At 67.8% G+C, this 57671-nt stretch carries 47 protein-coding genes and 3 pseudogenes (2 of these 50 running past the window's edge); 27 read left to right on the top strand and 23 right to left on the bottom strand.

Annotated elements, in window-relative coordinates:
* The 4 genes in view from fmt to ribD are tightly spaced (at most 52 nt apart) and all read left to right on the top strand, a layout consistent with a single transcriptional unit that may run on beyond the window.
* Positions 1–666, top strand: partial view of a methionyl-tRNA formyltransferase gene (gene fmt / locus ACIUM1_RS04245; protein WP_406816025.1) — the 3' portion only. It extends 282 nt beyond the left edge of the window; the window shows 666 of its 948 coding nt (coding positions 283–948); its start codon lies beyond the left edge, outside the window; its stop codon occupies positions 664–666.
* Positions 663–2123 (top strand): RsmB/NOP family class I SAM-dependent RNA methyltransferase, encoded by a 1461-nt coding sequence (locus tag ACIUM1_RS04240; protein ID WP_406816024.1) that lies wholly within the window; start codon positions 663–665, stop codon positions 2121–2123. The genes fmt and ACIUM1_RS04240 overlap by 4 nt, the downstream gene beginning before the upstream one ends.
* A 52-nt stretch (positions 2124–2175) precedes the next feature.
* Positions 2176–2874: a ribulose-phosphate 3-epimerase gene (gene rpe / locus ACIUM1_RS04235; protein ID WP_406816023.1), complete on the top strand. Its 699-nt coding sequence runs from the start codon at positions 2176–2178 to the stop codon at positions 2872–2874.
* On the top strand, positions 2871–3896 hold the full coding sequence (gene ribD, locus ACIUM1_RS04230) for a bifunctional diaminohydroxyphosphoribosylaminopyrimidine deaminase/5-amino-6-(5-phosphoribosylamino)uracil reductase RibD (RefSeq protein ID WP_406816022.1): 1026 nt from the start codon (positions 2871–2873) through the stop codon (positions 3894–3896). Before rpe ends, ribD begins: the two co-directional genes overlap by 4 nt.
* On the opposite strand, the gene ACIUM1_RS04225 is transcribed toward ribD, so the two are convergent.
* Both ACIUM1_RS04225 and ACIUM1_RS04220 read right to left on the bottom strand, forming a co-directional pair.
* Positions 3893–5473 (bottom strand): MFS transporter, encoded by a 1581-nt coding sequence (locus ACIUM1_RS04225; RefSeq protein WP_406816021.1) that lies wholly within the window; start codon positions 5471–5473, stop codon positions 3893–3895. The genes ribD and ACIUM1_RS04225 overlap by 4 nt on opposite strands.
* Complete coding sequence (locus ACIUM1_RS04220) at positions 5470–6177, bottom strand: LppX_LprAFG lipoprotein (protein WP_406816020.1); 708 nt, start codon at positions 6175–6177, stop codon at positions 5470–5472. The genes ACIUM1_RS04225 and ACIUM1_RS04220 overlap by 4 nt, the downstream gene beginning before the upstream one ends.
* Before the next feature lie 118 nt (positions 6178–6295).
* Here ACIUM1_RS04220 and ACIUM1_RS04215 point away from each other — a divergent pair, with 118 nt between their 5' ends.
* Positions 6296–6895, top strand: coding sequence for a riboflavin synthase (locus ACIUM1_RS04215; protein WP_406816019.1), 600 nt, complete (start codon positions 6296–6298; stop codon positions 6893–6895).
* A gap of 56 nt (positions 6896–6951) precedes the next feature.
* On the opposite strand, the gene ACIUM1_RS04210 is transcribed toward ACIUM1_RS04215, so the two are convergent.
* Positions 6952–7323 (bottom strand): hypothetical protein, encoded by a 372-nt coding sequence (locus ACIUM1_RS04210; protein WP_406816018.1) that lies wholly within the window; start codon positions 7321–7323, stop codon positions 6952–6954.
* A 479-nt stretch (positions 7324–7802) separates the two neighbouring features.
* Here ACIUM1_RS04210 and ACIUM1_RS04205 point away from each other — a divergent pair, with 479 nt between their 5' ends.
* From ACIUM1_RS04205 to ACIUM1_RS04195, 3 genes are read left to right on the top strand one after another with little or no spacing between them, the layout of a single operon-like run.
* Positions 7803–9080, top strand: a complete 1278-nt coding sequence (locus ACIUM1_RS04205) for a bifunctional 3,4-dihydroxy-2-butanone-4-phosphate synthase/GTP cyclohydrolase II (protein ID WP_406816017.1) — start codon at positions 7803–7805, stop codon at positions 9078–9080.
* A gap of 40 nt (positions 9081–9120) precedes the next feature.
* A complete protein-coding gene (gene ribH / locus ACIUM1_RS04200; protein WP_406816016.1) occupies positions 9121–9603 on the top strand; it encodes a 6,7-dimethyl-8-ribityllumazine synthase in 483 nt (160 codons plus the stop codon).
* Complete coding sequence (locus tag ACIUM1_RS04195) at positions 9600–10070, top strand: PH domain-containing protein (protein ID WP_406816015.1); 471 nt, start codon at positions 9600–9602, stop codon at positions 10068–10070. Before ribH ends, ACIUM1_RS04195 begins: the two co-directional genes overlap by 4 nt.
* Positions 10071–10165: 95 nt before the next feature.
* On the opposite strand, the gene ACIUM1_RS04190 is transcribed toward ACIUM1_RS04195, so the two are convergent.
* Positions 10166–10504: a hemophore-related protein gene (locus tag ACIUM1_RS04190; protein WP_406816014.1), complete on the bottom strand. Its 339-nt coding sequence runs from the start codon at positions 10502–10504 to the stop codon at positions 10166–10168.
* Positions 10505–10775: 271 nt separating this feature from the next.
* Here ACIUM1_RS04190 and uvrC point away from each other — a divergent pair, with 271 nt between their 5' ends.
* Genes uvrC through ACIUM1_RS04165 form a run of 5 tightly spaced genes read left to right on the top strand, consistent with a single transcriptional unit; the run spans position 10776 to position 17134 of the window.
* Complete coding sequence (uvrC, locus tag ACIUM1_RS04185; RefSeq protein WP_406816013.1) at positions 10776–12731, top strand: excinuclease ABC subunit UvrC; 1956 nt, start codon at positions 10776–10778, stop codon at positions 12729–12731.
* Positions 12728–13639: an RNase adapter RapZ gene (gene rapZ, locus ACIUM1_RS04180; protein ID WP_406816012.1), complete on the top strand. Its 912-nt coding sequence runs from the start codon at positions 12728–12730 to the stop codon at positions 13637–13639. The genes uvrC and rapZ overlap by 4 nt, the downstream gene beginning before the upstream one ends.
* Before the next feature lie 8 nt (positions 13640–13647).
* Positions 13648–14712 carry a uridine diphosphate-N-acetylglucosamine-binding protein YvcK gene (gene yvcK, locus ACIUM1_RS04175; protein ID WP_406817525.1) on the top strand — a complete coding sequence of 355 codons (1065 nt, stop codon included), beginning with the start codon at positions 13648–13650 and terminating at the stop codon, positions 14710–14712.
* Positions 14709–15686: a DNA-binding protein WhiA gene (gene whiA / locus ACIUM1_RS04170; RefSeq protein ID WP_083067329.1), complete on the top strand. Its 978-nt coding sequence runs from the start codon at positions 14709–14711 to the stop codon at positions 15684–15686. The genes yvcK and whiA overlap by 4 nt, the downstream gene beginning before the upstream one ends.
* 53 nt (positions 15687–15739) lie before the next feature.
* Positions 15740–17134 carry a WS/DGAT/MGAT family O-acyltransferase gene (locus tag ACIUM1_RS04165; RefSeq protein WP_406816011.1) on the top strand — a complete coding sequence of 465 codons (1395 nt, stop codon included), beginning with the start codon at positions 15740–15742 and terminating at the stop codon, positions 17132–17134.
* Positions 17135–17208: 74 nt separating this feature from the next.
* Here ACIUM1_RS04165 and ACIUM1_RS04160 read toward each other — a convergent pair.
* Both ACIUM1_RS04160 and ACIUM1_RS04155 read right to left on the bottom strand, forming a co-directional pair.
* Positions 17209–19194, bottom strand: a pseudogene (locus ACIUM1_RS04160) (APC family permease); the annotation flags it as partial.
* Between the two features lie 33 nt (positions 19195–19227).
* On the bottom strand, positions 19228–21519 hold the full coding sequence (locus tag ACIUM1_RS04155) for an amino acid permease (RefSeq protein WP_406816010.1): 2292 nt from the start codon (positions 21517–21519) through the stop codon (positions 19228–19230).
* A gap of 856 nt (positions 21520–22375) precedes the next feature.
* Here ACIUM1_RS04155 and ACIUM1_RS04150 point away from each other — a divergent pair.
* Together ACIUM1_RS04150 and ACIUM1_RS04145 are read left to right on the top strand one after the other, a co-directional pair.
* Positions 22376–22819, top strand: a complete 444-nt coding sequence (locus ACIUM1_RS04150; protein ID WP_406816009.1) for a CBS domain-containing protein — start codon at positions 22376–22378, stop codon at positions 22817–22819.
* Positions 22820–22877: 58 nt separating this feature from the next.
* Entirely contained in the window at positions 22878–24179 is a 1302-nt protein-coding gene (locus tag ACIUM1_RS04145; RefSeq protein ID WP_406816008.1) for an SLC13 family permease, read from the top strand.
* 25 nt (positions 24180–24204) lie between these two features.
* Here the strand turns inward: ACIUM1_RS04145 and ACIUM1_RS04140 are convergent, their stop codons facing one another.
* The 4 genes from ACIUM1_RS04140 to ACIUM1_RS04125 all read right to left on the bottom strand — a co-directional run bounded on the left by ACIUM1_RS04140 (position 24205) and on the right by ACIUM1_RS04125 (position 29371).
* Positions 24205–25569 (bottom strand): DUF2254 domain-containing protein, encoded by a 1365-nt coding sequence (locus tag ACIUM1_RS04140; protein ID WP_406817524.1) that lies wholly within the window; start codon positions 25567–25569, stop codon positions 24205–24207.
* A gap of 164 nt (positions 25570–25733) precedes the next feature.
* Positions 25734–26996 carry an alpha/beta hydrolase gene (locus ACIUM1_RS04135; RefSeq protein ID WP_406816007.1) on the bottom strand — a complete coding sequence of 421 codons (1263 nt, stop codon included), beginning with the start codon at positions 26994–26996 and terminating at the stop codon, positions 25734–25736.
* Positions 26996–28627: an acyl-CoA ligase FadD12 gene (gene fadD12 / locus ACIUM1_RS04130; protein ID WP_406816006.1), complete on the bottom strand. Its 1632-nt coding sequence runs from the start codon at positions 28625–28627 to the stop codon at positions 26996–26998. The genes ACIUM1_RS04135 and fadD12 overlap by 1 nt, the downstream gene beginning before the upstream one ends.
* A 3-nt stretch (positions 28628–28630) precedes the next feature.
* A complete protein-coding gene (locus tag ACIUM1_RS04125) occupies positions 28631–29371 on the bottom strand; it encodes a lysophospholipid acyltransferase family protein (protein ID WP_406817523.1) in 741 nt (246 codons plus the stop codon).
* Positions 29372–29628: 257 nt separating this feature from the next.
* On the opposite strand from ACIUM1_RS04125, the gene ACIUM1_RS04120 reads away from it, so the two are divergent.
* The 7 genes from ACIUM1_RS04120 to secG all read left to right on the top strand — a co-directional run bounded on the left by ACIUM1_RS04120 (position 29629) and on the right by secG (position 36896).
* A complete protein-coding gene (locus tag ACIUM1_RS04120) occupies positions 29629–30120 on the top strand; it encodes a hypothetical protein (protein WP_406816005.1) in 492 nt (163 codons plus the stop codon).
* Positions 30121–30224: 104 nt separating this feature from the next.
* Complete coding sequence (locus ACIUM1_RS04115) at positions 30225–32039, top strand: DUF3556 domain-containing protein (protein ID WP_406816004.1); 1815 nt, start codon at positions 30225–30227, stop codon at positions 32037–32039.
* Entirely contained in the window at positions 32036–33460 is a 1425-nt protein-coding gene (locus tag ACIUM1_RS04110) for a phytoene desaturase family protein (RefSeq protein ID WP_406816003.1), read from the top strand. The genes ACIUM1_RS04115 and ACIUM1_RS04110 overlap by 4 nt, the downstream gene beginning before the upstream one ends.
* Positions 33461–33580: 120 nt before the next feature.
* A complete protein-coding gene (gene gap / locus ACIUM1_RS04105; RefSeq protein ID WP_406816002.1) occupies positions 33581–34600 on the top strand; it encodes a type I glyceraldehyde-3-phosphate dehydrogenase in 1020 nt (339 codons plus the stop codon).
* Between the two features lie 3 nt (positions 34601–34603).
* Positions 34604–35833 carry a phosphoglycerate kinase gene (locus ACIUM1_RS04100; protein WP_406816001.1) on the top strand — a complete coding sequence of 410 codons (1230 nt, stop codon included), beginning with the start codon at positions 34604–34606 and terminating at the stop codon, positions 35831–35833.
* Positions 35834–35846: 13 nt separating this feature from the next.
* A complete protein-coding gene (gene tpiA, locus ACIUM1_RS04095; RefSeq protein ID WP_406816000.1) occupies positions 35847–36632 on the top strand; it encodes a triose-phosphate isomerase in 786 nt (261 codons plus the stop codon).
* A 30-nt stretch (positions 36633–36662) separates the two neighbouring features.
* Complete coding sequence (secG, locus tag ACIUM1_RS04090; RefSeq protein ID WP_406815999.1) at positions 36663–36896, top strand: preprotein translocase subunit SecG; 234 nt, start codon at positions 36663–36665, stop codon at positions 36894–36896.
* A 12-nt stretch (positions 36897–36908) separates the two neighbouring features.
* Here the strand turns inward: secG and ACIUM1_RS04085 are convergent.
* Positions 36909–37736 (bottom strand): annotated as a pseudogene (locus ACIUM1_RS04085) (LLM class F420-dependent oxidoreductase); the annotation flags it as partial.
* 115 nt (positions 37737–37851) lie between these two features.
* Here ACIUM1_RS04085 and ppc point away from each other — a divergent pair.
* From ppc to ACIUM1_RS04070, 3 genes are all read left to right on the top strand, one after another.
* Complete coding sequence (ppc, locus tag ACIUM1_RS04080; protein ID WP_406815998.1) at positions 37852–40659, top strand: phosphoenolpyruvate carboxylase; 2808 nt, start codon at positions 37852–37854, stop codon at positions 40657–40659.
* Between the two features lie 73 nt (positions 40660–40732).
* A complete protein-coding gene (locus tag ACIUM1_RS04075; protein ID WP_406815997.1) occupies positions 40733–41524 on the top strand; it encodes a DUF4239 domain-containing protein in 792 nt (263 codons plus the stop codon).
* 107 nt (positions 41525–41631) lie between these two features.
* Positions 41632–42618, top strand: coding sequence for an aldo/keto reductase (locus ACIUM1_RS04070; RefSeq protein ID WP_406815996.1), 987 nt, complete (start codon positions 41632–41634; stop codon positions 42616–42618).
* A gap of 1 nt (position 42619) precedes the next feature.
* Here the strand turns inward: ACIUM1_RS04070 and ACIUM1_RS04065 are convergent, their stop codons facing one another.
* The 7 genes from ACIUM1_RS04065 to tkt form a co-directional block, all read right to left on the bottom strand.
* Complete coding sequence (locus ACIUM1_RS04065; protein ID WP_406815995.1) at positions 42620–43549, bottom strand: histone deacetylase family protein; 930 nt, start codon at positions 43547–43549, stop codon at positions 42620–42622.
* Between the two features lie 19 nt (positions 43550–43568).
* Entirely contained in the window at positions 43569–43967 is a 399-nt protein-coding gene (locus ACIUM1_RS04060) for an ATPase (protein ID WP_406815994.1), read from the bottom strand.
* A gap of 52 nt (positions 43968–44019) precedes the next feature.
* Complete coding sequence (gene pgl, locus ACIUM1_RS04055; RefSeq protein WP_406815993.1) at positions 44020–44775, bottom strand: 6-phosphogluconolactonase; 756 nt, start codon at positions 44773–44775, stop codon at positions 44020–44022.
* A complete protein-coding gene (gene opcA / locus ACIUM1_RS04050) occupies positions 44772–45683 on the bottom strand; it encodes a glucose-6-phosphate dehydrogenase assembly protein OpcA (RefSeq protein ID WP_406815992.1) in 912 nt (303 codons plus the stop codon). The genes pgl and opcA overlap by 4 nt, the downstream gene beginning before the upstream one ends.
* 100 nt (positions 45684–45783) lie before the next feature.
* Positions 45784–47328 carry a glucose-6-phosphate dehydrogenase gene (gene zwf, locus ACIUM1_RS04045; protein WP_406815991.1) on the bottom strand — a complete coding sequence of 515 codons (1545 nt, stop codon included), beginning with the start codon at positions 47326–47328 and terminating at the stop codon, positions 45784–45786.
* On the bottom strand, positions 47325–48443 hold the full coding sequence (gene tal / locus ACIUM1_RS04040; protein ID WP_406815990.1) for a transaldolase: 1119 nt from the start codon (positions 48441–48443) through the stop codon (positions 47325–47327). Before tal ends, zwf begins: the two co-directional genes overlap by 4 nt.
* A 15-nt stretch (positions 48444–48458) precedes the next feature.
* Entirely contained in the window at positions 48459–50549 is a 2091-nt protein-coding gene (gene tkt, locus ACIUM1_RS04035; protein WP_406815989.1) for a transketolase, read from the bottom strand.
* 253 nt (positions 50550–50802) lie between these two features.
* Between tkt and ACIUM1_RS04030 the strand changes: the two genes are divergently transcribed.
* The gene (locus ACIUM1_RS04030) at positions 50803–51729 is read left to right on the top strand and encodes a heme o synthase (protein ID WP_406815988.1); all 927 of its coding nucleotides are present in this window, start codon (positions 50803–50805) and stop codon (positions 51727–51729) included.
* Positions 51730–51777: 48 nt separating this feature from the next.
* Here the strand turns inward: ACIUM1_RS04030 and ACIUM1_RS04025 are convergent, their stop codons facing one another.
* Positions 51778–52761, bottom strand: coding sequence for a quinone oxidoreductase family protein (locus ACIUM1_RS04025; protein ID WP_406815987.1), 984 nt, complete (start codon positions 52759–52761; stop codon positions 51778–51780).
* A gap of 19 nt (positions 52762–52780) precedes the next feature.
* Between ACIUM1_RS04025 and ACIUM1_RS04020 the strand changes: the two genes are divergently transcribed.
* Positions 52781–53446: a hypothetical protein gene (locus tag ACIUM1_RS04020; RefSeq protein ID WP_406815986.1), complete on the top strand. Its 666-nt coding sequence runs from the start codon at positions 52781–52783 to the stop codon at positions 53444–53446.
* On the opposite strand, the gene ACIUM1_RS04015 is transcribed toward ACIUM1_RS04020, so the two are convergent.
* The 4 genes and pseudogenes from ACIUM1_RS04015 to mptB form a co-directional block, all read right to left on the bottom strand.
* Positions 53396–54325, bottom strand: coding sequence for a COX15/CtaA family protein (locus tag ACIUM1_RS04015; RefSeq protein ID WP_406817522.1), 930 nt, complete (start codon positions 54323–54325; stop codon positions 53396–53398). The two genes, ACIUM1_RS04020 and ACIUM1_RS04015, sit on opposite strands and share 51 nt — an antisense overlap.
* Positions 54326–54493: 168 nt before the next feature.
* Positions 54494–55278 (bottom strand): annotated as a pseudogene (locus ACIUM1_RS04010) (ABC transporter permease); the annotation flags it as partial.
* A gap of 3 nt (positions 55279–55281) precedes the next feature.
* Entirely contained in the window at positions 55282–56217 is a 936-nt protein-coding gene (locus ACIUM1_RS04005; RefSeq protein WP_406815985.1) for an ABC transporter ATP-binding protein, read from the bottom strand.
* Positions 56214–57671, bottom strand: the 3' portion of a protein-coding gene (gene mptB / locus ACIUM1_RS04000; protein ID WP_406815984.1) for a polyprenol phosphomannose-dependent alpha 1,6 mannosyltransferase MptB. Its footprint extends 249 nt past the window's final position; the window shows 1458 of its 1707 coding nt (coding positions 250–1707); its start codon lies beyond the right edge, outside the window — the gene reads right to left on this strand; it ends in the stop codon at positions 56214–56216. The genes ACIUM1_RS04005 and mptB overlap by 4 nt, the downstream gene beginning before the upstream one ends.

Raw genomic sequence — 57671 nt, 5'->3', positions numbered from 1 at the left:
GCCCTGCTGGCGGTGCCGCCGCGGGGCTGGATCAACTTGCACTTCTCGCTACTGCCCGCCTGGCGCGGCGCCGCGCCGGTGCAGGCGGCCATCGCGGCGGGCGACAGCATCACCGGCGCCTCGACGTTCCAGATCGAGCCGAGCCTGGACTCGGGCCCGATCTACGGCGTCGTGACCGAGACGATCCGGCCGACCGATACCGCCGGGGAACTGCTTGAGCGACTGGCTGTTTCGGGCGCGGCACTGTTGTCGACCACGCTGGACGGCATCGCCGACGCGACGTTGACGCCGGTGCCGCAACCCGCCGACGGCGTCAGCATCGCGCCCAAGATCACCGTGGAGCAGGCCCGGGTGCGCTGGGACCTGCCGGCGCTGGTGGTGGATCGCCGCATCCGCGCCGTCACGCCCCATCCCGGCGCCTGGACGCTGATCGGCGATCTGCGCATCAAGCTGGGCCCGGTGCAGCTTGCCCAGGCCTCCGGGCAGGCTGGCCCGCCAGAACCCTTGCCGCCCGGCGCTATTCACGTCGATCGCAAGAGCGTATGGGTCGGCACCGGCTCAGATCCGGTGCGGCTGGACCAAATCCAGCCGCCCGGAAAGAAATTCATGAACGCGGTCGACTGGGCGCGCGGCGCCCGGCTGGACCCCGCGGTGCGGGCGACATGAGCGCCGGGCGTGACAGGCCGCAGCGCGGCCGGCCGGAGCGCAAGCCGTCAGGACCGCAGCGCGACCGCCGGCCCCAGCACCGGGATCGCCGGCCGCCACGACGGCCGCTGGACCCGGCCCGTGCCGCCGCGTTCGACGTGCTGCGGGCGGTCAGCGAGCGTGACGCCTACGCCAACCTGGCGCTGCCCGCCCTGCTGCGCGAACGCGGAATCACCGGCCGCGACGCGGCATTCGCCACCGAGCTGACCTATGGCACCTGCCGCACCAGGGGCCTGCTCGACGCCGTGATCGGCGCGGCCGCGGCACGCTCGCCGCAAGCCATCGACCCGGTGCTGCTCGACCTGCTGCGCCTGGGCACATATCAGCTGCTGCGCACCCGGGTCGACGCGCACGCCGCGGTGTCCACCACCGTCGAGCAAGCCGGAATCGAATTCGACTCGGCCCGAGCGGGTTTCGTCAACGGAGTGCTGCGGACCATCTCCGGGCGCGACGAGCAGGCCTGGGTCGCCGAGCTGGCGCCGAACCCGGCGCAGGACCCGGTCGGGCACGCCGCGTTCGTGCACGCCCACCCCCGCTGGATCGCGCAGGCGTTCGCCGACGCGCTGGGCGCCGACGCGACCGAACTCGACGCGGTACTGGCCGCCGACGACGAACGGCCTCAAGTACACCTGGCCGCCCGGCCCGGCGCGCTGACCGCGGCCGAACTGGCCGACGTGGTCGGCGGGACGGTCGGCCGTTATTCGCCGTACGCGGTGTACCTGCCGGGCGGCGACCCGGGCCGGCTGGCGCCGGTGCGCGATGGCGTGGCGCTGGTTCAGGACGAGGGCAGCCAGCTGGTGGCCCGGGCGGTGACGCTGGCGCCGGTGGACGGTGACGCCGGCCGGTGGCTGGACCTGTGCGCCGGGCCGGGTGGCAAGACGGCGCTGTTGGCCTCGCTCGGCGTGCAGCGGCACCAGGAGCCGGGGTTCCGGCTCACCGCGGTGGAGCCCGCGCCACGCCGTGCCGATCTGGTGGCCGAGAACACCCGCGGCCTGCCGGTCGACGTGTTGCGGGTGGACGGGCGGCGGACGGGTCTGGAGCCGACCTTCGACCGGGTGCTCGTCGACGCGCCCTGCACCGGGTTGGGGGCGCTGCGCCGCCGGCCGGAGGCGCGCTGGCGGCGCCAGCCCGCCGAGGTGCCCGCGCTGACCAAGCTGCAGCGCGAGCTGCTGGGCGCCGCGATCGCGCTGACCCGCCCCGGCGGCGTGGTGCTCTACGCCACCTGCTCGCCGCACCTGGCCGAAACCGTCGGCGTGGTCGCCGACGCGCTGCGCCGCCACCCGGTGAGCGCGCTGGACACCCGCCCCTTGTTCGAGCCCGTCGCCGACCTGGGGGCCGGGCCGCACGTGCAGCTCTGGCCGCACCGGCACGGCACCGACGCCATGTTCGCGGCCGCGCTGCGCCGCGAAGCGGAGTAGCAAGGACGCGCCGGAGGTGAAGCGGGCCGCGCCGCTCAGTAGTCTGGCCCTCATGCCTCGCAACACGGAACCGTTAGAGGGGCCCCTCATCGCGCCGTCGATCCTGTCCGCTGACTTCGCCCGGCTCGCCGACGAAGCCGCCGCCGTGACCGGCGCCGACTGGTTGCACGTCGACGTGATGGACAACCACTTCGTGCCGAATCTGACCCTCGGGCTGCCGGTGGTGGAGAGCCTGCTGGCCGCCACCACCATCCCGATGGACTGCCATCTGATGATCGAGAACCCGGACCGCTGGGCGCCGCCCTACGCCGAGGCGGGGGCCTATAACGTCACCTTCCACGCCGAGGCCACCCAGAATCCGATCGCCGTGGCCCGCGATATCCGCGCCGCCGGCGCCAAGGCCGGGATCAGCGTCAAGCCGGGGACCCCGCTGGAGCCCTACCTGGAAATCCTGCCCCAGTTCGACACCCTGCTCATCATGTCGGTGGAACCCGGTTTCGGCGGCCAGAGCTTCATCCCCGAGGTGCTGACCAAGGTGCGCACGGCGCGCAAGCTGATCGAGGCGGGGGAGCTGACCATCCTGGTGGAAATCGACGGCGGCATCAACGAGGACACCATCGAGCAGGCCGCCGAAGCCGGCGTCGATTGCTTCGTCGCCGGGTCGGCTGTTTACGGCGCCGATGACCCCGAGGCCGCGATAGACGCGTTGCGGCGGCAGGCCGCCGGCGCATCCCCGCACCTGCGTCGATGACGGTTCCGCCGGGCGACAGCCTGGACGACGCGATGCGCTTGGCGATCGAGCAGTCCAATCACGTCAAGGGAACCACGTATCCGAATCCCCCGGTGGGCGCGGTCATCCTGGACGCCGGTGGTGACGTGGTCGGCGTCGGCGCCACCGAACCGGCCGGGGGCGACCACGCCGAAATCCTGGCGCTGCGGCGGGCCGGCGAGTTGGCGGCCGGGGGCACCGCCGTGGTCACCCTCGAGCCGTGCAACCACTACGGAAGAACCCCGCCGTGCGTCAACGCCCTGCTCGACGCAAAGGTGGGCACCGTGGTGTACGCCGTCGCGGACCCGAACCCGGAGGCCGCCGGCGGGGCGGCCCGGCTCGAAGAAGCGGGCGTGACGGTGCGCTCCGGCGTGCTGGCCGACGAGGTGACCGGCGGCCCGCTGCGCGAGTGGCTGCACAAGCAGCGGACCGGGCTGCCGCACCTGACCTGGAAATACGCCAGTAGCTTCGACGGCCGCAGCGCGGCCGCGGACGGCTCCAGCCAGTGGATTTCCAGCGAGGCCTCGCGGGCGGACCTGCATCGCCGCCGGGCGGCCGCCGACGCGATCGTGGTGGGAACCGGCACCGTGCTGGCCGACGACCCGGCGTTGACCGCCCGGCTGCCCGACGGCTCACTGGCCGACCGGCAGCCGCTGCGAGTGGTCGTCGGAATGCGCGAAATACCCTCGGAGGCAAAGGTTCTCAACGACGACTCGCGGACCATGCTGATCCGCACGCATGACCCGATGGAGGTGCTCAAGGCCGTCGCGGACCGCACCGACGTACTGCTGGAGGGTGGCCCGACGCTGGCCGGGGCCTTCCTGCGGGCCGGGGTGGTCAACCGGATCTTGGCCTACGTCGCGCCGACCCTGCTGGGTGGCCCCGTCACCGCGGTCGACGACGTCGGAGTGTCGACGATCGCGCGGGCGCTGCGCTGGCAGTTCGACGGCGTCGACCGGGTGGGTCCCGATCTGCTGGTCAGCCTGGTGCCGCGCAGCGGTTAGCGCTCACCTAACGAGACCGCTTGCGGCTCAGCGACTTCCGGCTCCTCGGCGTGTTCCTTGCGGCCGCCGATCAGCAGACCCAGCAGCGCTCCCAAAATACAGATCACGACAGTGGCCTCGAAGATGTCGCCGTACATCATGGCGAAGGCCTTGAGGTACATGGTGCCCTGCGCGGCGATGCGCTCCAGCAGGGTGGCGTTGGCCGGGATCGCCGCGGTCAGGCCCGCGACGATCTGGTTGAACCGGTACAGGCCCCACGCGGTGAGCGCGGCCACCCCGATCAGCATGCCGGTCATCCGGGCCACCACCACGGCCGCCGAGGCGATGCCGTGTTCGGCCGATGGGACAACGCGCAGCGCCGCAGAGGTCAGCGGCCCGATCACCAGGCCCAGGCCCAGACCGGCCACCAGCAGATCGGCATGCAAGATGGGGACGCTGAACAACCCGAAGATGTTGTGCTTCTGGCTCAGCACGTCTTGGCGCCAGAAGTGAATCAGCCAGTATCCGTACGCCGCGATGAGCAGCCCGACGAAAGTCATGATCCGGTCACCGACCCGGGTGGCGATCCATCCGCCCAGCACCGCCCCGATCGGCAGCGCGATCAGGAACCACAACAGCAACCCGGCCGCCTGTGTCTCATCCATCTGCAACACGCCCTGGCCGAACAGCTCCACGTCGACCAGGGTCACCATCAGCGCGGCACCGGCGAACAGCGACGCGCCCAGCGCGGCCAGGAACGGGCGGAAGTGCACGCCGGCCGGTTCGATCAGCCGGGTGCGCGCGAAACGCTCCCAGAGCAGGAACAGTGCCGCCACCACGACCGCGCCGATGACCAGCGGCAGCCCGTAGCTGGGCAGGATCTGCTTGCCGTCGGGTTGCGGGTTGTACAGACCGATCACGGCGAGGCCCAACGCGACCGCCAGCAGCACGCCACCGACCAAATCGATCTTCTGGGGCTCCTCCGCCCGCTGGTGCGACGGCAGGCTGAACTGGATCATCACCATCGCGACGAGGGTCAGCGGGACGTTGATCCAGAAGACGTAGCGCCAGTCGTGTGTGAGGAAGACGATGAAGATCCCGTACAGCGGGCCAAGCACGCTGCCGAGCTCCTGGGCGGCACCGATGCCGCCCAGCACCCCGGCGCGATTGCGCTGCGCCCACAGGTCGGCGCCCAGCGCGAGGGTGACCGGCAACAGCGCGCCGCTGGCCACGCCCTGGACGGTGCGGCCGCCGACCAGCAGGTGAAAGTCGCCCCAGTGACCGGCCAGCGCGGTGATCACCGAGCCGACCATAAACAGCGCCAGGCTGACCTGCAGCACCAGCTTGCGGCCGAACCGGTCCGACGCGCGGCCCAGCAGCGGCATGGCGGCGATGTAGCCCAGCAGGTACATCGTGATGATCCAGGTGATGCGCTGCAGCTGGTTAATCGGGATGTGAACGTCGGTCATGATGTCGCGCATGATCGTCACGACCACATAGGCGTCCAGTGCGCCCAGCAGCACCGCCAGGCTGCCCGCGCTGATCGCTACCCGGCGTCCGGTTTGGTGCCCGGTTGGGACTTCCGTCTCTGCGGTCACGAGCTCACCGGGGGCTTGGTGACCTGAACCTGCTCGCCCCAGTTGGACAGGGTGATCTGGGCGGAGTTGCCGGAGCTCTTCTGCAGGTTGGCCTGGACCAGCAGGTGGTCACCGGTCTCCTGGACCCACACCGTGCTGGGCACCGGCTGCGTCGCGTTGAACTGCGGCACGATCTTGTTCACCGCGTCCGCCGAGACGTTTCCGCTGATGCGGATGGTGTTCTGCCCGTTGATGTTGTCGCGGCCCTCGGATTTGGCGTTGCTGAAGTTCGCCAGCGCGTTGCCCAGACCGTTGTCGGGGTTCAGCAGCACCGAGACGTCGTAGACGTCCGAAGCCTTGCCGAAGTCACTCCACTTGTTCGGGGTGAGGGTGGCGTACAGGGTTCCGTCGACCACGACGAAGTTGGCGTCGATGTCCGAGCCGCCCAGGGTGATCGTGGCGTTGCCCGACGCGGCGGTGGCAGGTGCGGTGGTGAGGTCGCCGGTCAGCGTCTTGATGGGCAGCCCGGGGATCTTGCCCTGGACGCTCAGCGCGATGTGCGCGCTCTGCACCTTCTTGGTGGCGTCGGCCGACTGCTTGACCAAGGTCGTGCCGTCGGGGAGCGGGGCGCCGCTCTGCTTTGAGCCGGACGAACAGCCGGCGATCAAGGCGGTGGCGAGGGTCAGGGATGCGATGACGGCCGATAGACGGCGGCGGGTCTGCATACTCTGCATCGTAGAGGGTGCCGGTGACTGTGCTGATGAACGCGGGGGGCCGGTGTCGTCCGGGCGCCGGTGTTTGCCCTGCTCACCAGCGTGAGTGGGGGCCAATTAGCCTGGGAGGATGTTTACCGGAATTGTCGAGGAACTCGGCGAGGTGACGGCTCGCGATGTGCTTTCCGACGCGGCGCGGCTGACCATTCGCGGCGCCGTCGTGACCGCCGACGCGGGCCACGGCGATTCGATCGCCGTCAACGGGGTGTGCCTGACCGTCGCCGAGCTGCTGCCCGGCGGCCAGTTCACCGCCGACGTGATGGCGGAATCGCTCAACCGATCCAACCTGGGCGGATTGCAAGTCGGCAGCCGGGTGAACCTGGAGCGCGCCGCGGCCGTCAACAGCCGACTGGGTGGGCACATCGTGCAGGGGCACGTCGACGGCACCGGACGCATCGTGTCCCGGACGCCGTCGGAGAACTGGGAAGTGGTGCGGATCGAGATGCCCGCCGAGGTGGCCCGCTACGTCGTGCAGAAGGGATCGATCACCGTCGACGGCATTTCGTTGACGGTGTCCGCGCTGGGCGACGAGCCGGGCGACTGGTTCGAGGTCTCGCTGATTCCCACCACCCGCGAGGTCACCACCTTGGGCCGAGCCCCGGTCGGCACGCAGGTGAACCTGGAAGTCGACGTGATCGCCAAATATGTTGAGCGGTTGATGGCCCGCTAGGTACCAGAAGCAGGCCGCTGCCCGAAGGTGTAGCGGCCTGCTTTCTCAGGCGTTGGCTAGAGCGGCATCCAGACGGGGCCGTTCCAATATCCCCAACCATTCACCTGGGGATTCCACACCACCTGAGCCCAGGGTGCCCACGGCGGTGGTGGTGGCGGCGGCGGCGCCCACGGCGGCGCTCCGCCGTAACCCGCCGGACCACCGTAGTTGTCGTCCCAATCGCGGCAGTTGTTCCAGTCCGGGTTGTTGCCCCAGCCGGGGTCCCACTGCTCGCCCGGGCACCAGTGGTGGTGATACAGGGGCGCGGGAGGAGGCGCCGCCGCAGCGGTGCCGGTGGACAGTCCGAGCGCGGACGCAGCGAGCCCGCCGGCCGCCAGTGCGCCGGTGCACAGGCGAACCCATGGTCGTGTTCGAGTGTTGGTATTCATGCGGCTGGTATTTCCGTCGGGAATGCGCGCGAAACCCGTTTCTGTCGTTTGCTCATGTCAAATATTCCGCACAGCCGTCCCATATCCGGTGCAAAGGGTGTCGTCGTATATCGCCCTTTCGTGGACGGATCTTTGGCACCAAGTGACGATATCGCCCGTGGAGGCAACCATTCCTGGCGGCGACATCGTGTTTGCGGGCGGCGGCTCGATTGGCGCGCTGCCTTTCGTGGTGCGAAAACGGCGGCGGGTCGCACGCTGTTTATGAACCGTGGGGCGTCCGACCGGGCCTGGCTCCGTGGGAATGCCGGGGGGTTCCGCCGCGACGGGATAAGCGCAGGGCCATCGCGAGTTGTCAGGTCATCGGAGCGGCAATAACAGCGGCGCCGCCGTGGTTCATACTGAATGCAACACGTGGGCTTCTCGTGTGAGCCGTTTCGACAGTGTTCCCGCCGGGCAGCGGGAACGGCGAGGTAGCAAAGATGACGAGGTTGGACTCCGTCGAGAGGGCGGTTGCCGACATTGCGGCCGGCAAGGCCGTCATCGTCATCGACGACGAGGACCGCGAGAACGAGGGCGATCTCATCTTCGCCGCCGAGAAGGCGACACCGGAGATGGTGGCGTTCATGGTGCGCTACACCTCGGGGTACCTCTGTGTGCCGCTGGACGGCGAGATCTGTGACCGGCTGGGTCTGCTGCCGATGTACGCGGTGAACCAGGACAAGCACGGCACCGCCTACACAGTCACCGTGGACGCAAGACGGGGTGTGGGCACCGGGATTTCGGCCTCGGACCGGGCCACCACGATGCGGCTGCTGGCCGATCCCAGCAGCGTCGCCGACGACTTCACCCGTCCGGGTCACGTGGTTCCGTTGCGCGCCAAGGACGGTGGCGTGTTGCGCCGTCCCGGTCACACCGAGGCCGCCGTCGACCTGGCCCGGCTGGCCGGGCTGCAGCCCGCGGGCGCGATCTGCGAGATCGTCAGCCAAAAGGACGAAGGCTCGATGGCCCAGACCGACGAATTGCGGGTGTTCGCCGACGAACACGACCTCGCCATGATCACCATCGCCGACCTGATCGAGTGGCGACGCAAGCACGAGAAGCACATCGCCCGGATCGCCGAGGCCCGGATACCGACCCGGCACGGCGAGTTTCGTGCCATCGGCTACGCCAGCATCTACGAAGAAGTGGAACACGTCGCACTGGTCCGCGGCGACATCGCCGGGCCGAACGCCGACGGCGACGACGTGCTGGTGCGCGTGCACTCCGAATGCCTCACCGGTGACGTGTTCGGTTCGCGCCGCTGTGATTGCGGGCCCCAACTGGACGCCGCGATGGCCATGGTCGCCCGCGAGGGACGCGGCATCGTGCTCTACATGCGCGGGCATGAGGGACGCGGCATCGGGCTGATGCACAAGCTGCAGGCGTATCAGCTGCAGGACGCCGGTGAAGACACCGTCGACGCCAACCTCAAGCTCGGGTTGCCGGCCGATGCAAGGGATTACGGGATCGGTGCCCAGATTCTGGTGGACCTCGGGGTGCGTTCGATGCGGCTGCTGACCAACAACCCGGCCAAGCGGGTCGGCCTGGACGGGTACGGCCTGCACATCATCGAGCGGGTACCGCTGCCGGTGCGGGCCAACGCGGAGAACATCCGTTACCTGATGACCAAGCGGGATAAAATGGGCCACGACCTGGCCGGCCTGGACGATTTTCACGAATCCGTCCATCTGCCCGGCGAATTCGGTGGTGCTTTGTGACCGTCGGTGACGGTGTGCAATTCGGGGGAGGGCGGCGCAGATGAGCGGTGGCGCCGGCGTGCCGGAAGTGCCGACGCTTGACGCGACCGGTGTGCGGCTCGGCATCGTGGCAAGCACCTGGCACAGCGAGATCTGCGACGCGCTGGTCGACGGCGCACGCAAAGTCGCCGCCGACTCGGGCATCCATGACCCCACGGTGGTCCGCGTGCTCGGCGCGATCGAAATCCCGGTGGTGGCACAGGAACTCGCTCGCAACCATGATGCCGTCGTCGCGCTGGGTGTGGTGATCCGCGGGCAGACACCGCATTTCGAATACGTCTGCGACGCGGTCACTCAGGGCCTGACCCGGGTTTCGCTGGACGCCTCGACGCCGGTGGCCAATGGCGTGCTGACCACCGACAACGAGCAGCAGGCCCTGGACCGGGCCGGGCTTCCGGCGTCGGCCGAGGACAAAGGGGCCCAGGCGGCCGGGGCGGCCCTGGCCGCCGCGCTCACCCTGCGTGAGTTGCGCGCTCGGTCGTGACTTCGCCGCCGGACCGTGAGAACTGGGATGCGGTGTTGCGTCCCCATCGCACGCCGTTATTCGCCTACGGGGCGGCGTTTCTCATCGCCGCCGCACACATCGTGGTCGGCGTCCTGCTCAAGGCGAGATCCACCGGGGTGGTCTTTCAGACCTCCGATCAGGTGGCGATCGCGGTGCTGGGACTGGTCATCGCCGGCGTCGTGCTGTTGTTCGCGCGCCCGCGGCTGCGGGTGGGGCCGGCCGGCGTATCGGTGAGGAACCTGCTGGGCGACAAGCTGATCGAGTGGCCGGACGTTGCCGGGGTGTCGTTTCCGATCGGTCACCGCTGGGCGCGCATCGACCTGCCCGATGACGAGTACATACCGGTGATGGCCATCCAGGCCGTCGACAAGGGCCGCGCAGTGCAGGCCATGGACATGGTGCGGTCGCTGCTGGCGCGCTATCGACCGGACCTGCCGACGCATTGAAGCGAAACGACGGGCACAGGTCGACGGGCGCACCGCTTGGAAGCGATGGCCCGCCGCCTGTTGGTCTAACGCTTAGTCGGGAAGCCCGGAGGCACTCAGTAGCGAGTGCAGTCCGTCATCATCTGCTGGAAAATCGGTAGGGCCTGCTGGGCCCCCTGGTTGTGCTCGATCGCGTGCAGCAGGTTCACCCGCTGATCGGGCGACGACGCCAGGTACTGCTGCAAGAACTGCTGGTTCGGCGGCGACTGGTCGAGGTACTGGGCGGCCGTCGGGTTCTCCGCGTGCACCGCCCGCATCGCCTGGTCGTAGCTACAGGTGGTGTGGATCATCGGACCGTAATCGGGATCGGCGGACGCGACCCCGGCCCCAGCGGTCGACGCCAGTGCCAGACCGCCGACCGTGATGGCCAGTTTGGCCAACGATCGCTTCATCATTTACGGACTCCCTCCATTGCTTGCTTCCACTCTAACGTTGAGCTAGGGGGTTGGTAGCCAGATCGGAGGCCACCCAAACCGCCGCGGTCGCCAGCGGGGCCCCGACGGGCCGTCTACCTGCCCCGTTCTCCTTGGGTTCGGTTTTTGGACTGCAGCTGCTGGGCGACCGGGGGCGACGTCTGGCCGGCTGCGGGAGACCGGTACGCGCCGCAGTGGACGGCACGCGTCCCGCCTTTCCAGGCACCGCACCCGCGGCTACTAGCCTGGATCTGTGCCAGATCCCGCCACCTATCGCCCCGCGCCCGGGTCCATCCCGGTGGAGCCGGGCGTCTACCGATTCCGGGACGTGCACGGGCGAGTCATTTACGTCGGCAAGGCCAAGAGCCTGCGCAGCAGGCTGACGTCCTACTTCGCCGACGTCGCCAGCCTGCATCCGCGGACCCGGCAGATGGTGACCACCGCGGCCAAGGTCGAGTGGACGGTGGTCAACACCGAAGTCGAGGCGCTGCAGCTCGAATACAACTGGATCAAGGAGTTCGATCCGCGGTTCAACGTCCGCTACCGCGACGACAAGACCTATCCGGTGCTGGCGGTGACCCTCAACGAGGAGTTTCCGCGATTGATGGTCTATCGCGGCCCGCGCCGCAAGGGGGTCCGGTATTTCGGGCCGTACTCGCACGCGTGGGCGATCCGGGAAACGCTGGATCTGCTCACCCGGGTGTTTCCGGCTCGTACCTGCTCGGCGGGAGTGTTCAAGCGGCACAAGCAGATCGACCGCCCCTGCTTGCTCGGCTACATCGACAAATGCTCGGCGCCGTGCATCGGCAGGGTCAGCGCCGAGCAGCATCGGCAGATCGTGGACGATTTCTGCGACTTCCTGTCCGGCAAGACCGACCGGTTCGCCCGGGAGCTGGAACAGCAGATGAACGCCGCTGCCGAGCAGCTCGACTTCGAGCGGGCCGCGCGGTTGCGCGACGACCTGGCCGCGGTGAAGAGGGCGATGGAGAAGCAGGCCGTCGTCCTGGGCGACGGCACCGACGCCGACGTGGTCGCGTTCGCCGATGACGAGCTCGAGGCCGCGGTGCAGGTGTTCCACGTCCGCGGCGGCCGGGTGCGCGGCCAGCGTGGCTGGATCGTCGAAAAGTCCGCCGACCCCGGTGATTCCGGTGAGGAACAGCTGGTCGAACAGTTCTTGACCCAGTTCTATGGCGAACAGGCCGAATTGGGCGGCGCCGCAGACGAATCGGCGAACCCGGTGCCGCGTGAGGTGCTGGTGCCGTGCCTGCCGTCCAACGCCGGCGAGCTGACCAGTTGGCTGTCCGGTTTGCGCGGGTCCCGGGTGGCGCTGCGGGTGCCGCAACGTGGCGACAAACGCGCGCTGGCCGAAACCGTGCAGCGCAACGCGAAAGAAGCACTGCAGCAACACAAGCTGCGGCGTGCCGGTGACTTCAACGCCAGATCCGCTGCGCTGCAGAACATCCAGGACGCGCTCGGTTTGTCCGCCGCGCCGCTGCGCATCGAATGTGTGGACATCAGCCATGTCCAGGGCACCGACGTGGTGGGCTCGCTGGTGGTGTTCGAGGACGGCCTGCCGCGCAAGTCGGACTACCGGCACTTCGCGATCCGGGAAGCCGCCGGACAGGGACGCTCCGACGACGTCGCCTCCATCGCCGAGGTGACCCGGCGCCGCTTCGCGCGGCACCTGAGCGAACAGAACGACCCGAATATGCTTTCGCCGGAAGGGAAGTCTCGCCGGTTTGCCTACCCACCGAATCTGTATGTCGTCGACGGCGGTGCGCCCCAAGTCAACGCGGCCAGCGCGGTGCTCGAGGAACTCGGCATCACAGACGTCGCGGTGATCGGCCTGGCCAAGCGGCTGGAAGAGGTGTGGGTGCCCTCCGAACCCGATCCCGTCATCATGCCGCGCAACAGCGAGGGGCTGTATCTGCTGCAACGTGTCCGTGACGAGGCGCATCGGTTCGCGATCGCCTACCATCGCAGCAAGCGATCCAAGCGAATGACGGCCTCGGTGCTGGATTCGGTGCCAGGATTGGGAGAACATCGCCGCAAGGCCTTGGTAAGCCATTTCGGATCGATAGCCCGCCTCAAGGAGGCCACCGTCGACCAGATCACCGCCGTTCCCGGCATCGGGGTGGCAACCGCCACCGCCGTCCTGGAGGCGCTGCGACCCGATCAGTCCGACGATGAGTCCAGGGCCGCCCGGTGACGGGCCCAGGTGAGTTCGCGGCCGGCCACTCGGTGGACGCCCCGGCCGGTATCGACGTCGTCCTGGTGACCGGGTTATCCGGCGCCGGGCGGGGTACCGCAGCCAAGGTGCTCGAAGACCTCGGGTGGTATGTGGCCGACAACCTGCCCCCGCAGCTGATCACCCGGATGGTCGATTTCGGCTTGGCCGCCGGCTCGCGGATCACCCAGTTGGCGGTGGTGATGGACGTGCGCTCGCGCGGCTTCACCGGCGACCTGGACTCGGTGCGCACCGAGCTGGCGACCCGAAACATCGCGCCCCGAGTGGTGTTCATGGAAGCATCCGACGACATGTTGGTGCGCCGCTACGAACAGAATCGTCGCAGCCACCCGCTGCAGGGGGACCAAACTTTGGCCGAGGGCATCGCCGCCGAGCGCCGGATGCTGGCATCGGTGCGCGCCACCGCCGATTTGATCATCGACACCTCGACGCTGTCGGTGCGCGGCCTGCGCGAGACCATCGAGCGCGCATTCGGCGGCGCCGCCAGCGCCACCACCAGCGTCACCGTCGAGTCCTTCGGCTTCAAGTACGGCCTGCCGATGGACGCCGACATGGTGATGGACGTGCGGTTCCTGCCGAACCCGCACTGGGTCGACGAGCTGCGTCCCCGCACCGGGCAGGATCCCGCGGTGCGGGATTACGTGTTGAGCCAGCCCGGCGCGGCCGAGTTCCTCGACGCCTACCATCGATTGCTGACTCTGGTCGTCGACGGCTACCGCCGGGAGGGCAAGCGCTACATGACCGTCGCCATCGGCTGCACCGGCGGCAAGCATCGCAGCGTCGCGATCGCCGAGGCGTTGATGCGGTTGCTTCAGGCCGATCCCCAACTGTCGGTGCGGGTGTTGCACCGGGATCTGGGCCGCGAATGACCGAGCCGATGAACCGCGGCATCGTCGCGATGGGCGGCGGACACGGCCTGTACGCGACGCTGTCGGCGGCCCGCCGGCTGACTCCCTACGTCACCGCCGTGGTGACCGTCGCCGACGACGGTGGCTCGTCCGGCCGGTTGCGCAGCGAACTGAACGTGGTGCCGCCGGGTGACCTGCGAATGGCCTTGGCCGCCTTAGCATCTGACAGCCCGCACGGGCGGCTGTGGGCGACCATCCTGCAGCACCGGTTCGGCGGCAGCGGCGCCTTGGCCGGGCATCCGATCGGCAACCTGATCCTGGCCGGCCTGTCCGAGGTGCTGGCCGACCCGGTGGCCGCACTCGACGAGCTGGGGCGCATCCTGGGCGTCAAGGGCCGGGTGCTGCCGATGTGCCCGATCGCGCTGCAGATCGAGGCCGACGTCTCCGGCCTGGAATCCGACCCGCGGATGTTCCGGCTGATTCGCGGCCAGGTGGCGATCGCGACCACACCGGGCAAGGTGCGCCGGGTGCGGCTGCTGCCGGACAACCCCCCGGCGACCCGGCAGGCCGTCGACGCCATCATGGCCGCGGATCTGGTGGTGCTGGGCCCCGGATCGTGGTTCACCAGCGTGATCCCGCACGTGCTGGTGCCCGAGCTGGCGGCGGCGCTACGGGCGACCACCGCGCGCCGCGCCCTGGTGCTCAACCTGGTGGCCGAGCCGGGGGAGACGGCCGGCTTCTCCGTCGAGCGTCATCTGCACGTGCTGGCCCAGCACGCACCGGGATTCAGCGTGCACGACATCATCATCGACGCCGAACGGGTGCCCAGCGAGCGCGAGCGCGATCAATTGCGCCGCACCGCCACACTTCTTTCGGCCCAGGTCCACTTCGCCGACGTGGCCAGACCTGGTACACCTTTACATGATCCAGGCAAGCTCGCGGCGGCCCTGGACGGGGTTCGGGCGGCCCACAAGGGTCCGGGAGGGTCTTCGGTCACGGCCACCGCGGATATTCGGGTCGACGGTGCCAGCCCACCAGCCGGTGGGAGTGGACCGGGCGGCAGCGGACCAAGGGGTGACGACGCGTGGCGATGACGACCGAAGTCAAGGACGAACTGAGCCGCCTCGTTGTGAAATCGGTCAGCGCGCGCCGCGCGGAGGTCACGTCCCTGCTGAGGTTCGCCGGCGGGCTGCACATTGTCGGCGGCCGGGTGGTGGTCGAGGCGGAGGTGGACCTGGGCAACGTCGCGCGGCGGTTGCGTAAAGACATTTTCGAGCTGTATGGATACAACGCCGTTGTGCATGTGTTGTCGGCCAGCGGGATTCGCAAGAGCACCCGGTACGTGCTGCGGGTGGCCAATGACGGTGAGGCGCTGGCCCGCCAGACCGGCCTGCTCGATAACCGCGGCCGCCCGGTGCGCGGACTGCCGGCCCAGGTGGTGGGCGGCAGCGTCGGTGACGCCGAAGCCGCATGGCGAGGGGCCTTCCTGGCGCACGGGTCGCTGACCGAGCCCGGCCGCTCATCGGCGCTGGAAGTCAGCTGCCCGGGCCCGGAGGCGGCGCTGGCGTTGGTGGGTGCCGCGCGCCGGCTCGGTGTCAGCGCCAAGGCCCGCGAGGTACGGGGCGCGGACCGCGTCGTGGTGCGTGACGGCGAGGCCATCGGCGCGCTGCTGACCCGGATGGGCGCCCAGGACACCCGGCTGGTGTGGGAGGAGCGCCGGATGCGGCGCGAGGTCCGGGCCACCGCCAACCGGCTCGCCAACTTCGACGACGCCAACCTGCGCCGCTCGGCACGCGCCGCGGTCGCGGCCGCGGCCCGGGTGGAGCGCGCCCTGGAGATTCTGGGCGACACCGTTCCCGACCATTTGGCCTCGGCCGGCAAGCTGCGTGTCGAGCACCGGCAGGCATCACTGGAGGAGCTCGGCCGGCTCGCCGATCCTCCGATGACGAAAGACGCTGTGGCGGGCCGTATTCGGCGGCTGCTGTCGATGGCCGATCGCAAGGCGAAGGTCGAGGGCATCCCCGACACCGAGTCGGCGGTGACGCCGGATCTGCTGGAGGACGCGTAACTCGTCGCGTCAATCGCTGTTCGCAACGGGTGGGCGGGAGCTACGGTCGGGTGATGAAACGGCTTTCGAGCGTTGATGCGGCGTTCTGGTCGGCCGAAACCGCGGGCTGGCACATGCACGTGGGAGCGCTGGCGATTTGCGACCCGAAGGAATCACCCGAGTACAGCTTCCAGCGACTCCGCGAACTGATCATCGAGCGGCTGCCGGAGCTGCCGCAGCTGCGGTGGCGGGTCACCGGGGCGCCGCTGGGACTGGACCGGCCCTGGTTCGTCGAAGACGAAGACCTCGATATCGACTTCCACATCCGGCGCATCGCCGTCCCGGCGCCGGGCGGTCGCCGCGAGCTCGAGGAGCTGGTCGGCCGGTTGATGTCCTACAAGCTGGACCGTGCCCGCCCCCTCTGGGAGATGTGGGTGATCGAGGGCGTCGAGGGCGGCCGGATCGCGTCGCTGACCAAGATGCACCACGCCATCGTCGACGGTGTGTCGGGCGCCGGCCTGGGTGAGATTCTGCTGGATGTCACGCCGGAACCGCGCCCGCCGCAACAGGAAACGGTGGGATCGCTGGTGGGGTCGCAGATTCCCGGCATCGAACGGCGCGCGGTGGGCGCGCTCATCAACCTTGGTGTCAAGACACCTTTTCGCATCGCCAGGCTCATGGAGCAGACCGTGCGCCAGCAGATCGCCACGCTGGGCGTGCGCAGCAGGCCGCCGCGCTACTTCGAGGCCCCCAAAACCCGCTTCAACGCGCCGGTCTCGCCGCACCGGCGCATCAGCGGCTGCCGCGTCGAACTGGCCCGCGCCAAAGCCGTCAAGGACGCGTACGGTGTCAAGCTCAACGATGTCGTGCTCGCGCTGGTGGCCGGCGCGGTGCGCGACTACTTACAGAAACGGGGCGAGCTGCCCGCCAAGCCACTGATCGCGCAGATCCCCGTCTCGACTCGCACCGACGACGACAAGGACGACGTGGGCAACAAGGTCAGCTCGATGACCGTCTCGCTGGCCACCGATGTCGAAGACCCGGGCGAGCGGCTGCGGGCCATCCACGAAAGCACCCAGAACGCCAAGCTGATGGCCAAGGCGCTGTCGGCGCATCAGATCATGGGGCTGACCGAGACCACGCCGCCCGGGCTGTTGGGGTTGGCCGCCCGTGCCTACACGGCCAGCGGGCTGTCGCGAAACCTGGCCCCCATCAACCTGGTTGTCTCCAATGTCCCCGGCCCGCCGTTCCCGCTGTACATGGCCGGCGCCAAGCTGGATTCGCTGGTGCCGCTGGGGCCGCCGGTGATGGACGTCGCACTGAACATCACCTGTTTCTCCTACACCGATTACCTGGACTTCGGTTTCGTGACGACGCCCGAGGTGGCCAACGACATCGACGACATGGCCGATCGGATCGAGCCGGCATTGACCGACCTGGAAAAGGCCGCCGCGCGGGAAACCAGCTGAGAGCGGACGCGTGGGCGTCGCCCAACGATCAGCGTCAGGCTCGCGGCAGGTCACGCCACGACGCGTGTCTACGACTTGCGGGCTTGCTGCGCGATCGGTTGTTCGGAACGGTCGGCGATTGCCCGTGCTATCCGAGACTCGATGTCGTAGGGCACGATTATCGCGGTTGCAGAGTGGATCCGGCTGACAGCGCGGGCCATCTTGTCCGCAGTAGCGTCATGCAGCAGACGGCCTACCAGCGGCGCATATTCTCGACGCGGCAACAGCACCGTCACCTGCGTGCCTGGATGATCAGTGAGGGACTGTAAGACGAGCTCTTGGGCGGCCCGACCGAGGTGGCGATCCGGGCAGTCGATCACCCAAAGCTTGGTGTCGTTCTCGAACTGTTCCCACTGCGCCTGCAAGTCCGCGGCATGAGCCGCGTCCACCACGAAGTGCACCGCCGTCAGCCGGTCGGGGTGCAAGCCCTTTCCGTAACGCAGTGCCGCGGCCACCGCGAGATCAACCGAATCCACAAAGACGAACACCCGGTGCCGTGCATGGTCGAACAGCTCGACAGGCTCTTGCTCGGTGCGTGACCTCTCCAGAACGGCGGCCTCGGCACGGTACTGCCGGTTGAGCCGCATCAATGCGAACACCAGCAGGGGGAAGATAACGACGATTACCCAGGCTCCCTCGGTGAACTTGGCCACCACGAAGATCGCCACCACGATCGTTGACGAGATCCCCGCGGACAGGTTGATCACCAGCTGGCGTCGCCAGCCCGGCGCGCGCTGGGTGAGGTGGTGTTTGGTCATGCCATAGCCGGCCATCGCGAATGCGCTGAACACACCGATCGCGAACAGCGGCACCAATGCTCGCACCGAGCCGCCGGTCGCCAGCAGTAGTGCCACCGCCAGCACGGCCAGTGCGATGATGCCGTTGGAGAACACCAGACGATGACCGCGTTTGGTCAGCGGGCGCGGCAAGAAGCGGTCCTCGGCAATGAAACTGGCCAGCGGCGGGAAGCCAGTGAAACTGGTATTGGCGCCGGCGAAGAGGATCGCCGCGCTTGACGCCTGGACGAGGAAGTACAGGATGTTGCCGATCGCCCCGTGGCCGAAAACCGTCCGGGCGATCTCGGAAAGCATCGAGGGATATTCAGCCACAAAGGGAGTGACATGGGTGTGGTGCGCAAGGTAGGCCACACCAGCCAGCAAGAACCCGAGGATCCAGACCATCACGGTGAGGGCACGACGCGCGTTGCGGCCCTGCGGCTTACGAAAGGCATCGACCGAGTTGGAAATCGCCTCCACCCCGGTGAGCGACGTGCTGCCATGGGCGAAGGCCCGCAGCAGCACCAGAATGGTGGCCCCCATCACCAGGCCGTTGCCATGATGCACCGGCACCGCCCCGGGAAGGTGCTCCGGATCGTACGCGTATGTCGGCAAGCCCCAAACGACTTCACGGATGAAGCCGGTGGCGATCATCAGCGTCATCATGATGACGAACGAGTAGGTGGTCGCGGCGAATATCCGGCCTGCGTGCCGCAACCCGCGCAGGTTGGCGTAGCAGATGAGGGCCACCGCAGTCACGGCGATTTCCAAGCTGTACGGACGCAGCTGGGGTATTGCCGACACCACCGCCACTGTGCCGGCCGCGGGTTGCACCGCGACGGTGACGACGTAGTCGATCAACAGCGCGGCGGCGGCGATCTGCGCCACCCGGGGCCCGAAGTTCTCCCGCGCCACCAGGTAGGAGCCGCCGGCGCGGGCGTAGGCCGTCACGACCCCGCGATACGACAGCGTCACGAATACCAGGACCAGCAAGATGGCCGCGGTGATCGGCAGCACCAACACAAACGCCGCCAGCCCGGCATGTGGCAGCAGTTCGACCATGATCTGTTCGGGACCGTAGGCGGTCGACGAGATCGCGTCCGGTGAAATCGCGCCGAGTGCAACGGGATTGGACAAGCTCTCCGATTCCAGCTGCTCGCTGATCAGCGGCTTGCCCAGCAAGACGCGCTTGCATACGTCGCCGAACGATGGCCGGATAACCGGCCGGCGAGCCGACGTTGTCACATCAGATGTCGTCACAACACATCACTTCCCCGGTCACTCGACGACTTGGTAGGTGGGGTTGACCATCGACATCGGCTCGTTGCCGTTTCGGCGCGCCTCGGCGGTGACCCGCAACAGCTGACCGGGCTGGATAGTCTCACCGTGGCCGGGATGGAGGGTGACCCGGACCTCTCCGCTGTCGTCGCCGAGCAGGATCGACCGAGACGTTCGCCGGTCCGCGCTGATGTCTTCGACCCGCCTGACCCGTCCTTCGATGGTGGCACGTCGCCCGGGAACCAGGCCCGCCACGGCGATAACCGTCGGGGACAAGGAGCGGTCTTTTTCCTCGATCCGCGATATCCGCATCAACACTTGGCCGATTCGTCGCGCGATCCGTTGCTCGAAACCGTCGGCGGTCGCCTGCGCTATCCGAGACCCCGTGTCGTAGGGGACGATCAGCGCGACCGCACCCGGGAGCCGGCTGATAGCCCGAGACATCTTGTCCGCGGTGCGGTCATGCAGCAGCCGGCCCACCAGGGGCGCATATGTTCGACGCGGCAACAGCGCCGTCACCTCGGTCTCCGGACATTCGCCGACGGCTTGCAGGACCAGCTCTTGGGCGGCCCGACTGAGGTGACGATCCGGACAGTCGATCAGGCGCAGCGGAGTCTCTTGATCGAAGTGGTCCCAGTGCTCCGCTAACTCCGCGGCATGAGCCGCGTCCAGCACGAAGTGCACCGCCGTCAGATCGTCGGGGTGCAAGCTCTTTCCGTAGCGCAGCGCCGCGATCTCGGCAAGGTCAATTGAATCCACAAAGACGAACACTCGATGTCGGGTATACGCGGCCGACCCGGGCGGCTCGGTGGAAGACGTCTTCAAGACGGTGGCCTCGGTGCGGTAGCGCCGGTTGAGCCGCATCAACGCGAACACCAGTGCGGGCATGACCACGACCACCAGCCACGCCCCCTCGGTGAACTTGGCCACAGCGAAGATCCCCACCACGACCGTCGACAAGATCCCCGCAGATAGGTTGATCACCAGCTTGCGGCGCCAGCCCGGCCCGCGGTGGGTGAGATGGTGTTTGGTCATGCCGTAGCCGGCCATCGAGAACCCGGTGAACACCCCCATTGCGAACAGCGGCACGATCGCGTCGACCGAGCCGCCGGTCACCAGCAGCAATATCAGCGCCAGCGCGGTCAACGTGATGATGGCGTTGGAGAACACCAGCCGATGACCGCGTTTCACCAGCGGCCGCGGCAGAAAGCTGTCCTCGGCAATGAAACTGGTCAGCGCCGGGAAACCATTGAAACTGGTATTGGCCCCGAAGAACAAAATGGCCGCGCTCGCCGTTTGCAGAAGCAAATACATGCTGCTGCCGATCACCCCGGTACCGAAAACCGCACGGGCGACCTCGGAAAGCATCGACGGATATTCGGCGACAAAGGGAGTCGCGTGCGTGACGTGCACAAGGTAGATGACACCAACCAACAAGAACCCCAGGACACAGGCCATTGCGGTGAGAACGCGACGCGCGTTGAGGCCTTGCGGCTTACGAAAGATGTTGACCGCGTCGGCGATGGACTCGACGCCGGTCAGCGACGTCCCGCCGTTGGCGAAGGCACGCAGCAACACCAGAATCGTGGCGCCCATCACCAGCCCGTTGCCCTGATGCACCGGCACCGCTCCGGCAATGTGCGCCGGGTCGTATTGCGGTAAGCCCCAAAAAGCTTCACGAACGACACCGGTCACGATCATCACCGTGAGCATGACGATGAAAGAGTAGACCGGCACCGCGAATATCCGGCCCGCCTCCCGCAATCCGCGTAGGTTGGCGTAAGCAATCAAGAGCAACGCCACCACCGTGATTTCCAGGTGGTAAGGGCCCAGCGAAGGTACTGCCGACACCACCGCAAACGTGCCGGACGCACACTGCACCGCCACGGTGACCACGTAGTCGATCAACAGTGCGGCGGCGGACAGCTGCGCCACCCGGGGTCCGAAGTTGGCCCGCGCCACCACATAAGAGCCGCCTCGCTGGGTGTAAGCCATCACGACCTGCCGATACGATCCGGTCACCAGAGCCAATATCAGCAAGATGACAGCGGCGATCGGAAGCACCAGCACGTACGCGGCCAACCCGGCGGCAGGCAGCAGCTCAACCATGATCTGTTCGGGACCATAAACCGTTGACGAGATCGCATCGGGTGAAAGCGCCCCCAGCGCAACAACATTCGACAAGCTCTCCGACTCCAGGTGCTCGCTGATCAGCGGCTTACCCAAGAAGAGGCGCTTGCACACGTCGCCGATCGACAACGAGACACCCAGCCGGTCAGTCGACGATCTCATGCCCGACCCTCGCGATCAGAGCGACCACGAACGGTCGAAGAACCGGGTATGTTCCCGGTCGCCACGGGTCAGCATCAGCGATTGGTGTTTCACAGATCTCCTCCGATCTGGCCGTATCCCGGGAGCCGAAGGTTTTCCTCCCCGCGGTTGCCATTTTGAGAGCCCGGCAGCTTCTTTTCCGGCAGCCGCAAGTTCTTAGTCTGCGTCGTCTGCGCCTCCGAGGCAATCCGAGCGAGATCGGCCTGGCCATCGAGTTAGCTACGGCGGCGGGCAGCAGTTACGGGTAGCGGGGAATGCCTCTGTATTCATGGACGAATCACGTTGGCACCCTGAGGATTATTCGGACCGGCCGGAAGGCCTGTAGCGATCTCGGCTGCGGAGTGCCAGCTATGTGTATCCCACAATATCTAGAAGGGACAACGTTGCGGCGGTTGCGTGGTTCAGATAGCTGTTGACGTGATGTTTATCCAGCAAAAATGACCGGAAAAGCGACAAAAATTCGGTGCGGTCTCTTGGTCTGCTCGCGGCACTAAAGGCGGTGTCGCACAAGAAGTGCCGGAGCTTTGAACGGGTGAGGAGAACATTGCGTCACGACACCTCGCCAGCTTGCAGGGGTGTCAAATATGTCGCGGGTCTATTCAGAGGTGTATCAACTCGGCTGATCCATAACACTGCCGGTGGAGGCGACGCCGACGTCGCCAGTTCCGCATGATGACACGGCCCAGCAAAGGTGTTGCGCTCTGCGATACGCCAAGGGCGGCGAGAGTCCGGCGGCTGGGCGGCCAAGCCTCGCGCGGCCGTTCAGCATTCGTCAAGAATGCTGGGATCGCGGGGCTGCGATTGCTAGGGTCGGCGCATGCGCGCCGAGGATATTGCTGAGGCCTTTCCGGTGATCCGTATCGATGCTGACGCGGTTGAGGCCGTCCGTATGATCGCTGAGCAACGGCTTCCGGAGATCTTGGTCGTTGACGCGTCTGGCGGACTGTACGCGGTGCTACCGGCCTCCCAAGTGGTTCGATTTGTGGTGCCGCGCTTTGTCCAGGATGACCCGTTGCTGGCTGGTGTGCTGAGCGAGTCGGTTGCTGATCACGTCGCGGACCGATTGCGTGGCAAGGCGGTCGGCGCCATGCTGTCAGAGCATCTGGTCAACGTGCCGCCCGCGGAATTCGACGAGACCGTCCTCGAGGTGGCTGCGAAAATGGCGAGGCTGCGCACTCCGCTGATCCCGGTGGAAAGGGGTGGAAGCCTACTTGGCGTGATCACGGCCTCACGCTTGCTCGCCGCGGTGCTGAAGTCGTGATCGGTAGATGGCCGTGCGCGGTACTGAGCCGCGCACCTGCCCGACGGGGGGACGGCAGGTGAGCGCGTTTCACGCGATTTACGCGGTCGTGGTGTTCGTGATCGCCTACGGGTTGATCACCATCGAGCGTTTTAACAAGACACTGGTGGCGCTGGCCGGCGCGACGGCCATGTTCTTCTTGCCGTCCATCAACTCCCATGAAGTCTTTTACTCGGAGGACACCGGGATCGACTGGGATGTCATCTTTCTGCTGCTGGGGATGATGATCATCGTCAGCGTCGTGCGCCAGACCGGCGTATTCGAATACGTGGCGATCTGGTCGGCCAAGCGGGCCAAGGGCTCCCCGCTGCGGATCATGGTGCTGCTGTTGCTGGTCACCGCGCTCGGATCGGCTTTCCTGGACAACGTCACCACGGTCTTGTTGATCGCGCCGGTGACGCTATTGGTGTGCGACCGGTTGGACGTCGCTGCCTCCCCGTTTCTCATCGTCGAGGCGTTCGCAGCCAACATCGGCGGCGCGGCGACGCTGGTCGGTGACCCGACCACGATCATCATCGGCACCGGAGCCAACCTGAGTTTTGTGTCCTTTCTGGCCAACATGACGCCCGTGGTCATCATCGTTCTCGGCGCCCTGGTTGCGCTACTACGCCCCATGTTCCCCGGCGCTTTCACTGCCGACCCTGAGCGAATCGCCAATGTCATGGCGATGGATGAACGCGAAGCGATCCGCGATCCCCGGCTGCTGATCCACTGCGGGATTGTTCTGGTCGCCGTTTTCGCCGGGTTCGTCGCGCACAAGCAGATCCACATGGAGCCGTCACTCGTGGCGATGACCGGCGCCGGGCTCCTGATAGTGATCTCCGGTCTGGGCCGGGAGTTTTATCTGTCCAGCGTCGAGTGGGAGACGCTGCTGTTCTTTGCGGGGCTGTTCATCATGGTCGGAACGCTGGTCAAAACCGGCGTCATCGACAAATTGGCGCACTTGGCCAGCCATGCCACCGGTGGCGGGCCGTGGATGACGACACTACTGATCCTCGGGGTGTCTTTCCTTTTCAGCGGCTTTGTCAATAACGTCCCCTATGCCGCCACGATGACACCGATCGTCGGACAGTTCACCGCGTCGAATCAGCACCTCAACCCGCACGGCGTGCTGTGGTGGGCGTTGATCCTGGGCACCGTCCTCGGCGGCAACCTCACCGCCGTCGGGGCCAGCGCGAACGTCGTCGTCGTCGGGATCGCCGAGCGCGCCGGCAGCGCCGTCTCCTTCTGGGAATTCACCCGACGAGGGGCGGTAGTGACCGCGACGTCGGCGATAATCGGCATTGGCTACTTGTGGGTGCGCTACTTCCTGTTGGGGTAGCCGCGCGTATCGAGCGGGGAACGCGTTAACTGGCAAGCGTCTCGGACGACGTTGGTTTGTCGCCCGAGCCGATCAATGCCATGACCGCCTGATAGTGACGCGTGACGGCATCGCGGTCGCCCTGGTCTGCCACCGTATCCAGGTTTAATCTCTGGATTGCCTCGGCTTGGTCGCGTAGTACTGTGTGCCGGCTCCGGTCGGGCGTCTGCTCGGCGATCTTGGCCAATGCATCGAGCTGCCGGATCAGGATCGCGGGCATGCCGGCTGCAGCCTGCCGGATCGTGTCAAAAGCCCGTTGCACCAACCGTTCGAAATCGGGCTGGTAGGCGATCACGCGTATCTCTCCGCGCGCGTCACACCGGATCCGTCGCGGATGCCACGAACGCGAAATCCGGCAAAGTCCGTCGGCGATCCAGTCGACACAGGTCATTCCCGTGAAGGTGTCGTTGACCGCGGGTGACAACGCACGCAGGGCAATCTCCACCAGTTGGTCGATGCCGAACGAAATATCTTGGGGGAGTGTGCGATACGCGCCCGCGATATGGCCAAAAGCCAGACTCTGCTCCACCGCGGCGGCCGCGCTGGCCGGCCACACCCGCGCCATCACCTGGCCCGCGACGAAGAAATGGCCTGGGCGATAGGGCAGCTCGATGACCGCACCGGCCTTGGAGGCTACCTTCACCAGTTTTTGCATTCGGATCACTTGCAGGTAGCCACTGCGCGGGGTGCGGACCGGGGCACCACCCTCGGCCAGGCGAGCCAGCAATTCCTCGTACGGTTCGCGCTCCGCCTCGTCGGCTTGGAAACCCGCCCGATTTTCTGCCTCGATCTCGGCGCTGAGAGTTTTGGCGATGCGCGCGATCACGACGGGTAGCTGAATCATCACGGCGACATGATTCAGGAAGTAGATCAGCACGCCGACATTGGTGATTGTCAGCGCCAAAGCCACCGTGATCGACAGATGCGGAACAAACTCACCCTTTTCACCACCACCGACCGATACCAGGGTGATCATCGTGTAGCAAAAGGTCGCAACGAAAGCCCCAAGTGCCACTTGTGTTCCCACGTCGCGCACGCAGTTGCGCAACATTCTCGGCCCGAATTGAGTCGAGGCGAGCGTCAGGACAACGATGGTGATCGAGAAGACGATGCCGATCACGGTGATGATCGCCGCGGCAATCGTGGTCAGGATGACTCGCGCGGTATCGGCGGTACCGTTGAGTACCCACTCCGGGAACTGAATGTGCCCGTAATAGGCGGCGCGGTCTGCCGTATAAGTGACGTAGAAGAGAAGCGATATGGCCGCCGTTTCGATCGCAGGGACAAGCCACAGATTGGTCCGCAGGGCTTCTCGCCGCCAATCTGGCTCTAAATATGCGTGACCGAACATCACTGCATAACCGTAGCTGGGACGTATGGTGCACCGCGACCGAAAGCAATGGTCGGATCCCGCAAATCCCCCGACGGCCCTGCTCACCTATCCGGATGACGGTGGACCGGACGGATCATTGTTGCGACAGCGCACTGGGCAGGTCTAGTCGCGCTCGGGCGGATTCATTGAATCCGGGAGGCATACACCCACGACAGGAACCGCGCCACGGCTTCGGCGGACCGATGGGCCCGTGGGGAACTGAAGATGTCGAAAGCGTGCTGGGCGTGCGGTAATTCGGCGTAGGCGACCGGGTTCTTGGACACCGCGCGCAACTCCTCGACGAACTCTTCGGCCTCGCCGACCGGGATGAGCGAATCGTCGTGACCGTGCAGGACGAAGAACGGCGGTGCGTCGGCGCGTAGCCGCCGGATCGGCGAGGCGTCGACGTAGATGTCGCGGTGGGTGGCGAATTTCCGCTTGACGACGAACTTTTGGAGCAGGTCCACGAATTCGCGCCGGCCCTCGCCCTCGGTGGAGAACCAGTCGTAGCGCCCGTACACCGGCACCGCGGCGACCACCGAGGTGTCGGCATCTTCGAAGCCGGGCTGGAATTTCGGGTCGTTGGGCGTCAGCGCAGCCAGCGAGCACAGGTGGCCGCCGGCCGATCCACCGGTGATCGCCACGAAGTCCGGGTCGCCGCCGTAGCGGGAGATGTTCTCCTTGACCCAGGCCAGCGCGCGCTTGACGTCGACGATGTGGTCGGGCCAGGTGTGCCGCGGGGACACCCGGTAGCCGATCGACACGCACACCCAGCCGCGCGCGGCCAGGTGGCTCATCAGCGGATAGGCCTGGGGGCGGCGCATTCCGATCACCCAGGCGCCGCCGGGCACCTGCAGCAGGACCGGCGCCTTGCCGTCGCGCGGCAGGTCGCGACGGCGCCAGATGTCGGCGAGGTTGGCGCGGCCATGCGGACCGTAGGACACCACGTTGGTCTTCTCGACGTAGCGGCGGCGCGCCACGGTGTTGCCCAGCGGCAGGGTGCGCCGCCCGCTGCGCGTCGGCTCCGTCTCGGGAAGCTTGTTCAGCGCCTCTTGGTAGTCGTCGCCGAGTTCGTCGCGCAGCCCCGCGTCCAGCACCGGGCCGGGAGTGGTGACGCCGCGATACTTGATCACCCCCAGAATGGCCCAGGACGCGACCGTCAGGGCCAGGGCGGCCTTGCCACGCCGTCCCGCGAAGTCGCCGCGGCGACCACGGCGCAGCGCGTCGAGCAGCGAGGCGGAGAAGTAGACGCCGGGCACCTCGGAGGTCGGCCAACCGAACCAGAACACCAGGACGGTGCTGTAACCCTTGCGGGCCAGTGGGCGTAATCCGTTGGCGGCGTTGGCCAATTCGAGCGCGGCCCGCGCCAGTGGCCGAGGTTTCCGAAAGGTCCGGCCCAGCCGCATCAGCCGTTCACCCGCGCTTGCAAGTCGGCGCGCAGGATCTTGCCGGTGCTGCTGCGGGGAAGTTCGTTTAGCACGGTGATTTCGCGGGGGATCTTGTAGTTGGCCAGGTTCTCCCGCACGTGCTGCTTGAGCCTCTCGGGGGCGGCGCCGGCGTCGAGCGTGGCGTCGCGCTCCAGCACCACGAAGGCCGCCAGCCGCTGCCCGTATTGTTCGTCGTCCACGCCGATCACCGATGCCTCCGCCACGTCGGGGTGTGCCGCCAGGGTCTTCTCCACCTCGATCGGGTACACGTTCTCGCCGCCGGAGACGATCATCTCGTCGTCGCGGCCGACGACGAACAGGCGGCCCGCCTCATCCAGATATCCCAGGTCGCCAGAGGACATGAATCCGGCGTGAAAGTCCTTGGTACTACCCGAGGTATAGCCGTCGAACTGCGTGTTGTTGCGCACATAGATGCTGCCCACCTCGCCCGTGGGCAGTTCGTTGAAATCCGGGTCCAGGATTTGGATTTCGGTTCCTCCCGCCGGTCGCCCCGCGGTGTCGGGTGCGGCCCGCAGGTCCTCCGGGGTGGCCGTCGCGATCATGCCGGCCTCGGTGGCGTTGTAGTTGTTGTAGATCACGTCGCCGAACGCGTCCATGAACGCGATGACCACGTCGGGTCGCATCCGCGATCCCGACGCCGCGGCGAATCTCAGCGACCGGCCGCTGTAGCGGCGCCGCACCTCGGCGGGCAGCTCCATGATGCGGTCGAACATCACCGGCACCACGGCGAGCCCGGTGGCCTGGTGGCGGTCGATGAGATCCAGCGTGGCCTCGGGGTCGAATTTGCGGCGGGTGATCACCGTGCAGGCCATGGAGGCGGCGAAGATCAACTGGGAGAATCCCCAGGCGTGGAACATCGGCGCGACGATGACGATGTTTTCCTCGGCCCGCCACGGCGTGCGGTCCAGAATTGCCTTGAGCGTGCCGATCCCGGCGTTGCCGCCGGTTTGGTTGGCGCCCTTGGGTGTTCCGGTGGTACCGGAGGTGAGCAGGATCATCCGGCCCTTGCGGCCGGAGCGCTGCGGTCGTTGCCCGGCGTGCTCGGCGATCAGCTTCTCAACCGTGAGCTCGTGTTCCCCGTCGGTCCAGGCCACGATGCGTGCGGCGTCCGGCTTGTCGGCCAGCGCGCGGTCCACCGTCGGGGTGAATTCCTCGTCGTACACCACGGCGTCGACGCCCTCGCGGTTGACCACCTCGGCCAGCGCGGGCCCGGCGAACGACGTGTTGAGCAGCACGACGTCGGAGCCGATCCGGTTGGTGCCCACCACCGCCTCGACGAAGCCGCGGTGATTGCGGCACATGATCCCCACGACCTTCGGCTGGCCCGCGGACAGCTGTTGCAGCGCGGCGCCGAAGGCGTTGATCCGTTCGTCGAGCTGCCGCCAGGTCAGTGTGCCGAGTTCGTCGATCAGCCCGGGGCGGTCCGGGCAGCGCTGCGCAGCACTGGCGAAGCCGACCGTCATGCCCATGCCTTCGCGGCGCATGGCCGCGGCCATCTTGAAGTAGCGGTCGGGCCGCATCGGCGCGATCATGCGAGCGCGGCTCAGCGTGGTGACCAGGCCGAGGGTCTCGCTCAACGGATTCGGCATCGGTCAGCCCAGGACCGGGAAGCGACGCTTGGCGGCGAGCTCGGTCAGGGCCTGCTGCATCACCGACCGCACGTACTCGTCGACCTCGTCGACGTCGGGGTCGTCGCCGAACTGTATGGCGATGTCGATCGGCGGCAGCACCTGGGTCACGATCTTGGCGGGCAGCGGCAGGTTCGGCGGGATGACCGCGCTCAGGCCGAACGGGAAGCCGAACGACAGCGGCAGAATCGCGCTGCGCAGCAAGCGTTTAATGCCCAGCCGCTCGGCCAGCCAGGTGCCGCGGGTCAGGTAGAGCTGGGTCTCCTGCCCGCCGATGGACACCGCCGGCACGATCGGGACGCCGGCCTCGATCGCCGTGCGGATGTATCCCTTGCGGCCGTTGAAGTCGATCACGTTCTCCGACAGGGTGGGCCGGTAGGCGTCGTAGTCGCCGCCGGGAAAGACGATCACCACCCCGCCGGACCGCAACGCCTCGGCGGCGTTCTCCCGGTTGGCCCGGATGTATCCGGTGCGCCGGAAGAGGTCTGCGGTGGGGCCGGTCATCAGGATGTCGTGGCTCAGCGTGTAGACCGGCCGGTCGTAGCCGAATTTGTCGTAGAAGTGGACGCTGAAGATCGGGACGTCCATCGGGAACATGCCGCCGGAATGGTTACCGACCACCAGCGCTCCGCCGGGCGGGAACGCCTCCAGGCCGTGCACCTCGGACCGGAAGTAGGTCTTCAGGACCGGGCGCATCACCGCCATCAGGCGCTGGGTCAAGCCGGGGTCGAATTTGCCGATGTCCCCGCCGCCGGGGTTGCCGTTGTCGGTCACGTTCCTCCCTTGACGCTCGCACCAGGCCCCTTGAGGTTGGGGGGGCGAGTCGAGTCCTTCGATGGTAGCGACCGGACCCTTGCTGCTGTCAGGGTGTTTCACCCTATTTCGTCCGGGCATATGGTGCGCGACGGTGCGTAGCGTTATTGTTACGGCGCCCTGAGCCATCCTCGAGTAAAGGGGACCCGATGGACGTAGCCGGCCTACCACCCGAGCGTCGCGCACGCTCCAGCGCAACCGGCAGGTCAGTTGGCACCCGGGATCGGCACGGGCGCCGGCTTCACCTCGGCGTGGCCCGCGCGGAAACCACTCGTCGGGGTCAAGAACCGGCCCGGCCCGCACCGGCCCTCGAGCGGGCCGCCGGTGCGCTGGCCGCCGCCGCGCCGGATACCGCGGATCAGCTGCAGGCCGACTACTTCGTGCGGCTGCTCGTCGGCCGGCGCGGCCTCATCGATCAGCGCATCGACGAGTATCAGCGCAAGCTGGCCGCCGCGGAAGCCAAGGCAGACCTCGACGCCGTGGCGAGCCTGCGTCGCCTGGCGCGCATCGCCGAGCAGGATCGGCGGACCGTGGACGTCCTGATCGACAAGCTGCGCCGGCGATTTGTCCGCCCGGCACCGGGCGCGGGTGCGCCTCAAGCGCGCCCGGTGGTGCGCCGCCTGGTCGACCGTCAACGCTGAATCACTTTGTGCCGCAGCGGGTTTCGTCGTCGACCCACTCCCGGGTAACCGGTGCCGATACATTCTATGGGCCAGCTGGTTTCTAGATAGGAACGAGGCCGCCCATGGGTTTCATGGCTCCAGAGTTTCCCGATGTCGACCCGCAGACGTGGCTGCGGTTGCCGCGCTCGACGCGGCGCCAGATCATGACCCGGCACTGGGTCGAACACGGTTTCGGATCGCCATACGCGGTCTATCTGTTCTACGTCTTCAAGATCGCCGGGTATGTCGCGGGTGCGGCAGCGGTGATCTCGCTGACGCCGGGGCTGGGCGGGCTTGGCCACCTCGTCGACTGGTGGACGCAGCCGATCGTGTACCAGAAGCTGGTCGTCTTCACGCTGCTGTTCGAGATCCTGGGCCTGGGCTGCGGATCCGGGCCGCTGACCGCGCGGTTCTGGCCGCCGTTCGGTGGCTTTCTGTATTGGTTGCGGCCCAACACCATTCGATTGCCGGCGTGGCCGGACAAGGTTCCGTTCACCCGCGGGGACAGCCGCACCGTCGTCGACGTCGCGCTGTACCTCGTCGTGCTGGCATCCGGCGTCTGGGCGCTGCTCTCCCCGGGCCGGGGCGGCCCGGTCACCCCGGCCGGCGACGTCGGCCTGATCGACCCCATCGTGGTCGTGCCCGCCATCGTCGCGCTGGCGCTGCTGGGTCTGCGGGACAAGACCATCTTCCTGGCCGCGCGCGGCGAACACTATGGGCTGACCATGCTGGTGTTCTTCTTCGGGTTCACCGACCAGATCGCAGCTTTCAAGATCATCATGGTGGCGCTGTGGTGGGGCGCGGCGACCTCCAAGCTCAACCACCACTTCCCGTATGTGGTGGCGGTCATGATGAGCAACAGCCCACTGCTGCGCGGCCGGGCGTTCAACTGGTTCAAGCGCCGGCTCTACCTCGACCCGGTCAACGACCTGCGGCCGTCATGGATACCGAAGATCATGGCCCACGTCGGCGGGACGACGGCGGAGTTTCTGGTGCCGCTGGTGTTGGTGTTCGTCGCCGACGGTCACCGCTGGGCGTGGTTCCTGATCGCCTTCATGGTGCTGTTCCACCTCAACATCATTTCCACCATTCCGATGGGAGTGCCGTTGGAGTGGAACGTCTTCTTCATCTTTTCGCTGTTCTATCTGTTCGGGCACTACGCCGGTGTCACGGCCACCGGGCTGCGCTCGCCGCTGCTGCTGATCATCCTGATCGCCGCGCTCGCAGTGGTGCCGATCGTGGGAAACCTCTTCCCGCAACAGATTTCATTCCTGCCGGCGATGCGCTACTACGCGGGGAACTGGGCCACCAGCACCTGGTGCTTGCGCAGGGGCACCGAGGACAAGATCGAGGCGAACATCACCAAGGCGTCGGCGCTGGCGCCCAATCAGCTTGCCCGGCTTTACGATCCGCAAACGGCCGAACTGATGATCGACAAGCTGATGGCCTGGCGGTCCATGCACACCCACGGGCGGGCGTTGGGCGGGCTGGTGCCGCGGGCCTTGCCCGACGGCGCCGATGAGGCCGACTACCTGTTGCGCGACGGCGAGATCATCGCCGGTCCCCTGATCGGGTGGAACTTCGGCGAAGGCCACCTGCACAACGAACAGCTGCTGGCCGCCGTGCAGCGGCGCTGCGGCTTCGACGAGGGCGACGTGCGGGTGATCATCCTGGAGGCCCAACCGATCCAGCGCCAAACGCAGGCCTACCGCATCATCGACGCCAAGACCGGCCTGATCGAAGCGGGGTACGTCGACGTCAAAGACATGCTGAGCCGACAGCCCTGGCCCGAGCCCGGCGACGACTACCCCGTCCATGTCATCGATGGCGGCGACCCGCCGCGCCCGGCTTCGCCGCGCTTGCGATCGCCGCGGACGACGCAACGCAGTACTCGATGACCACCGCGGTCGTCGTCGGCGCCGGGCCCAACGGCCTGGCCGCCGCGATCCACCTCGCCCGCCAGGGTGTCGACGTGCAGGTGCTGGAGGCCCGCGACACCGTCGGCGGGGGAGCGCGCTCCGCGGAGCTGACGCTGCCCGGCGTGATCCACGACATCTGCTCGGCCTTCCACCCGTTCGGCGTCGGTTCGCCGTTCTGGGCAGAGATCGACCTGCCCAGCTACGGGCTGGTCTGGAAGTGGCCCGAAATCGACTGCGCGCATCCGCTCGATGACGGCACCGCCGGTGTGCTCTACCGATCGATCGAGCGGACGACGGCCGGCCTGGGGCCCGACGCGACCCGGTGGCGCCGGGCCGTGGGCGATCTCGCCGCCGGGTTCGATCAGCTGGCGCAGGACTTGCTGCGCCCGGTGCTGCGCATCCCGCACCACCCGGTGCGCCTGGCCGGCTTCGGGCCGCGGGCGCTGCTGCCGGCCACCATGATGGCTCGCTGGTTTCGCACCGAGCAGGCCCGCGCGCTGTTCGGCGGTGCCGCCGCGCACATCTACACCCGGCTGGACCGCCCGCTCACCGCGTCGCTGGGGCTGCTCTTTCTGGCCAGCGGGCACCGCTACGGGTGGCCCGTCGCCGAAGGCGGTTCCGGGTCGATCACCCGCGCCCTGGCCGCGGCCCTGGAAGCGCACGGCGGCGCCATCGCCACCGGGGTGACCGTCACCGGCCGACGGGACATTCCGGACGCCGACATCGTCATGCTCGACCTGACCCCGGCCGCCGCGCTGAAGATCTATGGCGACGTCATGCCCGGCCGCATCAAACGGTCCTACCGGCGCTACCGCCAGGGGTCCTCGGCGTTCAAGGTCGACTTCGCCGTCCGGGGCGACATCCCCTGGACCAACCCCGACTGCAGGCGCGCCGGCAGCGTGCACCTCGGCGGCAGCTTCGCCGAGATCGCCGACACCGAACGCCGACGCGCCCAAGGCAAGATGGCCCGGCGGCCGTTCGTTCTCGTCGGGCAGCAGTACCTGGCCGACCCGTCCCGCTCGGCGGGCGACGTCAACCCGGTCTGGGCCTACGCGCACGTGCCGTTCGGCTACACCGGCGATGCCACCGCGGCCGTCATCGACCAGATCGAGCGGTTCGCCCCGGGGTTTCGCGACCGCATCGTCGCGACGGTCAGCAAAAGCACCGCCGAGCTGGCGGCCTACAACCCCAACTACATCGGCGGCGACATCCTCGGCGGTGCCAACGACAAGCTCCAGGTCATCCTGCGGCCGCGCATCTCGGTCCACCCGTATGCGACCGGTGTGCCGGGCGTCTACCTGTGTTCGCAGTCCACGCCGCCGGGAGCCGGCATCCACGGCCTGTGCGGGTACTACGCCGCCGAGGCGGCCCTGGGGTGGCTGCGGAAGCGTCGCCGGTAGCTGCCGCGTGTGGTCGACATCACGGGTGATACACCGGCGCGGCAACGGTAGCCACCACTGATCTAGGCTGGCGACGAGCGCATATAGCGGACACAGGCAAGAAAGCGACAGGAGAGACAAGTGACGGTCCGAGTAGGTATCAACGGCTTCGGTCGAATCGGGCGGAACTTCTACCGGGCCTTACTGGCCCAGCAGGAACAGGGCACCGCGGACATCGAGGTGGTCGCCGTCAATGACCTCACCGACAACGCCAGCCTGGCGCACCTGCTGAAATTCGATTCCATCCTGGGCCGCCTGCCGCACGACGTCAGCCTCGAGGGTGACGACACCATCGTCGTCGGCAGCAAGAAGATCAAGGCGCTCGAGGTCAAGGAAGGCCCGGCGGCGCTGCCCTGGGGCGACCTGGGGGTCGACGTCGTCGTCGAGTCCACCGGCATCTTCACCAACGCCGCCAAGGCCAAGGGCCACCTGGACGCCGGCGCCAAGAAGGTGATCATCTCCGCGCCCGCCACCGGCGAGGACATCACCATCGTGCTGGGCGTCAACGACGACAAGTACGACGGCAGCCAGAACATCATCTCCAACGCCTCGTGCACCACGAACTGCCTCGGACCGATCGCCAAGGTCCTCAACGACGAGTTCGGCATCGTCAAGGGCCTGATGACCACCGTCCACGCCTACACCCAGGACCAGAACCTGCAGGACGGGCCGCACAAGGACCTGCGCCGCGCCCGCGCCGCCGCGCTGAACATCGTGCCGACCTCCACCGGCGCGGCCAAGGCGATCGGCCTGGTGCTGCCGGAGCTGAAGGGCAAGCTGGACGGGTACGCGCTGCGGGTGCCGATCCCCACCGGCTCGGTCACCGACCTCACCGCCGAGCTGAAGAAGTCCGCTACCGCCGACGAGATCAATGCCGCGATGAAGGCCGCCGCCGAGGGACCCATGAAGGGCATCCTGAAGTACTACGACGCGCCGATCGTGTCCAGCGACATCGTCACCGACCCGCACAGCTCGATCTTCGACTCCGGCCTGACCAAGGTGATCGACAACCAGGCCAAGGTGGTGTCCTGGTACGACAACGAATGGGGCTACTCCAACCGCCTCGTCGACCTGGTCGCCCTGGTCGGCAAGTCGCTGTAGACCGTGGCCGTCCAAAACCTGAAAGACCTTCTCGCCGAGGGCGTTTCCGGACGCGGCGTGCTGGTGCGCTGCGATCTGAACGTGCCGCTGGATGACGGCAAGATCACCGATCCCGGCCGGATCACCGCCTCGGTGCCGACGCTGAGGGCGTTGGTCGACGCGGGCGCCAAGGTGGTGGTCGCCGCGCACCTGGGGCGGCCCAAGGACGGCGCCGACCCGAAGCTGTCGCTGGCGCCCGTCGCCGCGGCGCTCGGTGAGCAACTCGGCAGGCATGTGCAACTGGCCGGCGACGTGGTTGGCACCGATGCCTTGGCGCGCGCCGAGGGGCTGACCGACGGCGACGTGCTGCTGCTGGAGAACGTCCGCTTCGACCCCCGCGAGACCAGCAAGGACGACGGCGAGCGGCTGGCATTGGCCCGCCAGCTGGCCGAATTGGTCGGTCCCGCAGGCGCTTTCGTCTCGGACGGGTTCGGCGTGGTGCACCGTAAGCAGGCTTCCGTGTACGACGTCGCGACCCTGCTGCCGCACTACGCCGGCACGCTGGTCGCCGAGGAGATCCAGGTGCTGGAGCAGCTGACCAGCTCCACCAAGCGCCCCTATGCGGTGGTGCTCGGCGGATCGAAGGTGTCCGACAAGCTCGGCGTCATCGAATCGCTGGCAACCAAGGCCGACAGCATCGTGATCGGCGGCGGTATGTGCTTCACCTTCCTTGCCGCACAAGGATATTCGGTGGGCAAGTCGCTGCTGGAAGAAGAAATGGTGGAGACCTGCCGGGGCCTGCTGGACACCTATGCCGACGTCTTGCGGCTGCCCGGCGACATCGTGGTGACCGAGAAGTTCGCCGCCGATTCCCCGCCACAATTCGTCGCCGCCAACGCGATTCCCGACGAGCTGATGGGCTTGGACATCGGCCCGGGTTCGATTAAGCGCTTTGCCGCGTTGCTGGCCAACGCCGAGACCATCTTCTGGAACGGTCCGATGGGCGTGTTCGAGTTCCCGGCGTACGCGTCGGGCACCAAGGGTGTCGCCGAGGCGATCGCCGCGGCCACCCGCAAGGGCGCGTTCAGCGTGGTGGGCGGCGGCGACTCCGCGGCAGCGGTGCGCGCGCTGGGCATCCCGGAGGACGCCTTCTCGCACATCTCCACCGGTGGCGGAGCGTCGCTGGAATACCTTGAGGGCAAGACGCTTCCGGGTATCGAGGTGTTGAGCCGACCCCAGCCCGACCACAACTAGGAGGCCCAGAGCCGTGAGTCGCAAACCGCTGATCGCCGGCAACTGGAAGATGAACCTCAACCACTTCGAGGCCATCGCGCTGGTGCAAAAGATCGCGTTCGCGTTGCCGGACAAGTATTACGACAAGGTGGATGTCACGGTGCTGCCGCCGTTCACCGATCTGCGCAGCGTGCAAACCCTGGTCGACGGCGACAAACTGCGGCTGACCTATGGCGGGCAGGACCTGTCCCAGCACGACTCCGGCGCCTACACCGGCGACATCAGCGGTGCCTTCCTGGCCAAGCTGGGTTGCACGTTCGTCGTCGTCGGGCACTCCGAGCGGCGGACCTACCACTACGAGGACGACGCGGTGGTGGCGGCCAAGACGGCCGCGGCGCTCAAGCACGAACTGACCCCGATCGTGTGCATCGGGGAGCACCTCGAGGTGCGCGAGGCGGGCAACCACGTCGGCCACTGTGAAGAGCAGCTGCGCGGCTCGCTGGCCGGGCTGTCGGCCGAACAGATCGGCAAGGTGGTCATCGCCTACGAACCGGTGTGGGCGATCGGCACCGGGCGGGTGGCCAGCGCGGCCGACGCCCAGGAGGTGTGCGCGGCCATCCGCAAGGAGTTGGCGTCGCTCGCCTCGGCAGAGGTCGCCGACTCGGTGCGGGTGCTCTACGGCGGCTCGGTGAACGCCAAGAACATCGGCGAGCTGGTCGCCCGTGACGACATCGACGGCGGGTTGGTCGGCGGCGCGTCCCTGGACGGCGAGCAGTTCGCCACGCTGGCGGCCATCGCCGCCGGTGGGCCGCTGCCTTGAGAACGGCTCCGCCCCGGTAGGCTGGCCGTCATGCAATTGGCTTTGCAGATCACCCTGGTCGTCACCAGCATCCTGGTGGTGCTACTGGTGCTGCTGCACCGCGCCAAGGGTGGCGGCCTGTCCACGCTGTTCGGTGGCGGCGTGCAGTCCAGCCTGTCCGGGTCCACGGTGGTGGAAAAGAACCTGGACCGGCTGACGTATTTCATCACCGCCATCTGGCTGGTGTGCATCATCGGCATGGCGCTGCTGATCAAGTACCGCTGACGCGCCGCGCCCTCACAGCGCCGCGGTGAGTCGCCAGAGCGCTTCGCGGTCGGCCGAGTCGGACCGGTCCAGCGGCCTGAGCACGAGGTCGGTGGCGCCGGCGTCCCGGTAGCGGCGTAGCTGGCGTGCGACAGACTCCTCGGGCCCGATCGCGGCGAGGTCCACCACACTGGCCAGGCCTTCTCGGGCGATCACGTTGCGATACGACGGAATGGTCTGGTAAAAGCTCAGCTGTTGGGCGGCGATGCTGCGGCCGGCCTCGACATCGCCGGACAACAGCACCGGCACCGCGGCGATGACGCGCGGAGCCGGGCGGCCCACCTCGGCCGCCGCCTTGGTGATCTCGGGCACGATGAATTCTTCGATGGTCCGTGGCCCGGCCAGGTAGGGCAGTGTGCCATCGGCCAGCTCACCGGTGACGCGCAATGCCTTGGGGCCCATCGCCGCCACGTACACCGGTATCGGTGTGCCGCCGGGGACCCGCACCGGCCAGGTGGGGCTGGCACTGATTTCGCTGCCGTGAAAGTCGACGCCGCCGGTGTTGAACACCGAGGCCAGGATCGTCAGGTGCTCGCGTAGCCGGGTGATGGGGTTGGGCCATTCGGTGCCGAACGCCGGGCGTTCCACTTGGCGGGCACCCAGTCCCAACCCGAGGCTGAAGTTGCCGTGCGCGGCGGCCTGCGCCGTTTGCGCCAATGAGGCGACGATCAGCGGGTGACGGGGGTTGATCGGCACCACCGCCGTCCCCACACCCAGCCCGGGCACGGCGGCTCCGACGAGCGCGGCGAGCGCGATCGCGTCGTAATTCTGCTGCTGGGGCAGCCACACCTGCGCGACCCCGGCCGGCCATTCCAGCCACATCACGGTGATCTGACCCGGTGCGCGTCACGGTGATTCGCGGCTGCGGGTGACCCTGGACGGGCGGAGACGGACATTCGCATCGATACTGGGTCCCATGGCTGAGGCATCCGAGGGCACGCTGGAACCGATCGGTGCCGTGCAGCGCACCCTGGTGGGCCGTGAGGCGACCGAACCGATGCGGGCCGATATCAGGCTGCTGGGCGCCATTCTGGGTGACACCGTGCGCGAGCAGAACGGACCCGAGGTGTTCGAGCTCGTCGAACGGGCCCGGGTGGAATCGTTCCGGGTGCGGCGCTCCGAGATCGACCGGGCCGAACTGGCGCGGATGTTCGATGGCATCGACATCCACCGGGCCATCCCGGTCATCCGGGCGTTCAGCCACTTCGCATTGCTGGCCAACGTCGCCGAAGACATCCACCGGGAACGCCGCCGGGCGATCCACGTCGCCGCCGGCGAACCGCCGCAGGACAGCAGCCTGGCCGCGACCTACGCCAAACTCGATCGGGCGCAATTAGATTCGGCCACGGTCGCCACGGCGCTGAAGGGGGCCGTGGTGGCACCGGTGATCACCGCGCACCCCACCGAGACCCGCCGGCGCACGGTCTTCGTCACCCAGCACCGGATCACCGAACTGATGCGGCTGCACGCCGAGGGGCACCAGGAGACCGACGACGGCCGCAACATCGAACTGGAGCTGCGCCGCCAGGTCCTCACGCTATGGCAGACTGCGCTGATCCGTTTGTCCCGGCTGCAGATCACCGACGAGATCGAGGTGGGGCTGCGTTACTACGCCGCCGCCTTCTTCCGGGTGATCCCACAGGTCAACGCCGAGGTCCGGGACGCGCTGCGGGCCTGCTGGCCCGACGCCGACCTGCTGAGTCAGCCGATCCTGCAGCCCGGTTCGTGGATCGGCGGGGACCGCGACGGCAACCCGAACGTGACGGGCGACGTGGTGCGCCAGGCCACCGGCAACGCCGCCTTCACCGCGCTGGCGCACTACCTGGCCGAACTGACCGCCCTGGAACAGGAGCTGTCGATGTCGGCCCGCCTGGTCGCGGTCACCCCCGAGCTGACCGAACTGGCCGAGGGCTGCGCGGAGAAGGCCCGCGCCGACGAGCCGTACCGGCGCGCGGTGCGCGTGGTCCGCGCCCGGCTGACCGCGACGGGCGCCGAGATCCTGGACCGCCGGCCGCAACACGAACTGGACCTGGGGCTGCCGCCGTACACAGCACCGGCCGAACTGCAGGCCGACCTGGACACCATCGATGCGTCGCTGCGCGGGCACGGCAGCGCCCTGCTGGCCGACGACCGCCTGGCGCTGTTGCGAGAAGGCGTGCGGGTCTTCGGGTTTCATCTGTGCGGCCTGGACATGCGGCAAAACAGCGACGTGCACGAGGAAGTGGTCGCCGAGCTGCTGGCGTGGGCCGGGGTGCACCCCGACTACGGTTCACTACCCGAAGACGAGCGGGTCGAGATGTTGGCCGCCGAGCTGGGCACCCGACGTCCGCTGGTCGGCGACCGCGCAGAACTGTCCGAGCTGGCCCGCAAAGAGCTGGGCGTAATGCGCGCGGCCGCGCACGCCATCCAGCGCTACGGTCCCGCCGCCGTGCCCAACTACGTGATCTCCATGTGCCGCTCGGTCTCCGACGTGCTGGAGGCCGCGATCCTGCTCAAGGAGGCGGGCCTGATCGACGCGTCCGGGGATGAGCCGTACTGCCCGGTGGGCATCTCGCCGCTGTTCGAGACCATCGACGACCTGCACAACGGCGCGACGATCCTGCACGCGATGCTTGAATTGCCGATTTACCGTGCACTGGTGGCCGCCCGCGACGACAGCCAGGAAGTGATGCTGGGCTATTCGGACTCGAACAAGGACGGCGGATACCTGGCCTCCAGCTGGGCGGTGTACCGGGCCGAGCTGGCCCTGGTCGAGGTGGCGCGCAAATCCGGGATCCGGTTGCGGCTCTTCCACGGTCGCGGCGGCACCGTCGGCCGCGGCGGAGGGCCGAGCTACGAGGCCATCCTGGCGCAGCCCCCGGGAGCGGTGAACGGTTCGCTGCGGCTCACCGAGCAGGGCGAGGTGATCGCGGCGAAATACGCCGAACCGCAAGCGGCGCAACGCAATCTGGAGAGCCTGGTGGCCGCCACGCTGGAATCCACGCTGTTGGACGTGGAGGGATTGGGTGACGCCGCCGAACCGGCGTATGCGGTGCTCGACGAGGTGGCCGAGCTGGCGCGGCGCGCCTATGCCGAATTGGTGCACGACACAACGGGTTTCGTCGACTACTTCATGGCTTCCACCCCGGTCAGCGAGATCGGCTCGCTGAACATCGGCAGCCGGCCCACCTCGCGCAAACCCACCCAGTCCATCTCGGACCTGCGGGCCATCCCCTGGGTGCTGGCGTGGAGTCAGTCGAGGGTCATGCTGCCCGGCTGGTATGGCACCGGGTCGGCGTTCGAGCGGTGGATCGCGGCGGGCCCGGAAAGCGAAAGCGAGCGGGTGAGCGTCCTACACGACTTGTACCAGCGCTGGCCGTTTTTCCGCAGCGTGCTGTCGAACCTGGCCCAGGTGCTGGCCAAGAGCGACCTCGGCCTGGCGGCGCGCTACGCCGAATTGGTCGACGACGAGGAATTGCGGCACCGGGTCTTCGACAAGATCGTCGACGAGCACCGGCGGACCATCGCCATGCACAAGCTCATCACCGGCCAGGACAACCTGCTCGCGGACAATCCGGCGCTGGCGCGCTCGGTGTTCAACCGCTTCCCCTACCTCGAACCGCTGAATCACCTGCAGGTGGAGTTGCTCCGCCGCTACCGTTCCGGCGATGACGACGAACTGGTGCAGCGCGGCATTTTGCTGACGATGAACGGGCTGGCCAGCGCGCTGCGCAACAGCGGTTGATTACCGGCGAATCGGTCACCGGGCCGACCCGGTCGCAATACCCTGAATGCCGCGACGCCGAGCGAGGAGACCAGTGAGCGGATCGGGACTACCCCTGTGGCTATTTCTGGTTTCCATCGTCGCGGTGGCGATTGCGGTCGCGGTCGGCTCCATCTGGCTGGGCAGTCGCATCCTGCCGGCGGGGCGGTACGGCAAGGACCAGAATCCGGCGATTGCGTCGTTCCTCACCGTCGTCGGATTCATCTACGGCGCCCTGCTGGGCTTCACGGTGGTGACCACCTGGGAACATTTCTCCTCCACCCAGGTCGTCGTCTCCGGTGAGGCGTCGGCGCTGACGACGATGTATCGACAAACCGTCGCCATGCCCGAACCCGAGCGAACCGACGTGCAGGTGCTGTTGCGCAAGTACGCGACCGCGGTGGCGGGCCCGGAGTGGAACAAGCAGAACAACGACGGCGCGCGCGCCGCGATCACCCGGATGTATCGCACCGTCGGCCGACAGCAGCCCAATATCGCAGCCAAGCCGATCAATCAGCAATTTCTCAACCAGTTGAGCGAGCTGGCGTCCGACCGTAACGAGCGCATCGTCGGCACCAAGCCGCGGATACCCCCGCTGATGTGGGCGGGCCTGATCTTCGGCGCCGTTGTGCTGGTTGGGTTTACGGGTTTTCTGCGGATGGGCAGCACCGTCGCCCACGTCATCGTGTCCAGCACCGTCGCGGTTCTGCTGGGTTTGCTGCTGTGCGTAGTGTTTCAGCTCGACCACTCGTATGCGACCGATCAACGCATCACGTCCGGGCCGTTCCGGCATGCGCTGGACATTTTCGATTCCGTCGACAACGACAGCCGTTACTTTCCGCGCTGAGCACTGACGTTGCGGGCCGCGGCACCGGCCTGGTTATGGTTGAGTTCGGGGACTCGGCCACACCGGCCGCATACGCAGTGGACGTCTATGCAACGGGGAGGTTGGCATTGAAGACCGTCACATTCGGCAAGACGGGGCTCGAGGTGTCCCGGTTGGCCTTTGGCACCTGGGAGTTTTGTAGCGACTGGGGCCACGCCGACGAGCAAGCCGCGATCACCATGATCCGCAGCGCCCGCGAGCTGGGGATCAACTTCTTCGACACCGCTCAGCAATACGGCTTCGGCGCCTCAGAACGCCTGCTGGGCAAGGCCCTTCGCGACGACCTCAGCAAGTCCCGGGACGAGGTGGTGATCGCCACCAAGGGCGGCTTGCGGGCCACCGACAACGGCCTGGTGCGCGACGGCAGCCGGAAATGGCTGCGAGAAGGCGTGGAGTCCAGCCTGGACGCGCTGGGTATCGATTACATCGACGTCTACCTGGTGCACTGGCCCGACCCCGAGACCCCGGCCGCCGAGACCGCCGCGGCGCTCGCAGAACTGGTGTCGGAAGGCAAGATTCGTCACGTCGGTGTGTCGAACTACGACACCGCGCAGGTGCGGGAGTTCTCCGAGACGCTGCCGGTGGAAGTGGTGCAGCCCCCTTACCACCTGTTTCGCCGCGACATCGAGGATGAACTGCTGCCGTATGCGCGTGAGCACGACATCGCGGTGATGGTGTACGGCCCGCTTGCTCACGGCCTGCTGACCGGAACAATGAAGCCCGACACCAGCTTCGCTGCCCAGGACTGGCGCGCCAAGAGCGACATCTTCACCGGCGACGGCTACCTGCGCAACCTGGAAGTCGTTGCGCGCCTTGAGGCTTTGGCCGCCGGCCTGGGCATGACGGTCAGCCAGCTGGCCATCGCGCGGGCCATCGCGCAGCCGGGTGTGCACGTCGCCATCGTCGGCGCCCAGCACCTGCGGTACCTGCAGGAAAGTTCCCGCGCGGCCGACGTCACCCTTTCCGAGGGTGACCTCGTTGCCATCGACGAGATCCTGGGCGCGGCGACGCCGGTCGGCGGCCCGTACCCCGAGATGCACCAGAAGGCGAGCTAGCTCAGCCCTTCAGCAGCTCGCCGACGTGCGCTGTGACCGAATCGGTGAGGCCCTGCAGGTCATAGCCGCCCTCGAGCACCGCCACCAACCGGCCGTTGCACAGCTTTTCGGCTGACGTCATCAATTCCCTGGTGACCCAGGCGAAGTCGGCGGCCGTCATGGTCAGCGAGCCGAGCGGATCGCGTTCGTGGGCGTCGAAACCGGCGGAGACGATGATCAGCTCCGGCGAAAATGCTTGCAACGCAGGCACTATCCGGTCCTGAAATGCCGCGCGTAATTCGGCGCCCCCGTCACCGGGCGCCAGCGGCGAATTGAAGATGTTGCCGACGCCGGTTTCTCGCGCCGCGCCGGTCCCGGGAAACAGCGGCATCTGATGCGTGGACGCATAGAGCACACTCGGGTCGGAGTAGAAGATCTGCTGGGTGCCGTTGCCGTGGTGCACGTCGAAATCGACGATGGCGACCCGCATCAGCCCGTGCTTGCGCTGTGCATGACGCGCACCGATGCTGATGTTGTTGAACAGGCAGAAGCCCATGGCCCGCTCGGTCTCGGCGTGATGACCCGGCGGGCGGCACGCGACGAACGCGTTCTGCGCGTTCCCGGCCAGCACCCGGTCCACGGCCTGCAGCGTGGCGCCCACCCCACGCAGCGCCGTCTCCCAGGTCGAGGGCTCCATCATGGTGTCGCCGCCGTCGAGGTAGACGTAACCCTCGTCGGGTCGCGCGGCTTCCAACGCGTCCACGTAGCGGTTGGAGTGCACGTAGCGGGTGGTCGCCAGGTCGGCCGGCTCGGCCAGCTCGCGCACCAGGGTGTCGAACTGCGGCCGGCTCAGCGCCGCCTCCACCGCGCGGTAGCGGTCGGGCCGCTCCGGATGGCCGGGAGCCGTCCGGTGGGCGGCGAACGCGGAGTGGTGCAGCAGCAACGTGGCCATCGGAAGTCCTGCCCGATGGCTACTCGACGGTCCGGTTGCGCAGCCTGTCCACCAGGCCGCGCACCGCGTGCTCGGTGATCGCCAGTGGAGACATCATGGTCTCGCCGACCCGCACCATGTCGTCGACCCGCGCGACGATGGCTTCCACCGGTTCCACCAGCACGATCAGCCGCTTGGCCAGGTCATCCAGGCTGGTCATGGTGCCGTCCAGGTGATCCAGGCCGGCCTCCAGGCGCTCGACCGTGGCGTTCAGGGCGGAAAGCGAACTGCTCAGCTCCTTCATGGTGTTGCTCAAACCGTCGAGGACGTCTTCGACCTGCTCCACCGTCTTGTCGGCGTTCAACGCGGCCTGGGTGAGCGTCTTGATCCGGCTTCGCTCTTGCCCCCCGCGCACGGTTCTGTCTGCCATGTCCGTCATTATGACCCGGCCGGGTCGGGCCGGAGCCCGAAGGCGGCTACCGCGTCGAAAGCTAGCTATGCCCCGAAGACCGCGACGGCAGCTTGGCCGCGGCGTCCTCGTCGAGCAGCCACAGTGTGGTTTCCTGCCCGACGGCCCCGGCGGCGGGCACGTTGACCGGTGGGGCGCCGCCGATGGCGGCGGCCACCGCGTCGGCCTTGCCGCCGCCGGACACCATCAGCCAGACTTCGCGGGAATGCGCGATGGCGGGCAGCGTCAACGTGATTCGTTGCGGCGGCGGCTTGGGGGAGTCGTCGACCGGCACCACCATGCGGGTGGTCTCGAGTACGGCCGGGGTGTCGGGGAACAGCGAATTGATGTGACCCTCGGGTCCCATGCCCAGCAGGTGCACGTCGAAGTTCGGAACCGGCTCGCCGGGCGCGGCATTGGCGGCCAGCAGCTGCTCGTAGGCCAGCGCCGCGGCGGCCAGATCGTTGCCGAATTCCCCGTCACTGGCCGGCATCGGGTGCACCTGGCTGGACGGTATGTCGACATGGGAGATCAGCGCGGCCCGTGCCTGCTTTTCGTTGCGCTCGTCGTCGTCCTCGGGGACGTAGCGCTCGTCGCCCCAGAACAGATGCACCTTCGACCAGTCGATGTCTCGTCCCACCAACGACCGCAGCAGGCCGATGCCGTTGCCGCCGCCGGTCAGCACGATCAGCGCTCGGCCCCGCGCCGCCACGGCGTTCGTGATGGTGTCGGTCAGCCGCGCGGCGGCGGCGTCGACCATGGTCTGGCTGTCCGGGAAAATTTCGATGTTGGTGCTCACACGTATTGCACTTTCTCGATGCCGTCGAGCGCTGATTGGTATATCTCGTCGGGGTCCAGCCGCCGCAGGTCTTCGGCCAGGCACTCACCGGTTTCCCTGCGCGCCAAGGGGAGTAGGGCGTCCGGCCGGGAGGTCCGGCTCAACGTGGCCGTCCTTCCCTCCTGCGGCCGGCTCAAGACGATGGTTTCGCTCTTGCGGTCCAGTTCGACCTTGAGGTCGCCGACCGCCCGGCGCACCGGGCCGTCGATCCGGCTGGCCAGCCATCCCGCCAGGACGTCCAGGGCGGGCTCGGTTGCCAGACCGGACACCAACGCCGACTCGATCGGTTCGTGCGGCGTCAGGTCGACGGCGGAGGTGAGCAGCGCACGCCAGTAGGTGATGCGCGCCCAGGCGAGGTCGGTGTCGCCCGCGGTGTATCCGGGCAGCCGGCTCTTGATCGCCGACAACGGGTCGACGCCGTTGGTGGCGTCGGTGATGCGACGGATCGCCAACCGCCCCAACGGGTCTTGTGCGGGCTCCGCCGGCGCGACATCGGGCCACCAGACCACGACCGGGATGTCGGGCAACAGGAAGGGAGTGACCACGCTGGCGGCGTGACCGGCCAGCGCCCCGGACAGCCACAGCACCACGACTTCGCTGGCTCCGGTGTCTCCGCCCGCGCGCAGCTGCGCATCCAACCGCGGTTTGTCCGCGTACGGATTGCCCCGCATCGTCACGATGATCCGGCTGGGGTGCTCATGGCTGGCGTTGTTGGCGGCCTTCAGCGACTCTTCGAAGATCTCCTCGCTGTCCGGCGCGATGATCAGGGTCAGCACCCGGCCCATCGCGACGGCGCCGACCTTTTCCCGCAGCTCGTCGAGCTTCTTGTTGACCGCCGTGGTGGAGGTGTGCGGCATGTCAATGATCACGGGCGCCGCTCCTCCCCATCGCTTCGCACTGCATCGTCGCGGCGCGGATCACGGGCGCCGCTCCTCCTCATCGCTGCGCACTGCATCGTCGTGGCGCGGATCACGGGCGCCGCCATTCCCGGCCGGTGCGTCGCAGCATCTCGAAAGCCGATTCCGGGCCCCAGGTGCCCGCCTCATAGGGTTCGGGCTTACCGTCGGCCGCCCAATTTTCGAGCACGGGATCGAGTATCTCCCAAGCCAATTCGACCTCTTCGTTGACCGGGAACAACGACGGCTCGCCCAGCAGCACATCAAGGATCAACTGCTCGTAGGCCTCCGGCGATTCCTCGGCGAATGCCGAGCCGTAGGAGAAGTCCATGTTGACGTCGCGGACCTCCATCGCGGTGCCCGGCACCTTGGAGCCGAACCGCAGCGTGACGCCCTCGTCGGGCTGCACCCGGATCACCATCGCGTTGGCCCCGAGCTCGTCGGTCATGGTCGCATCGAACGGCAGATGCGGCGCCCGCTTGAACACCAGGGCGATCTCGGTCACCCTGCGGCCCAAGCGTTTTCCGGTGCGCAGGTAGAAGGGCACCCCGGCCCAGCGGCGGGTGTCCACTTCGAGGGTGATGGCGGCGAACGTCTCGGTGGTCGAGTCCTTGGCGAACCCCTCCTCATCGAGCAGCCCGGGGACCTTCTCGCTGCCCTGCCAGCCCGCGGTGTACTGGCCGCGGCTGGTGGTCTCGTCGAGGGGTTCGGCGAGGTGGGTGGCCGAGAGCACCTTGATCTTCTCGGTCTGCAACGCCTTCGGGTTGAAGCTGACCGGCTCCTCCATCGCGGTGAGTGCGAGCAGCTGCATCAGATGGTTCTGAATCACGTCGCGCGCGGCGCCGATGCCGTCGTAATAACCGGCGCGCCCGCCCAACCCGATGTCCTCGGCCATGGTGATCTGCACGTGGTCGACGTAGTGCGCATTCCAGATCGGGTCGAACAACTGGTTGGCGAACCGCAACGCCAGGATGTTGCGGACGGTCTCCTTGCCCAGATAGTGGTCGATGCGAAACACCGCCTCCTCCGGGAAGACGGCGTTGACCGCTTGGTTGAGCGCTCGCGCGCTTTCCAGGTCGTGACCGAACGGCTTCTCGATGACCACCCGGCTCCACCGCTCGCCCTGCGGACGGGCCAGACCCGACTTGTGCAGCTGCTCGCACACCACCGGAAAGGACTTCGGCGGGATGGCCAGATAGAAGGCGTGGTTACCGCCGGTGCCGCGCTCGGCGTCCAGCTTGTCCAGGGTCTCGGCCAGCCGCCCGAAAGCCTCGTCGTCGTCGAAAGCGCCTGGCACGAAACGGAATCCCTCGGCCAGCCTTTCCCAGTTCTCCTGCCGGAAGGGCGTGCGGCAATGTTCCTTGACCGCCTCGTGCACCACCTGGCCGAAATCCTGGGTGCTCCAGTCCCGGCGCGCGAAGCCGACCAGCGAGAAGCTGGGCGGCAGCAGCCCGCGATTGGCCAGGTCATAGACCGCCGGCATGACCTTCTTGCGGGCCAGGTCACCGGTGACGCCGAAGATCACCATCCCGCACGGCCCCGCGATCCGCGGGAGCCGCTTGTCGCGCTTGTCCCGTAACGGGTTATGCCATTGTTGCGCGGTGCGGGCTGGGCTCATTTGGAGACTGAATCCAGCTGCTTCTGCGTCTCCCCCAGCAGCTCGGTCCAGGAATCCACGAACTTCTCCACGCCCTCGTTCTCGAGCACCTTGAACACGTCGGTCAAATCGATCCCGAGCTCCTCGAGCTTGTCGAACACCGCCTGGGCTTCGCCCGCGGTGCCGCTGACCGTGTCACCCCTGATCTCACCGTGGTCGGCGACGGCGTCAAGCGTCTTCTCCGGCATGGTGTTCACAGTGTTGGGCGCCACCAGCTCGGTGACGTAGAGGGTGTCGGGGTAATCGGGGTTCTTGACCCCGGTGGACGCCCACAGCGGACGCTGCACCCGGGCGCCGTCGGCCTTGAGCGACTCGTAGCGATCGCCGCCCTCGAAGACCTCCTGGTAGGCCGCGTAGGCCAGGCGTGCGTTGGCCACCCCGGCCTTGCCCCGCAGGCCGTTCGCCTCCTCGCTGCCGATCTTCTCCAGCCGCTTGTCGACCTCGGTGTCCACCCGGGAGACGAAAAACGATGCGACGGAATGGATCTTGGAGATGTCATGCCCTGCCTCGCGTGCCTTCTCCAGCCCTTCCAGGTAGGCGCCCATCACCTGGCGGTGCCGTTCCACGGAGAAGATCAGCGTCACGTTGACCGAAATCCCCTCCGCCAGAACCGAGGTGATCGCCGGGATGCCGGCCTTGGTCGCCGGAATCTTGATGAACAGGTTCGGCCGGTCGACGATCTTCCACAGCTCGACGGCCTGGGCGACTGTCTTGTCGGTCTCGGCGGCCAGCCGCGGGTCGACCTCGATGGACACCCGTCCGTCGACGCCGTCGGAGGCCTCCCACTCCCGCTTGAGCACGTCGCATGCGTTGCGTACGTCGTCGGTGGTCACGGTGCGGATGGTGGCGTCCACGTCGGCGCCGCGCTCGGCCAGCTCGGCGATCTGGCCTTCGTAGGCGTCGCCCTCGGCGAGCGCCTTCTGGAAGATCGACGGGTTGGTGGTCACGCCGACAACACATTTCGTGTCGATCAGCTCCTGCAGGTTGCCCGACTGCAGCCGCTGACGCGACAAGTCATCCAGCCAGACGGATACTCCCGCGGCGGACAGTGCCGCGAGGTTAGGGTTCTGAGTCATCTGAAATGCCCTTTCTCAGTTGTCCACTACCTGCTCCGCGGCGGCCGCGACAGCTTCTGCGGTGAAGCCGAATTCACGGAACAATGTCTTGTAATCGGCGGATTCGCCGTAGTGCTCGATCGAGACGATCCTGCCGGTGTCTCCGACGAGCTTGTGCCAGGGCTGCGCGACGCCCGCCTCGACGGCCACCCGGGCCGACACCGACGGCGGCAACACGCTGTCGCGGTAGTCCTCGGGTTGCGACTCGAACCATTCCACGCACGGCATCGACACCACACGCGCGTCAATATCCTTGTCCGCCAACAGCTTTTGTGCCTCGACCGCGAGCTGAACCTCCGAACCGGTGGCGATCAACACCACGTCGGGGTCCTCGGCGCCCGTATCTCCCAGGATATAGCCGCCCCGGGCGACACCCTCGGCGCTGGTGCCCTCGAGCACCGGCACATTCTGCCGCGTCAGGATCAGGCCGACGGGGCCGCTGCCATTGCCGCGGGCCAGCACCGTGTGCCAGGCGTAGGCGGTCTCGTTGGCGTCGGCCGGGCGCACCACCGACAGGTTGGGAATCGCCCGCAGCGCCGCGAGGTGCTCGATCGGCTGGTGCGTGGGGCCGTCCTCGCCGAGCCCGATGGAGTCATGCGTCCACACGTAAATGGTGTCGATGTCCATCAGGGACGCCAACCGGACCGCGGGGCGCATGTAGTCGGAGAACTGCAGGAACGTGCCGCCATAGGCCCGGGTCGGGCCGTGCAGCACGATGCCGGACAGGATGGCGCCCATCGCGTGCTCGCGCACGCCGAAGTGCAGCGTGCGGCCGTACCAGTGCGCCGTGTAGTCCTTGGTCGAAATGGATGGCGGCCCAAAAGAATCGGCGCCCTTGATGGTGGTGTTGTTGCTGCCCGCCAGGTCGGCCGAGCCGCCCCACAGCTCTGGCAGTTTGGGCCCCACCGCGTTGAGCACTTCGTTGGAGGCCTTGCGGGTGGCGATCGGGTCGGAGCCGGGTTCCCAGCGCGGCAGGTCGGCGTCCCAGCCATCGGGCAGCTTCTCGGCCGTCAACCGGTCCAGCAGCGCCTTGCGCTCCGGCTCGCGCTCGACCCACGCGTCGAAATCCTGCTGCCACTTCTTGTGGGCTTCCTTGCCCCGGTCCACCAGCTTGCGGGTGTGGGCAAGGACCTCGTCGCGCACCTCGAACGTCTTGTTGGGATCGAAGCCCAGGATTTCCTTGACCGCGGCGACTTCCTCGTCACCCAGCGCCGCGCCGTGCGCCTTGCCGGTGTTCATCAGCTTGGGCGCGGGGTAGCCGATGATGGTGCGCAGCGAGATGAACGACGGCCGGTCGGTGACCGCCTTCGCGTTGGCGATGGCTTCCTCGATGGCGACGACGTTCTCGCCGCCCTCCACCTCCTGCACGTGCCAGCCGTAGGCGCGGTAGCGGGCGGCGGTGTCCTCGCACAGCGCGATGTTGGTGTCGTCCTCGATGGAAATCTGGTTGTGGTCGTAGAAGACGATCAGGTTGCCCAGTTGCTGCACCCCCGCCAGCGACGACGCCTCGGAGGTCACGCCCTCCTCGATGTCGCCGTCGGAGGCGATCACGTAGATGTGGTGGTCGAACGGGCTGGTGCCCGGTTCGGCGTCCGGATCGAACAGGCCACGCTCGTAGCGCGATGCCATGGCCATGCCGACCGCGGACGCGAGGCCCTGGCCGAGCGGGCCGGTGGTGATCTCAACGCCCTTGGTGTGCCGGAACTCCGGGTGCCCGGGGGTCTTGGATCCCCACGTGCGCAGCGACTCCAGGTCGGAGAGCTCGAGCCCGAACCCGCCCAGGTACAGCTGGATGTACAGCGTCAGGCTGCTGTGCCCGGCGGACAACACGAACCGGTCGCGGCCCAGCCAGGTGGTGTCGGTGGGATCGTGGCGCATCGTTCGCTGGAACAAGGTGTAGGCCAGTGGAGCCAGGCTCATCGCCGTTCCGGGATGTCCGTTGCCGACCTTTTGCACCGCGTCGGCGGCCAGCACCCGAACGGTGTCGACGGCGGCCGAGTCGAGCTCGGTCCAGTCGTCGGGAAGGTGCGGTTGGGTCAGCGTAGAGATCTCTTCGAGTGTGGTCACAGACTCAGTCCTTGGGTCATCGGCTGATCAATCCCACCCTAGTGCGGGTGGGCCGGCTCTTGCAGTGCAGGATTTCGGGTACCCACGGCCGGCAGGTGTGAAAATTACGCGCCCGTTTAAACCGATTAACATTCAGTTCGGAAATCTGCGAAAGTCGGCCGTGTTGGACCCGCGAGCGATCCGTCGCGATAACGCGGTCTACCATCGTGTGTAGTAGATGCTGCGCGCCGCTGCGACCCCGAGGAGTTATTGCGTGAGCGTTCGCGGGCGCGCCGCGCCGAGCCGATTGCCAAGCCGGATACAAGCCACCGTGCTGGCGTATCTGGCGCTGACCAAGCCGCGGGTCATCGAACTGCTGCTCGTCACGGCCATCCCGGCGATGCTGCTGGCCCAGCGCGGCACCGTGAACCCGCTGCTGATCGTCAACACGCTGATCGGCGGAATGCTGGCCGCCGGTGGCGCCAACACGCTCAACTGTGTGGCCGACGCGGACATCGACAAGGTGATGAAGCGCACGGCCCGGCGGCCGCTGGCCCGCGCCGCGGTGCCCACGCGCAACGCCCTGGTGCTCGGCCTGGTGCTGACCGTGGCCTCGTTCTGCTGGCTGTGGTGGACGACGAACCTGCTGTCCGGGCTGCTGGCCCTGGCGACGATCGCGTTCTACGTGTTCATCTACACGCTGCTGCTCAAGCGCCGCACCTCGCAGAACGTGGTGTGGGGCGGCGCGGCCGGCTGCATGCCGGTGATGATCGGCTGGTCGGCCGTCACCGGCACCATCCAGTGGCCCGCGCTGGTCATGTTCGCCATCATTTTCTTCTGGACGCCGCCGCACACCTGGGCGCTGGCGATGCGCTACAAGGACGACTACAAAGCGGCCGGCGTGCCGATGCTGCCTGCAGTCGCGACCGAGCGTCAGGTGACCAAGCAAATCCTGATCTACACGTGGCTGACGGTGCTCGCCACGCTGGCGCTGGCGCTGGCGACGGGCTGGCTGTACGCGGCCGTCGCCGTGGTGGCCGGGGTGTGGTTTTTGGCGATGGCTCACCAGCTGTACGCCGGAGTCCGCGCCGGTGAACCCGTCAAGCCGCTGCGGTTGTTCTTGCAGTCCAACAACTATCTGGCCGTGGTGTTCTGCGCGCTGGCCATCGACTCGGCCATCGGGCTGCCGCACCTGTTCTGACCTTCGAGCACTCCCACCCCAGCCGCGCTTGACAGGGGCCTCCTGGGGCTAGGCCGAGTCAGGCAGCAGCACGATCGAGCCGGTGGTCTTGCGGCCCTGCAGATCCTGGTGGGCGCGGGCCGCCTCGGCCAGCGGGTAGCGTCCGCCCACCTCGACGCTGATGTCGCCGCCGGCGATCGCGGCGAACAATTCCTCTGCCCGCCAGCTGAACTCCTGGCCGGTGCGGACGAAATGCGCCAGCGAGGGCCGCGTCAAGAACACCGAGCCGGCGGCGTTGAGGCGCTGCGGGTCGAACGGCGGAACGGGTCCGCTGGCCGCGCCGAACAGCGCCAGCGTGCCCCGGATCGCCAGACTGGCCAGGCTGGCGTCAAACGTGGTCGCGCCCACGCCGTCATACACCGCGGCCACGCCGGCGCCGTCGGTCAGCGAACGAATCCGGTCGCCGAAGGCGGCGGGGTCGTCGGGGTAGGGGAGCACCTCGTCGGCGCCGGCCTGCCGGGACAGCCGCTCCTTCTCCGGGGTCGAGACCGTGGTGATCACCCGCGCACCGAGCAGGTGGGCCCACTGCGTCAGGATCAGGCCGACGCCGCCGGCGCCGGCGTGCACCAGCACCGTGTCGCCCGCCTGCACCGGATACACCGACTTGAGCAGGTAGTGGGCGGTCAGGCCCTTCAGCAGGGCCGAGGCCGCCACCTCGGCGGTCACGCCGTCGGGCACCTTGGCGGTCAGATGCGCTGGGGCGGTGGCGAATTCGGCGTAACCGCCGGACGCCGCGGCGCTGACCACACGCTCGCCGACGCTGAACCCGTCGACGCCGTCGCCCAGGGCTTCGACGGTGCCGGCCAGCTCCGAGCCCAGGATGAACGGCAGCTCGCGCGCGTAGTGCCCGGAGCGGAAATAGGTGTCGATGTAGTTGACGCCGATGGCCTCGGCCTTGATCAGCAGCTCGCCCGGCCCGGGCGTCGGCGCCGCCGTATCGACGTAGCGCAGCACCTCGGGGCCGCCGGTCTCGCTGATTTCGATTGCGTGCATCTGCTTATCATGCCCGGGCATGAAACTCGCACGCCCGGACGTCTTCCATCCACGCATCGTGCTGGCGGGGCCGGGCAACGGTGCGGAACCCGCGGTGGACGACGCGGGGTTGGTGGGCGCGCTGCGGCGGCGCGGTCTGCATGCGCGCCGGCTGCCCTGGGACGATCCGGAAGCCGCCAGCGCAGATTTGGTGATCCTGCGCACCACGGTGGACGACCGCGGCCGCCGCGACGAATTCCTGTCCTGGACCCGGCGGGTCCGCCACCTGCTCAACCCGCCCGGCGCGGTGGCTTGGAACCTCGATGAGCGGTTTTTGCGAGACCTCGAGGACGACGGGGTGCCGACGGCCGGGCCGGACGCAGCGCCCGAGGCGACGTTGATCTTGCTGGGCGGCGAGCGGTCGCACGCGTGGCCGGTGGAACCGGAGTTCGAGGCGTGGGACCTCGGCCACGCCGCGCTCGCCGCGGCCGCCGGGCGGTCCGGTATCGGCGCGCGGGACCTGCTCTACGCGCGGGTCGACGTGGCCGGGGATCGGCTGGTGAGCCTCGACTTGGTAGCGCCGGACCTGGGTTGGCACCGGCTGGACGCCGCGACCCGCGACCTCACGCAGCGCCGGTTCGCCGTGGCGGTGGAGTCAGCCTGCCAGCGGCTGGGGCTCGGCCCGCTCTCGCATCGACGCCCATAGCGCCGCGGTGGCCGCCGTGCATGCCGCGGCGCCGGCCACGTGCAGGGCGACCAGCACCGCGGGAACCCCGGCGTAGTACTGCGTGGTGCCGACGGCGGCCTGGGCGAGCACCAGCGCCAGCAGCACCGCCAGCCGCAGCAGCACCGGACGGGCGGCGCGCACCGCCAGCAGCCCGAAGCCCAGCCCGACCAGCAGCGCGAAGTAGGCGATCAGCAGCGACGAGTGCACATGCACCAGGGTGTCGACCTGCACCTTCAGCCGCGGCACTGTCCGGGTGGGACTGCGATCACCCGCGTGCGGGCCGGCGGCCGTCACCAGCGTGCCGGTGACCAGCACCGCGGCCAGGTCCAGGCCGGCCAGGGCGGTCAGCGCGCGCAGCGGCCTGACCACCCGCTCGCTCAGCACTCCGTCGTCGGGCTCGCCGACCTTCACGTAGAGCAGCACCGCCAGCCACACCATCGTCATCGACGTCAGCAGGTGGATCGCCACCGTCCACCAGAGCAGCCCGGTGCGCACGGTGATGCCGCCGATCACCGCCTGCACGACGGTGGACACCGGCATCAGCCAGGCATACACCAGCACCTCGCGGCGCCGCCGGGCCCGGGTCACGGCCAGCACGGCCAGCGCTGCGGTGATCACCACGGCGAACGTGATCATCCGGTTGCCGAATTCGACGGCCTGGTGGATGCGCGGCACCTCGGCGTGGGCCACCGGAACGAAGCTGCCCGGAAAGCATTGCGGCCAGGTGGGGCAGCCCAGGCCCGACGCGGTGACGCGGACAATCGCGCCCGTGATGGCGATGCCGCCCTGGGTCAGGATGACGGCCGCGGCGATCAGGCGCTGCACACCCAGGCTGGGGTTGGGGAGCAGGTCCACCATTCGCCACAGCATCCGTCCAACCACGGCCCGATCCTAAGGCACCGAAAACTACGACCTGTAGTACGCCGGGCAGCGCCGAGATGTAAACCACGCACACCCGCATCGGCGTGTCGTGTGCGTGGTTTACGTGTCGACGGGCTGCACGCGAGGGGCCGCAAATCCCGCCGATCAGGTGAAGCGGAACCAGCGCAGCGCGCCCAGGGCGCCCAGCGCCCCCCAGACCACCAGCACGACGACCCCGAACCAGTCCACCGACATGGTCATCGCCTGCGAGAGCGCCTCGGTGAGCGCGCCCGACGGGGTCAGCCGGGCGGCCAGCCTGACCGCCGTCGGGGTGATCCCGGTTTCCAGGGTCAGCGCGCCCAGGCCCGCGAAGACGAACCACATCAGGTTGGCGACGGCGAGCACGATCTCGGCCCGCAGTGTCCCGCCGAGCAGCAGCCCCAGCGCCGCGAAGACCACGGTGCCCAGCGCGATGACCGCCGCGCCCAGAATCAGGGCCGCCGGCGTGGGCCGCCAGCCCAGCGCAAAACCGATGGCGCCCAACAGAATTGCCTGCAGGAACACCACGGTGACCACGGCCAGGGACTTGCCCGCGATAATGCCCCACACCGGAAGCGGGGTGGCTCCGAGCCGCTTCAGCGCGCCGTAGCGCCGATCGAAGGCGACCGCGATCGCCTGCCCGGTGAACGCCGTCGAGATCACCGCCAGCGCCATGATGACCGGGGTGAAGGTCGCCGCGCGGTGCTGGCCGAACGAGCCGAGCGGCAGCAGGGTGAGCCCGACCAGCAGCGTGATCGGGATGAACATGGTCAGCAGCAGTTGCTCGCCGTTGCGCAGCAGCAGCTTGAGCTCCAAACCGAACTGCGCGGCAAGCATTTTCGGCACCGCACTGGGCCGCGGATCGGGCGCGAAGGTACCCGCGGGGAAGACGGTCGATTGAGTTCCGTTGTCCGTCATGGCCGTAACTTCCTGCCGGTCAGGTCGAGGAACACGTCCTCGAGGCTGCGTTGCTCGACGCGCACGTCGGTGGCCAGCACGTCGATCCGGGCGCACCACGCGGTAACGGTGGCCAGCACCTGGGGATCGACGGGTCCCTCGACCAGGTACTCGCCCGGCGTCACCTCGGTCGCCTTGTAGTCCTCCGGCAGGGCGGAGGACAGCAGCGACAGATCGAGGCGCGGCGGCGCGCTGAACCGTAACTGGTCCTTGGCCCCGCTGCGCATCAGCTCTGTGGGCGTGCCCGAGGCCACCGTCGCCCCGTGGTCGATGATCACCAGCCGGTCGGCGAGTTCCTCGGCCTCCTTGAGCTGGTGGGTGGTCAGCACCACCGTCACGCCGTCGCGGCGCAGCGCGTCGATCAGTTCCCAGACCAGCAGGCGGGCGTGGGCGTCCATGCCCGCGGTGGGCTCGTCGAGGAACACCAGTTCGGGGCGGCCGACCAGGGCACAGGCCAGCGCCAGCCGCTGCTGCTGCCCGCCGGAGAGCCGCCGGTAGGTGGTGCGGGCGGCGTCTTTGAGGCCCAGCGTGTCCAGCAACCACGCCGGGTCCAGCGGGTCGGCGGCATAGGCGGCCACCAGGTTGAGCATTTCTCCCGCCCGGGCGGCGGGGTAGCCGCCGCCGCCCTGCAGCATCACCCCGATCCGCGGCCGCAGCCGCGTGTTGTCGGCAATCGGATCCAGGCCGAGCACCTCAATGGTGCCGGCGTCCGGGCGCGTGAATCCCTCGCACATTTCGACGGTGGTGGTCTTTCCGGCGCCGTTGGGGCCGAGCAAGGCCAGCACCTCGGCGGCGTGCACCTCGAGATCGAGGTCGGAGACGGCCGTGATGGGTCCGTAGTGCTTGCTCACGCCGCGCAACCGCACGACGGTGTCAGGAACGTCCGAGCTCACGTGGAATCAGCGTAGGCGTCACGCGCCGGCGCCGGCGGCGGGGTCGACCGAGGCTGCGGCGGCGCCAGCGGGTCGACCACCGGTTGGTCGTTGGTGTCGGTGCCCTGCGGCGGCGGGCGGCGCCACGGCAGCCGGGTGTAGGTCAGCGCGATGAGTGCGACGACGATGACGGTGCTGGCCAGCGTGGCGTCGATGATCTGAAACAGCGCGAACCGGTCGCCGTTGGCGGTCGGGCCGAAGATCCCGACGACCAGGCTGATGACGATGGCCGCCACCCGAAAGCCGGTGCGGGTCGCCCAGGCGGCCAGCGGGATGATCGCCCACAGCAGGTACCAGGGCTGCACGACGGGGAACAGCAGCACGGTGATGCCCAGCGCGACACCCAGCCCGCCGATCGGGTGTAGCCGGCCGCGGAAAACGGCCAGCAGCAACCAGGCCACCATGACCGTGATGATCAGCACGCCGATCGCGCGGGTCAGCCCCAGCACCGCGGTGGTGTGATCGCCCAGGCCCAGCAGGATCCCCACCTGTCCGGTGCCGAGCGCGAGCAGCGTCGGCGGCGACATCCAGCTGCGCACCACGTTGGCGGTGCCCAGCGTGTAGATCCAGCCGAACCCGAGGCCGCTGGCCCAGCCCACCAGCGCCATCACCGCCAGCGACAGCGCCGCCATGGCGCCACCCGTCAGCAGCAGTGCGCGCAGCGTGCCGCCGCAGCGGTAGGCCAGCGCCATGGTGACGAAGCCCAGCGCCAGCAGCGACGGCAGCTTCACCTGCGACGACAACACGATCAGCACGGAACCGGCAACCAGCATCCCCAGCGGCTCCCAGTCCGGGCCCGGTCGCCTCCACGACGCCGGCAGCAACCGGGGCGCATCGATGCCGCGCAAGGCGAATTCCGCCCCGGCCAGCATCAGGCCCAGCATCAGCGCCTCGTTGTGCACGCCGGCCACCAGATGCATGATCAGCAGCGGATTGGCCGCCCCCAGCCACAACGCGCTGACCTCCGCGACGCCGCAGCGCTGGGCCAGCCGCGGCGTCGCCCACACGATCAGCCCCACCCCCAGCAGCTCCACCAGCCGGTGACACAGCACGGCGGCGACGATGTTCTCTCCGGTGATCGCCGAGATGCCCCGCCCCATCCACAAGAACAGCGGCCCATAGGGCGCGGGCGTCTCGCGCCACAGCGTCGGCACCGACAGGGTGAAGATGTGGGACAGGCCGAGCCCCGAGGCCGGACCCACCCGGTACGGGTCGAGTCCCTCCAGGGAGATCTGACTCTGCGCAAGATAGGAGTAGACGTCCTTGCTGTACATCGGCGGGGCGATCAACAGCGGCAGGACCCACAGCAGCAGGGTGCGGTCCAGGTCGCCGCGTGACATCCGCCGGTTTCCCAAGGCGAATCGGCCCAGCATCAACCAGGCCAGCGCCATCATCACCGCGCCGGTGGTCGTCAT

The organism is Mycobacterium sp. M23085 (assembly GCF_045343915.1).
Taxonomy (GTDB): domain Bacteria; phylum Actinomycetota; class Actinomycetes; order Mycobacteriales; family Mycobacteriaceae; genus Mycobacterium.
This window is presented reverse-complemented; position numbering and strand designations above follow the sequence as displayed.

Bases quoted from the DNA above. Each gene is read 5' to 3' on its own strand.
- ACIUM1_RS04140 (WP_406817524.1), bottom strand. From the start codon at position 25,569: ATGTTCGGTCACGCATATTTAGAGCCAGATTGGCGGCGAGAAGCCCTG.
- ACIUM1_RS04165 (WP_406816011.1), top strand. From the start codon at position 15,740: ATGAAACGGCTTTCGAGCGTTGATGCGGCGTTCTGGTCGGCCGAAACC.
- ACIUM1_RS04015 (WP_406817522.1), bottom strand. From the start codon at position 54,325: ATGGTGGACCTGCTCCCCAACCCCAGCCTGGGTGTGCAGCGCCTGATC.
- ACIUM1_RS04125 (WP_406817523.1), bottom strand. From the start codon at position 29,371: ATGGCGGTGATGCGCCCGGTCCTGAAGACCTACTTCCGGTCCGAGGTG.
- ACIUM1_RS04190 (WP_406816014.1), bottom strand. From the start codon at position 10,504: ATGATGAAGCGATCGTTGGCCAAACTGGCCATCACGGTCGGCGGTCTG.
- ACIUM1_RS04220 (WP_406816020.1), bottom strand. From the start codon at position 6,177: ATGCAGACCCGCCGCCGTCTATCGGCCGTCATCGCATCCCTGACCCTC.
- ribH (WP_406816016.1), top strand. From the start codon at position 9,121: ATGAGCGGTGGCGCCGGCGTGCCGGAAGTGCCGACGCTTGACGCGACC.
- tal (WP_406815990.1), bottom strand. From the start codon at position 48,443: ATGACTCAGAACCCTAACCTCGCGGCACTGTCCGCCGCGGGAGTATCC.
- ribD (WP_406816022.1), top strand. From the start codon at position 2,871: ATGACGGTTCCGCCGGGCGACAGCCTGGACGACGCGATGCGCTTGGCG.
- ACIUM1_RS04025 (WP_406815987.1), bottom strand. From the start codon at position 52,761: ATGCACGCAATCGAAATCAGCGAGACCGGCGGCCCCGAGGTGCTGCGC.
- ACIUM1_RS04205 (WP_406816017.1), top strand. From the start codon at position 7,803: ATGACGAGGTTGGACTCCGTCGAGAGGGCGGTTGCCGACATTGCGGCC.
- ACIUM1_RS04065 (WP_406815995.1), bottom strand. From the start codon at position 43,549: ATGGCCACGTTGCTGCTGCACCACTCCGCGTTCGCCGCCCACCGGACG.
- rpe (WP_406816023.1), top strand. From the start codon at position 2,176: ATGCCTCGCAACACGGAACCGTTAGAGGGGCCCCTCATCGCGCCGTCG.
- ACIUM1_RS04240 (WP_406816024.1), top strand. From the start codon at position 663: ATGAGCGCCGGGCGTGACAGGCCGCAGCGCGGCCGGCCGGAGCGCAAG.
- ACIUM1_RS04120 (WP_406816005.1), top strand. From the start codon at position 29,629: ATGGACGTAGCCGGCCTACCACCCGAGCGTCGCGCACGCTCCAGCGCA.
- ACIUM1_RS04060 (WP_406815994.1), bottom strand. From the start codon at position 43,967: ATGACGGACATGGCAGACAGAACCGTGCGCGGGGGGCAAGAGCGAAGC.
- secG (WP_406815999.1), top strand. From the start codon at position 36,663: ATGCAATTGGCTTTGCAGATCACCCTGGTCGTCACCAGCATCCTGGTG.
- ACIUM1_RS04210 (WP_406816018.1), bottom strand. From the start codon at position 7,323: ATGAATACCAACACTCGAACACGACCATGGGTTCGCCTGTGCACCGGC.
- whiA (WP_083067329.1), top strand. From the start codon at position 14,709: ATGACGACCGAAGTCAAGGACGAACTGAGCCGCCTCGTTGTGAAATCG.
- ACIUM1_RS04115 (WP_406816004.1), top strand. From the start codon at position 30,225: ATGGGTTTCATGGCTCCAGAGTTTCCCGATGTCGACCCGCAGACGTGG.
- ACIUM1_RS04150 (WP_406816009.1), top strand. From the start codon at position 22,376: ATGCGCGCCGAGGATATTGCTGAGGCCTTTCCGGTGATCCGTATCGAT.
- ACIUM1_RS04155 (WP_406816010.1), bottom strand. From the start codon at position 21,519: ATGAGATCGTCGACTGACCGGCTGGGTGTCTCGTTGTCGATCGGCGAC.
- yvcK (WP_406817525.1), top strand. From the start codon at position 13,648: ATGAACCGCGGCATCGTCGCGATGGGCGGCGGACACGGCCTGTACGCG.
- ppc (WP_406815998.1), top strand. From the start codon at position 37,852: ATGGCTGAGGCATCCGAGGGCACGCTGGAACCGATCGGTGCCGTGCAG.
- zwf (WP_406815991.1), bottom strand. From the start codon at position 47,328: ATGAGCCCAGCCCGCACCGCGCAACAATGGCATAACCCGTTACGGGAC.
- ACIUM1_RS04020 (WP_406815986.1), top strand. From the start codon at position 52,781: ATGAAACTCGCACGCCCGGACGTCTTCCATCCACGCATCGTGCTGGCG.
- ACIUM1_RS04110 (WP_406816003.1), top strand. From the start codon at position 32,036: ATGACCACCGCGGTCGTCGTCGGCGCCGGGCCCAACGGCCTGGCCGCC.
- fadD12 (WP_406816006.1), bottom strand. From the start codon at position 28,627: ATGCCGAATCCGTTGAGCGAGACCCTCGGCCTGGTCACCACGCTGAGC.
- ACIUM1_RS04135 (WP_406816007.1), bottom strand. From the start codon at position 26,996: ATGCGGCTGGGCCGGACCTTTCGGAAACCTCGGCCACTGGCGCGGGCC.
- ACIUM1_RS04215 (WP_406816019.1), top strand. From the start codon at position 6,296: ATGTTTACCGGAATTGTCGAGGAACTCGGCGAGGTGACGGCTCGCGAT.